At 65.9% G+C, this 53,099-nt stretch carries 49 protein-coding genes and 1 tRNA gene; 28 read left to right on the forward strand and 22 right to left on the reverse strand.

Features of this window, described 5'->3' with window-relative positions; translation table 11 throughout:
• Positions 1-641: 641 nt before the first annotated feature.
• The 4 genes from SPHN_RS17165 to SPHN_RS17180 form a co-directional block, all read right to left on the reverse strand.
• Positions 642-1,331 (reverse strand): hypothetical protein, encoded by a 690-nt coding sequence (locus SPHN_RS17165; protein ID WP_248525020.1) that lies wholly within the window; start codon positions 1,329-1,331, stop codon positions 642-644.
• A gap of 19 nt (positions 1,332-1,350) precedes the next feature.
• On the reverse strand, positions 1,351-2,547 hold the full coding sequence (locus tag SPHN_RS17170; protein ID WP_349238516.1) for a tyrosine-type recombinase/integrase: 1,197 nt from the start codon (positions 2,545-2,547) through the stop codon (positions 1,351-1,353).
• A gap of 44 nt (positions 2,548-2,591) precedes the next feature.
• Positions 2,592-2,676 (reverse strand) — tRNA-Leu (locus SPHN_RS17175).
• 66 nt (positions 2,677-2,742) lie between these two features.
• Positions 2,743-4,251 carry a YifB family Mg chelatase-like AAA ATPase gene (locus tag SPHN_RS17180; protein WP_248525023.1) on the reverse strand — a complete coding sequence of 503 codons (1,509 nt, stop codon included), beginning with the start codon at positions 4,249-4,251 and terminating at the stop codon, positions 2,743-2,745.
• Positions 4,252-4,372: 121 nt separating this feature from the next.
• Between SPHN_RS17180 and SPHN_RS17185 the strand changes: the two genes are divergently transcribed.
• The 6 genes from SPHN_RS17185 (at position 4,373) to yihA (ending at position 8,135) form a co-directional block, all read left to right on the forward strand.
• Positions 4,373-4,684 carry a hypothetical protein gene (locus SPHN_RS17185; RefSeq protein ID WP_248525024.1) on the forward strand — a complete coding sequence of 104 codons (312 nt, stop codon included), beginning with the start codon at positions 4,373-4,375 and terminating at the stop codon, positions 4,682-4,684.
• A gap of 87 nt (positions 4,685-4,771) precedes the next feature.
• On the forward strand, positions 4,772-4,906 hold the full coding sequence (gene rpmH / locus SPHN_RS17190; RefSeq protein ID WP_031393806.1) for a 50S ribosomal protein L34: 135 nt from the start codon (positions 4,772-4,774) through the stop codon (positions 4,904-4,906).
• A 56-nt stretch (positions 4,907-4,962) separates the two neighbouring features.
• Entirely contained in the window at positions 4,963-5,298 is a 336-nt protein-coding gene (rnpA, locus tag SPHN_RS17195) for a ribonuclease P protein component (protein ID WP_248525025.1), read from the forward strand.
• 196 nt (positions 5,299-5,494) lie between these two features.
• Positions 5,495-5,752 (forward strand): membrane protein insertion efficiency factor YidD, encoded by a 258-nt coding sequence (yidD, locus tag SPHN_RS17200; RefSeq protein WP_248525026.1) that lies wholly within the window; start codon positions 5,495-5,497, stop codon positions 5,750-5,752.
• Complete coding sequence (yidC, locus tag SPHN_RS17205) at positions 5,749-7,458, forward strand: membrane protein insertase YidC (RefSeq protein WP_248525027.1); 1,710 nt, start codon at positions 5,749-5,751, stop codon at positions 7,456-7,458. Before yidD ends, yidC begins: the two co-directional genes overlap by 4 nt.
• A 59-nt stretch (positions 7,459-7,517) precedes the next feature.
• Entirely contained in the window at positions 7,518-8,135 is a 618-nt protein-coding gene (yihA, locus tag SPHN_RS17210) for a ribosome biogenesis GTP-binding protein YihA/YsxC (protein WP_056052878.1), read from the forward strand.
• On the opposite strand, the gene SPHN_RS17215 is transcribed toward yihA, so the two are convergent.
• Positions 8,128-8,328, reverse strand: a complete 201-nt coding sequence (locus SPHN_RS17215; protein WP_248525094.1) for a hypothetical protein — start codon at positions 8,326-8,328, stop codon at positions 8,128-8,130. The genes yihA and SPHN_RS17215 overlap by 8 nt on opposite strands.
• Between SPHN_RS17215 and SPHN_RS17220 the strand changes: the two genes are divergently transcribed.
• The 3 genes from SPHN_RS17220 (at position 8,240) to dapE (ending at position 11,587) form a co-directional block, all read left to right on the forward strand.
• Positions 8,240-9,703: a S41 family peptidase gene (locus SPHN_RS17220; protein ID WP_248525091.1), complete on the forward strand. Its 1,464-nt coding sequence runs from the start codon at positions 8,240-8,242 to the stop codon at positions 9,701-9,703. The genes SPHN_RS17215 and SPHN_RS17220 overlap by 89 nt on opposite strands.
• A 100-nt stretch (positions 9,704-9,803) precedes the next feature.
• Positions 9,804-10,475, forward strand: a complete 672-nt coding sequence (locus SPHN_RS17225) for a glutathione S-transferase (RefSeq protein WP_248525030.1) — start codon at positions 9,804-9,806, stop codon at positions 10,473-10,475.
• Positions 10,472-11,587, forward strand: a complete 1,116-nt coding sequence (gene dapE / locus SPHN_RS17230) for a succinyl-diaminopimelate desuccinylase (RefSeq protein ID WP_248525032.1) — start codon at positions 10,472-10,474, stop codon at positions 11,585-11,587. Before SPHN_RS17225 ends, dapE begins: the two co-directional genes overlap by 4 nt.
• Positions 11,588-11,786: 199 nt before the next feature.
• Here dapE and SPHN_RS17235 read toward each other — a convergent pair whose 3' ends face one another.
• From SPHN_RS17235 to SPHN_RS17245, 3 genes are read right to left on the reverse strand one after another with little or no spacing between them, the layout of a single operon-like run.
• Entirely contained in the window at positions 11,787-12,422 is a 636-nt protein-coding gene (locus SPHN_RS17235) for a Smr/MutS family protein (protein WP_248525034.1), read from the reverse strand.
• Positions 12,397-13,755: a murein transglycosylase A gene (gene mltA, locus SPHN_RS17240; RefSeq protein WP_248525092.1), complete on the reverse strand. Its 1,359-nt coding sequence runs from the start codon at positions 13,753-13,755 to the stop codon at positions 12,397-12,399. Before mltA ends, SPHN_RS17235 begins: the two co-directional genes overlap by 26 nt.
• 2 nt (positions 13,756-13,757) lie before the next feature.
• Positions 13,758-14,402, reverse strand: coding sequence for a Tim44/TimA family putative adaptor protein (locus SPHN_RS17245; protein ID WP_248525037.1), 645 nt, complete (start codon positions 14,400-14,402; stop codon positions 13,758-13,760).
• A gap of 167 nt (positions 14,403-14,569) precedes the next feature.
• Here SPHN_RS17245 and secB point away from each other — a divergent pair, with 167 nt between their 5' ends.
• The 3 genes from secB to trpS are packed head-to-tail and all read left to right on the forward strand — an operon-like array spanning position 14,570 to position 17,698.
• Positions 14,570-15,091 carry a protein-export chaperone SecB gene (gene secB, locus SPHN_RS17250; protein WP_248525039.1) on the forward strand — a complete coding sequence of 174 codons (522 nt, stop codon included), beginning with the start codon at positions 14,570-14,572 and terminating at the stop codon, positions 15,089-15,091.
• A 25-nt stretch (positions 15,092-15,116) separates the two neighbouring features.
• Positions 15,117-16,682 carry a murein biosynthesis integral membrane protein MurJ gene (gene murJ / locus SPHN_RS17255; RefSeq protein ID WP_248525041.1) on the forward strand — a complete coding sequence of 522 codons (1,566 nt, stop codon included), beginning with the start codon at positions 15,117-15,119 and terminating at the stop codon, positions 16,680-16,682.
• 8 nt (positions 16,683-16,690) lie between these two features.
• Entirely contained in the window at positions 16,691-17,698 is a 1,008-nt protein-coding gene (gene trpS, locus SPHN_RS17260; RefSeq protein WP_248525043.1) for a tryptophan--tRNA ligase, read from the forward strand.
• Between the two features lie 276 nt (positions 17,699-17,974).
• On the opposite strand, the gene dnaA is transcribed toward trpS, so the two are convergent.
• From dnaA to mutM, 3 genes are all read right to left on the reverse strand, one after another.
• Positions 17,975-19,474: a chromosomal replication initiator protein DnaA gene (gene dnaA / locus SPHN_RS17265; protein WP_248525046.1), complete on the reverse strand. Its 1,500-nt coding sequence runs from the start codon at positions 19,472-19,474 to the stop codon at positions 17,975-17,977.
• A 445-nt stretch (positions 19,475-19,919) separates the two neighbouring features.
• Positions 19,920-20,183 carry a 30S ribosomal protein S20 gene (rpsT, locus tag SPHN_RS17270; protein ID WP_031394736.1) on the reverse strand — a complete coding sequence of 88 codons (264 nt, stop codon included), beginning with the start codon at positions 20,181-20,183 and terminating at the stop codon, positions 19,920-19,922.
• 107 nt (positions 20,184-20,290) lie between these two features.
• Positions 20,291-21,106 (reverse strand): bifunctional DNA-formamidopyrimidine glycosylase/DNA-(apurinic or apyrimidinic site) lyase, encoded by an 816-nt coding sequence (mutM, locus tag SPHN_RS17275; protein ID WP_248525048.1) that lies wholly within the window; start codon positions 21,104-21,106, stop codon positions 20,291-20,293.
• Positions 21,107-21,162: 56 nt separating this feature from the next.
• On the opposite strand from mutM, the gene SPHN_RS17280 reads away from it, so the two are divergent.
• The 9 genes from SPHN_RS17280 (at position 21,163) to rplL (ending at position 28,960) form a co-directional block, all read left to right on the forward strand.
• Positions 21,163-21,927 carry a class I SAM-dependent methyltransferase gene (locus SPHN_RS17280; RefSeq protein ID WP_187503372.1) on the forward strand — a complete coding sequence of 255 codons (765 nt, stop codon included), beginning with the start codon at positions 21,163-21,165 and terminating at the stop codon, positions 21,925-21,927.
• A gap of 235 nt (positions 21,928-22,162) precedes the next feature.
• A complete protein-coding gene (gene ubiB / locus SPHN_RS17285; protein WP_248525050.1) occupies positions 22,163-23,698 on the forward strand; it encodes a 2-polyprenylphenol 6-hydroxylase in 1,536 nt (511 codons plus the stop codon).
• 22 nt (positions 23,699-23,720) lie between these two features.
• Positions 23,721-24,821 carry a hypothetical protein gene (locus SPHN_RS17290; protein WP_248525052.1) on the forward strand — a complete coding sequence of 367 codons (1,101 nt, stop codon included), beginning with the start codon at positions 23,721-23,723 and terminating at the stop codon, positions 24,819-24,821.
• Between the two features lie 10 nt (positions 24,822-24,831).
• Positions 24,832-26,019, forward strand: coding sequence for a bifunctional phosphopantothenoylcysteine decarboxylase/phosphopantothenate--cysteine ligase CoaBC (gene coaBC, locus SPHN_RS17295; RefSeq protein WP_248525054.1), 1,188 nt, complete (start codon positions 24,832-24,834; stop codon positions 26,017-26,019).
• Entirely contained in the window at positions 26,016-26,453 is a 438-nt protein-coding gene (gene dut, locus SPHN_RS17300; protein ID WP_248525056.1) for a dUTP diphosphatase, read from the forward strand. Before coaBC ends, dut begins: the two co-directional genes overlap by 4 nt.
• Complete coding sequence (locus tag SPHN_RS17305) at positions 26,450-26,902, forward strand: hypothetical protein (protein WP_248525057.1); 453 nt, start codon at positions 26,450-26,452, stop codon at positions 26,900-26,902. Before dut ends, SPHN_RS17305 begins: the two co-directional genes overlap by 4 nt.
• A 5-nt stretch (positions 26,903-26,907) precedes the next feature.
• On the forward strand, positions 26,908-27,717 hold the full coding sequence (locus tag SPHN_RS17310) for a HesA/MoeB/ThiF family protein (RefSeq protein WP_248525093.1): 810 nt from the start codon (positions 26,908-26,910) through the stop codon (positions 27,715-27,717).
• 288 nt (positions 27,718-28,005) lie between these two features.
• Positions 28,006-28,521: a 50S ribosomal protein L10 gene (gene rplJ / locus SPHN_RS17315; protein ID WP_055879768.1), complete on the forward strand. Its 516-nt coding sequence runs from the start codon at positions 28,006-28,008 to the stop codon at positions 28,519-28,521.
• A 64-nt stretch (positions 28,522-28,585) separates the two neighbouring features.
• Positions 28,586-28,960: a 50S ribosomal protein L7/L12 gene (rplL, locus tag SPHN_RS17320; RefSeq protein ID WP_056047577.1), complete on the forward strand. Its 375-nt coding sequence runs from the start codon at positions 28,586-28,588 to the stop codon at positions 28,958-28,960.
• A 301-nt stretch (positions 28,961-29,261) separates the two neighbouring features.
• Here rplL and SPHN_RS17325 read toward each other — a convergent pair whose 3' ends face one another.
• The 5 genes from SPHN_RS17325 to SPHN_RS17345 all read right to left on the reverse strand — a co-directional run bounded on the left by SPHN_RS17325 (position 29,262) and on the right by SPHN_RS17345 (position 35,279).
• Complete coding sequence (locus SPHN_RS17325; protein WP_248525059.1) at positions 29,262-30,605, reverse strand: hypothetical protein; 1,344 nt, start codon at positions 30,603-30,605, stop codon at positions 29,262-29,264.
• 175 nt (positions 30,606-30,780) lie between these two features.
• A complete protein-coding gene (locus SPHN_RS17330) occupies positions 30,781-32,070 on the reverse strand; it encodes a metal-dependent hydrolase family protein (RefSeq protein ID WP_248525062.1) in 1,290 nt (429 codons plus the stop codon).
• A 61-nt stretch (positions 32,071-32,131) separates the two neighbouring features.
• A complete protein-coding gene (locus tag SPHN_RS17335) occupies positions 32,132-32,803 on the reverse strand; it encodes a TadE/TadG family type IV pilus assembly protein (protein ID WP_248525064.1) in 672 nt (223 codons plus the stop codon).
• A complete protein-coding gene (locus tag SPHN_RS17340; protein WP_248525066.1) occupies positions 32,800-33,387 on the reverse strand; it encodes a TadE/TadG family type IV pilus assembly protein in 588 nt (195 codons plus the stop codon). The genes SPHN_RS17335 and SPHN_RS17340 overlap by 4 nt, the downstream gene beginning before the upstream one ends.
• Positions 33,384-35,279, reverse strand: a complete 1,896-nt coding sequence (locus tag SPHN_RS17345; RefSeq protein ID WP_248525068.1) for a pilus assembly protein TadG-related protein — start codon at positions 35,277-35,279, stop codon at positions 33,384-33,386. The genes SPHN_RS17340 and SPHN_RS17345 overlap by 4 nt, the downstream gene beginning before the upstream one ends.
• Before the next feature lie 250 nt (positions 35,280-35,529).
• Between SPHN_RS17345 and SPHN_RS17350 the strand changes: the two genes are divergently transcribed.
• Positions 35,530-37,914, forward strand: coding sequence for a hypothetical protein (locus tag SPHN_RS17350; protein ID WP_248525069.1), 2,385 nt, complete (start codon positions 35,530-35,532; stop codon positions 37,912-37,914).
• Positions 37,915-38,069: 155 nt separating this feature from the next.
• Here the strand turns inward: SPHN_RS17350 and SPHN_RS17355 are convergent, their stop codons facing one another.
• Positions 38,070-39,131 (reverse strand): SDR family oxidoreductase, encoded by a 1,062-nt coding sequence (locus SPHN_RS17355; RefSeq protein WP_248525071.1) that lies wholly within the window; start codon positions 39,129-39,131, stop codon positions 38,070-38,072.
• 121 nt (positions 39,132-39,252) lie between these two features.
• Between SPHN_RS17355 and SPHN_RS17360 the strand changes: the two genes are divergently transcribed.
• Both SPHN_RS17360 and SPHN_RS17365 read left to right on the forward strand, forming a co-directional pair.
• Entirely contained in the window at positions 39,253-39,483 is a 231-nt protein-coding gene (locus tag SPHN_RS17360; protein ID WP_056047557.1) for a hypothetical protein, read from the forward strand.
• Positions 39,484-39,512: 29 nt separating this feature from the next.
• Positions 39,513-39,800 carry a hypothetical protein gene (locus SPHN_RS17365; RefSeq protein WP_056047554.1) on the forward strand — a complete coding sequence of 96 codons (288 nt, stop codon included), beginning with the start codon at positions 39,513-39,515 and terminating at the stop codon, positions 39,798-39,800.
• 169 nt (positions 39,801-39,969) lie between these two features.
• Here SPHN_RS17365 and zwf read toward each other — a convergent pair whose 3' ends face one another.
• The 5 genes from zwf to SPHN_RS17390 form a co-directional block, all read right to left on the reverse strand.
• Positions 39,970-41,469, reverse strand: a complete 1,500-nt coding sequence (gene zwf, locus SPHN_RS17370; protein ID WP_248525073.1) for a glucose-6-phosphate dehydrogenase — start codon at positions 41,467-41,469, stop codon at positions 39,970-39,972.
• Between the two features lie 123 nt (positions 41,470-41,592).
• Positions 41,593-43,140, reverse strand: a complete 1,548-nt coding sequence (locus SPHN_RS17375; protein WP_248525074.1) for a cation:proton antiporter — start codon at positions 43,138-43,140, stop codon at positions 41,593-41,595.
• 220 nt (positions 43,141-43,360) lie between these two features.
• The gene (locus SPHN_RS17380) at positions 43,361-44,875 is read right to left on the reverse strand and encodes an efflux transporter outer membrane subunit (RefSeq protein WP_248525076.1); all 1,515 of its coding nucleotides are present in this window, start codon (positions 44,873-44,875) and stop codon (positions 43,361-43,363) included.
• 4 nt (positions 44,876-44,879) lie between these two features.
• Positions 44,880-48,092 (reverse strand): efflux RND transporter permease subunit, encoded by a 3,213-nt coding sequence (locus tag SPHN_RS17385; RefSeq protein WP_248525078.1) that lies wholly within the window; start codon positions 48,090-48,092, stop codon positions 44,880-44,882.
• 6 nt (positions 48,093-48,098) lie between these two features.
• On the reverse strand, positions 48,099-49,319 hold the full coding sequence (locus tag SPHN_RS17390) for an efflux RND transporter periplasmic adaptor subunit (RefSeq protein ID WP_248525081.1): 1,221 nt from the start codon (positions 49,317-49,319) through the stop codon (positions 48,099-48,101).
• 114 nt (positions 49,320-49,433) lie between these two features.
• Here SPHN_RS17390 and SPHN_RS17395 point away from each other — a divergent pair, with 114 nt between their 5' ends.
• From SPHN_RS17395 to SPHN_RS17410, 4 genes are all read left to right on the forward strand, one after another.
• The gene (locus SPHN_RS17395) at positions 49,434-50,024 is read left to right on the forward strand and encodes a TetR/AcrR family transcriptional regulator (RefSeq protein WP_248525083.1); all 591 of its coding nucleotides are present in this window, start codon (positions 49,434-49,436) and stop codon (positions 50,022-50,024) included.
• 80 nt (positions 50,025-50,104) lie between these two features.
• Positions 50,105-50,857 (forward strand): SDR family NAD(P)-dependent oxidoreductase, encoded by a 753-nt coding sequence (locus tag SPHN_RS17400; protein ID WP_248525085.1) that lies wholly within the window; start codon positions 50,105-50,107, stop codon positions 50,855-50,857.
• Positions 50,858-51,126: 269 nt separating this feature from the next.
• A complete protein-coding gene (locus tag SPHN_RS17405) occupies positions 51,127-52,719 on the forward strand; it encodes a GGDEF and EAL domain-containing protein (protein WP_248525087.1) in 1,593 nt (530 codons plus the stop codon).
• 65 nt (positions 52,720-52,784) lie between these two features.
• Positions 52,785-53,012: a hypothetical protein gene (locus SPHN_RS17410; protein WP_248525089.1), complete on the forward strand. Its 228-nt coding sequence runs from the start codon at positions 52,785-52,787 to the stop codon at positions 53,010-53,012.
• The last annotated feature ends 87 nt before the right edge of the window (positions 53,013-53,099 follow it).

Here is a 53,099-nt window from a genome sequence, read left to right on the forward strand (position 1 = left end):
CTGCTCGAGCCTATCGGCAACATCCCGCCTGCCGAAGCCGAACACCAATATTATGCTGCCGCAGACAACATCGATATGGCGGCGTGACTCACAACCCAAGGCCTCCGGCAGACCCGGGGCGGTTCATGGCGTCAAGCCAGCACTCGCATAAGCGCTTGTACGATGTGCCACTTTTTGTGCGTCCCCGGTGCTCGAGCTTAGTGGCGCTCGAAAATTCGCTCCGAGGTGTGCTCAATCGAGTTGCCGACGTATTCACGAGAAGGGCGGGGGGACGTAGCGGGAACAGACTGTGCCCCCTATTGTGCCCACGCAAACCGTAGCTACTCGCGTGTTTCGCGTGTTTGAAAGGCGCCGGAAACCGCACAAAATGGCGTAAAAGCTGGTGCCCCCGGCGAGATTTGAACACGCGGCCTACGGTTTAGGAAACCGTCAGTTGCTCGCGTTCCGACATTCCGCACACGTCCAGACGAGCATCCGTTGCGCAACGGAATTCACTCATCCTCCCCAGGATGCACGGGACGGCGCAAGCCGGCACGCTCACCAGCGGTCGCTGGATGTTGAACCTGTTGGGTTCTAGGCCTCGGGGGCTTGGTGGAGCTTCAAACTGCGCACGCCAAGGGCGTTCCTCCTATATTTAGATCTTACAGGGCCTCTGTGTGACCGCTCGGCGGATTTGCACTATCAACAAAAGCGCGCACCCGGGCGAGGATGGCGCGCAGTTCGGGGCTCTCGACCTCGGCGATCACGTCGTCGACCGTCGCGGTGTCCAACTTCTTCTGCCGTGCCAGCTTCTCGGCAACAGCGCGGACGAACTCGCTCGGCTTACGGAGCATCCGGCGGACGCACTCGCGCACCGTTGGCGGCTGCAGCAGGACGAAGGCGTTCGAGATCTGCTCGCTCTGCTGCTCGTCAGGTTCGGCGTTCTCAATCGGTACGCAGCGCCGAATCCAATCGAGGAAGCCGCACGCCTTCAGGCGGTCGAGAGCCTCGCCTACGGCGCTGCGCGACCGATGTATCTTGTCAGCTATCCACTGGTAGGTCGGATCCAGCCGGCCGTCCTTACGGCCTCGCAGGCGCAACAGGCAGCGCAGCACTTCGAGCCCGATCGCGCCGAGCGCGCCGTTGCGCTTCCCCGGTAGCTTCGTCTGGTGATCGAACGCTTCGGCCGCGCGCATCCGCGCGTTGTGCTCGGTCTTCGGGAACGTGTTATGCGCCCGCCAGAGGGACACTTCCGAGCCACCTGCGTTATGGCTGTTGCGCCGAACGAACGAGTTCGACCGAGCACGATCGCGGACGCCATTAGTAACCTCGTTGAAGGAGCGCGCGGTCATGCCGTCGCTCCCGCGCGCGTCAGGCGTGTTGCCGCAGCCCCGTCAGCAACGATTCCAGCGGCGCAAGGTCCTGCACCAGCATATCCGCCCATTCTTGCGCCAGCTCGCGCCTGCGCGGCATATAGGCGGCGCGGTTGTACGCCGCCTCGACGCTGTTGCTCGGCACGTGCGCCAGCATCAGGTCGATGATCGCGCGATCCCCTACCCTGCTCTCCACGCCCGCGAGCTCGTTCATCACGGTCGAGAACGTCGATCGCCAACCGTGCGGGACGTGAAGCCCCGTGAACCCGGCTTCCCGATAGGCCTTGCTCAGCGTGCTGTCGCTCAGCGGCCGGCGCGGATGGCGCACGCTGCGGAAGATCAGCGGCCCCTTCCCCGAGAAGTCCATCGCGACGGTAATCGTCTCGACCGCCTGCCTGGACAACGGCACGATGAATTCGAAGGCCGCATCCTCCTTCTGATCGACGACCAGTTTCATCTTGGCGGCCGGAATACGCCAGATCGGCTCCGACCCGCCCAGCCCCTCGAATTCCTTCGGCTCGGCCATTCGCAGCACGCCCGAGCGCACGGCCGTCAACGACAGGAAGCGCGACGCGAGCTTGGTCAACGGATGCGCCGGCTGTTCCTCGACCTTGCGCAGGACTATGCGCGCGGCTTCCACTGTCCGCACAGCGGGTTGCTTGCCGCGCTTGATCGGCGACAGGGCGCGTTGCGCGACCGCGGCAGGATCGGCCGCCACAATGCCGCTGCCGATCGCGCGGGCAAAGACCTCCGAGATCCGCTGACGGATGCGATGCGCCGTCTCGATCGCCCCGCGTTCCTCGACCGGCCGCAGCACCTTCAGCACCAGCGGTGTCGTGATCGCATCGATCGGCAGGTGGCCGAGCTTCGGATAGACGTCCTGCACGAAGCTGTTCTTCACGTTCTGCGCATACCGCTTCGACCAGGTAGCGTCCTGGCTGACCAACCAGTCCTCCGCGATCGTCTTGAACGTCGCTCCCACCCGAGCGACCTGCGCAGCCGCCTGCTGCACCTTGTGCACCGACGGGTCGACCCCGTCCCGCAGTAGCTTGGCCGCGTTCTCGCGCATCGCGCGCGCTTGGAGCAAGGTCGTGTCCGGATACGACCCGAACACCAGACGCTTCTCCTTGCCCGCAAATCGAAATTTCATGCGCCAGCTGCGGTACCCGCTCGGCATGACGTAACAACACCACAAACCGCCCCTTGCGGGACGGTTTGGGATGCGTTGGAATTCGTGGTTGGTGCCCCTGGCCGGAATCGAACCAGCATGCCTTGCGGCAACCGATTTTGAGTCGGTCGCGTCTACCAATTTCGCCACAGGGGCAGCGGCGGGTTGGCTAGACGAAGCTTTCGTTTGCCGCAAGCTGTCTTGATCGGAAAACGCGCTTGCTCAGTTTCTCGGTGGTTGGCGGCGGTAGCTGAGCGCTTCGGCGATGTGGATGCGGCCGACGGTGTCGCTGCCGGCGAGATCGGCGATGGTGCGGCCGACGCGGAGGATGCGCGTGTAGCCACGTGCGGTCAGGCGCATCGCCTCGGCCGCTTGGGCGAGCAACTTCCGTCCGGCCTCGTCCGGCGTGGCGACCGCGTCGAGCAGTGCCCCATCCGCCTCCGCATTGGTGCGCACCGGGTGATCGCGGTAGCGGTCGGACTGGATCGCGCGGGCGGCAGCGACGCGGATGGAAACCTCTGCCGAGCCTTCGGTGGGCGGCGGTAGGATCAGGTCTGCGGCGCTGACCGCCTGGACGTCGATGTGGAGGTCGATCCGGTCGAGTAGCGGCCCCGAGACCTTCGCCTGATAGTCTGCTGCGCATTTCGGGGCTCTCGCGCAGGCCAGGCTCGCATCGCCGAGATGACCGCACCGACATGGGTTCATCGCCGCGATCAACTGCACGCGAGCAGGAAACGTGACGTGCGCATTGGCGCGAGCGACGCTGACCGTTCCGGTCTCCAAGGGCTGGCGGAGCGAATCGAGGACGGCACGCTGGAACTCGGGGAGTTCGTCGAGGAACAGCACGCCGAGATGCGCGAGGCTCACCTCGCCCGGCTTCACCTTCAGGCCACCGCCGGTGAGCGCCGCCATCGATGCGGAGTGATGCGGGGCGCGGAACGGGCGTGTACGGGTCAGGCGGCCGCCGGAGAGCGTGCCCGCCACCGACTGGACCATCGACACTTCGAGTGCCTCGGCGGGGTCGAGCGGCGGCAGGATGCCGGGCAGGCAGGAGGCCATGAGAGACTTGCCCGAACCAGGAGGCCCTACCATCAGAAGGTTATGCGATCCGGCGGCGGCGATCTCCAGCGCGCGCTTGGCAGTCTCTTGGCCCTTGACCTGCCGCAGGTCCGGGCCGTGATCGGTCTGGTCGGCGATGCCGGGTTTGGGCGGACTGAGCAGGCCGTGGCCCTTGAAGTGGTTGAGCAACGCCAGCAGGTCGGGCGCGGCGATCACCTCGATCTCACCAGCCCAGGCCGCTTCCGAGCCTTGCGCGGCGGGGCAGACGAGCCCCTTCCCCACTTCCGACGCATGCAGCGCGGCCAGCAGCACGCCGGGCGACGCGGTGATCCGCGCATCGAGGCCGAGTTCGCCGACGATCACGTAATCCGCCAGCGCCTCGGCATCGACCACCCCCATCGCGGCCAGCAACGCCAGCGCGATAGGAAGATCGAAATGCGACCCTTCTTTCGGGAGATCGGCGGGCGACAGGTTCACCGCGATGCGTTTCGGCGGCAGCGACAGTCCCATCCCGGCGATCGCGCCGCGCACGCGTTCGCGGCTTTCGCCGACCGCCTTGTCCGCCAATCCGACCACGTTGAATGCGGGAAGTCCTGGAATCAGTTGGACTTGCACCTCGACGGCACGCGCTTCCAGCCCGAGATACGCCACCGTCGCCACGATCGCCGCCATGCCCGCTCCCCCGCGACACGACGTCACGCCTTATTCATACCCGAATTGCCATGTCTGCAAGGACGCGCGGCATGATGCCGTCGACCCGCGCCGTCTTGCCATCCTAATACACCGGACCCACATGCCTTCCGTGAACGCTGTCCGCTCCCCCATTCTGCGCATCGGCCAGTTGCTGCTCGGGGTTCTCTTGATCCTGAGCGCGCCGATCCTTGCGCCGTTGCCGGGGCCGGCGGGGATATTCCTGTTCGCGGGCGGAATGGTGCTCGTGCTGCGCAATTCGCGCTGGGCGCGGCTGAAATGGGCGCGATTGAAGCGGCGCTGGCCTCGCGCCGGGCATTTCGTCGATCGGATGATGCGGCGGCAGAGCGCGATGCGGCGGCACGAGCGGACGAAAGCGTCGAAAAGCGCGGCTGCCGAGGCCGGTGCGAATTGACTTACCGCCGCCCTTTCCGTAAGCGCCCAGCGATCAAGGCCGTCCCCGTGGCGGCCGTTTTCTATTTGATGACCTAGGGAATGACCAATGAAGCGGACCTTTCAGCCGAGCAACTTGGTACGCGCACGCCGTCACGGCTTCCGCGCACGGATGGCGACGGTCGGCGGCCGGGCAGTGATCCACGCACGCCGCGCCCGCGGTCGCAAGAAGCTGTCGGCCTAACTATTCTCGATAAGCGCCGCGATTTTCTCGCGGCGAATGCGGGGAAGCGCGCACCGATGCCGGGATTCGTCCTGCTCATGCGCCCCCGCGACGACGGTGACGCGACGATGCGAATCGGCTTTACCGTCACCAAGAAGATCGGCAACGCCGTCGTCCGGAACCGCATGAAACGGCGGTTGCGGGCGTTGGCGCGCGAGCTGTTGGCGGAGCGCGGCGTTGCCGGGGCCGATCATGTGTTGATCGGGCGTAATGGCGGGGTCGAGCGGGATTTCGCCTTGTTGCGGACCGAGCTGGGCAAGGCGTTTCGCAAGGTTACGCCGCAGAGCGCTGACACAACAGGAAGCGCCCCCACCCCGGCGAAGGCCGGGGCCCAAATGGGAAAGCGGCCGTGATGAATAGCTGCGGCTCATTACCTCTGTTCCCCAATTGGGCCCCGGCCTTCGCCGGGGTGGTACTCGGGTTACGTGGTAGCGGGTCGAACTCGACGCTCCACTCCTCCTCCTTGTTCTCCCGCGAAGGCGGGATCCCAGTCTGGGTCCCCGCCTTCACGGGGAAACAATCTTGGGGCGTGCTGGCCTTGGCCGCACCATGCTAGCCCGCCTCCTCATCCTCTTCGCGCGCGCGTGGCAACTCGGTCCCTCGCTCGTCCTGCCGTCGAGTTGCCGCTACGATCCTTCCTGTTCAGCCTATGCAATAGAGGCCGTTGGGCGCTATGGCGCGCTCAAGGGGGGCTGGTTGGCGGCGAAGCGCATCGCGCGTTGCCATCCGTGGGGCGGGTACGGACCTGACCCGGTTCCCGACCACGACCCAGACATCGACAAGAAACTGAAAGACGCCGCCCTGTGAAAGACGACAAGCAGAATTTCGTGCTGTTCGCGGTGATCGCGGCGCTGATCCTGTTCGGCTGGCCGCTGATCCAGGGCAAGTTCTTCCCGACCGCGAATCCGCCGGTCACGAAGATCGAGGGCGGCAAGTCCAAGCCCGTGGCGAACCCCGCTGCCGATCCGGCCGCGGACGGTGCCGCCGCCGTCGGTGATCGCAACGCGGTGATCGCCAGCACCCCGCGCATCCGTATCGAGACGCCCCGCGTGTCCGGCTCGATCAACCTCAAGGGCGCACGGATCGACGATCTCGTGCTCAAGGGTTATGACGAGACGATCGCAAAGAACTCGCCGCCGATCCGTCTGCTCTCGCCGGCCGGTGCGCCGGACGCGTATTTCGCGAGCTTCGGCTGGCGCGCGCAGGGCCTGGCCCCGCCTGCCGCCGATGCCATCTGGACGTCGTCGGGCGCGACCACGCTGACGCCGACCACGCCGGTCACGCTCGACGCGACCAACGCCACCGGCCAGCGGTTCCGCATCCAGATCGCGGTCGACCAGGATTACATGTTCACGGTCCGCCAGACCGTCCTGAACGCCGGCACCGCGCCCGTCCCCGTCGCTACCTACGGCCTCGTCAACCGTGTCGGCATCTCGAAGGATCCGTCGTCGATGACGATCCATGTCGGGCCGATGTCGGTCGACAATGGCGGCGCGCATTACCGCCCCGACTACAAGGACATCGACGAGGCCACGCAGAAGTTCACGACGACCGGCGGCTGGCTCGGCTTCACCGACAAATACTGGCTGACCGCGCTCGTCCCCGATCAGGGCCAGGCGTTCGACGGCCAATTCCGCGCCGGCGCCAACAAGGCGTACCAGGCCGACTACGCGCTCCAGCCCAAGCAGGTCGCGCCCGGCCAGTCGATCACGCAGACGTCGCGCTTCTTCGCGGGCGCCAAGGAAGTCCGCCTGCTCGATCGCTACACCGATCAGGCCGGCGGCGTCGCAAAGCTGGATTATGCGATCGACTGGGGCTGGTTCCGCATCGTCGAGAAGCCGATCTTCTATTATCTCGACTGGCTGTTCCGCATGGTCGGCAACTTCGGCGTCGCGATCATCCTGCTGACCGTAACGATCCGCGGCCTGCTGTTCCCGATCGCGCAGCGCCAGTTCAAGTCGATGGCCGCGATGCGCGCCGTCCAGCCGAAGATGAAGCTGCTGCAGGAGAAGTATAAGGACGACAAGGTCCGCATGCAGCAGGAAGTGATGGCGCTCTACAAGGCGGAGAAGGTCAATCCCCTTGCGGGTTGCGCCCCGACGCTGCTCCAGATCCCGATCATGTACGCGCTGTACAAGGTGCTGATGCTGACGATCGAAATGCGTCATCAGGAGTTTGTGCTCTGGATCAAGGATCTGTCCGCGCCCGATCCGCTGACACCGCTCAACCTGTTCGGCCTGCTGCCGTTCACGCCGCCGCACATGATCGCGATCGGTGTCGTGCCGATCATCCTGGGCATCAGCATGTACTTCCAGTTCAAGCTGAACCCGACGCCGATGGACGACACGCAGAAGCAGGTCTTCAAGCTTCTGCCATGGGTCCTGATGTTCGTGATGGCGCCGTTCGCAGTCGGTCTTCAGATCTACTGGATCACGTCGAACGTCCTGACGATCATCCAGCAGAAGCTGCTCTACGCCCGCCATCCGGGCCTGAAAGTGCCGGTGACCAAGTGAACGACGTTCCTAACTTAGGTCCTGATCTCGAGCAGACGGACGCGCCGTTCACCCCCGAGATGCTGGAACATGCGCGAAAGCTGTTCGCGGGGCATGTCGGCTTCCTGAAGTCCGCGCCGACGCTTGAGTTCCTGCCCGATGCGTCGGTGCCGGAAGTGGCGTTCGCGGGCCGCTCGAACGTCGGCAAGTCGTCGCTGTTGAACGCGCTCACCGGGCGCAACTCGATGGCACGCACGTCGAACACGCCGGGCCGCACGCAGGAGCTGAACTTCTTCGACGTCGGCGCGCCGCTTGCGTTCCGCCTCGTCGACATGCCTGGCTACGGGTTCGCCAAGGCGCCCAAGGACGTCGTCAAGAAATGGCGCTTCCTGATCAACGACTTCCTGCGCGGCCGTGACGTGTTGAAGCGGGCGCTCGTGCTGATCGATTCGCGCCACGGCATCAAGGACGTCGACCGCGAGATCCTCGAGATGCTCGACAAGGCTGCGGTCAGCTATCGCATGGTCCTGACCAAGGCGGACAAGATCAAGGCGTCCGAACTGGTCGAGGTGACCGAGCGCACCGCGATCGAGGCGCGCAAGCGTCCCGCCGCGCATCCGGACATCCTCGTCACGTCGAGCGAATACGGCATGGGTATCCCCGAACTCCGCGCGGCGGTGGTCGAAGCGGTCAGTTGATCGAGCAGCGTCGGGCCGGGCTTTCTTTTCCGACTGACAATTCGCTCTGAAATCCGTAGCTTCCTGCCAAAGGGGATAGCGTGATGCGGATGCGGTTCGGGGCGATGCTTGCCATGACGGCGATACTGTCGGGCTGCGGGGGTAGCGACAGCGGGTCGATATCGACGGGCGGCAGTTCGTCGGTGACGCCCACGCCCACCGCCTCGACCGGCACGGGATGCACGCTGCGCGAGCGCCAGGATTGGGCGGCGGCACAGCTCCGCGAATGGTATCTGTTCCCGGAAACGCTGCCGGCGAGCCTTGACCCTGCGCCGTACACGACGGTCGACGCCTACATCGATGCGCTGACCGCAACCGCGCGGGCGCAGCGCAAGGATCGGTTCTTCACCTATCTGACGTCGATCCGGGAAGAGGATGCCTATTATGATTCGGGCGCCAGCGCCGGGTTCGGCATTCGCCTAGCTCTGGACCAGACCGGGCAAAGGCTGTTCTCCGCGGAGTCGTTCGAAAATACGCCTGCCCTCGCCGCCGGCATCGATCGCGGCACCGAGATCCTGGCGATCGGCACGACCGCGGCGAACCTGCGGACGGTGTCGGCGATCATCGCGTCGGACGGCACCGCTGGGCTCAACACCGCGCTGGGTCCCAACACCGCCGGCACGTCGCGCGTCCTTCGCATCGCCGACTCCGCCGGCACGCGCGACGTGACCGTCACCAAGACCGACTTCACGTTGTTGCCCGTGTCGACGCGCTATGGCGCCAAGGTCATCGACGATGGCGGACGGCAGGTCGGCTACCTCAACCTCCGCACGTTCATCACCACCGCCGAGCCCGCATTGAAGGCCGCGTTCGCCGATTTCCGCGCGAAGGGCATCACCAACGTGATCGTCGACCTGCGCTATAATGGTGGCGGCCTGATCGCTACGGCGGAATATCTGGGCGACCTGCTCGGCGGCGGTCGGTCGACGGCGGAGGTATTCGATTACGTCACGTTCCGGACCGAAAAGGCCTCGAACAACACCACGCGCCTGTTCAAGCCACAGGCCGAATCGATCGCCCCGACCAAGATCGCCTTTATCGGTACTGGCGGTACCGCGTCGGCGAGCGAGATCGTCATCAACGCCTTCACGCCGTATCTGCGCACCAATTCCGCGCTGATCGGCACCAACACCTTCGGCAAGCCGGTTGGCCAGATACCACTCGACCGGGCGGCCTGCGACGACCGCCTCCGCGTGGTGGCGCTGGCCACGCAGAATGCGGCGCGCAACGGCAATTACTATGACGGCCTGGTGACCACCGTAGAGGCGACATGCCGGGCGAACGACGATATCGCCTATCAGTTGGGCGATCCGCTCGAATCGTCGACCCGTCAGGCACTCGACTTCCTTGCCGGGCGCAGTTGCACGCCGATTACGGCCAGTTCGAGCGCAAGCACGAGCGCGAATGCGGGTGCCGATCGACAGTCCATGCAGACGCGGGCGACGCTGGAGGCGCCCGACACGGGGCATGCGTTGCTGATGCCCGATCATCCCGATACGCCCCAACGCGAGGTGCCGGGGCTGTTCTGATCGATCCCGTGGCGACAGGGGAGACGGACACGAGGGATATGGGCGTAAGCGATACGCGGAACGATTGCCTCTTTCCGTCCCCTCCCCTAGCACCGCGCGCATGAAACTGATCATCGGCAACAAGGCCTATTCCTCTTGGTCGCTGCGCGGCTGGCTCGCGTGCAAGCAGTCCGGGCTGCCGTTCGAGGAGGTGGTCGTGCCGATGTACGACGCCGATTGGGAAAAGCGCCGCTCAGGGAACGAATTCGCGCCGTCGTCGGGCAAGGTGCCGATCCTGTGGGACGGCGACGCGGTCGTGTGGGACAGCCTCGCGATCGTCGACTATCTCGCCGACAAGGTCGGGCGCGAGCGCTTCTGGCCCGAGGACAATGCCGCACGGGCGATGGCGCGGTCGATGGCGGCGGAGATGCATTCGAGCTTTGCCGCGCTGCGTCGCAAGCACAGCATGAACGTCCGCCAGGTGTTTCCGGCGCGCACCCCCGACGACGACGTGCTGGCCGAGTTGCAGCGGATCATGGAGATCTGGGCACAGGCGCGCGCACGCTTCGGCGGCGGCGGCGACTTCCTGTTCGGCCAGTTCGGCGCGGCGGACATCATGTTCGCGCCGGTCGTTACCCGGATCGTCACCTACCAGTTGCGGATCGCGCGCTTTGCCGCCGGCTATATGCAGGCGATGTTCGAGCATCCCTTCATGCAGGACTGGATCGCGGCGGCGCAGGAAGAAGAATGGGTGCTCGAGCAATATGAGCAGCCCACGCCCGCAACCGCATGATCGACCCGGTCGCGCTGACGCAGGCGTTGCTGCGCGCGGATAGCGTCACGCCGGCGCGCGGCGAGGTATTCGCTGTGCTGGAGGCGGCGCTGGTGCCGCTCGGCTTCTTGGTCGACCGGTTCGTTGTCGGTGAAGCGCCGGACGGTCCGGTGGAGAATATGCTCGCCACGCGCGGGACCGGGCCGCGGCATCTGGCGTTCGCCGGCCATGTCGACGTCGTGCCACCGGGCGAAGGCTGGACCGGTTCGCCCTGGTCCGGCGAAGTCCGCGGCGGGCTGCTGTACGGACGCGGCGCGGTCGACATGAAGGGCGCGGTTGCCGCGTTCGTGGCTGCCGCCAGCCGCAGCGATGCCGGCACGCTGTCGCTGATCATCACCGGCGACGAGGAGGGTCCGGCGACCTACGGCACCGTCGCATTGATGGAGCGGATGGCCGCGCGCGGGATCGTGCCCGACCTGTGCCTGGTCGGCGAACCCACGTCGACCGCGCGGCTCGGCGACATGGTCAAGATCGGGCGGCGCGGCTCGGTGAACATCTGGATCGACGTGCCCGGGCGTCAGGGTCACGTCGCCTACCCACACCTCGCCGACAACCCGATCCCGCGGCTGATCGCGATCTTGGCCGAGGTTGAGGGCGTCGTGCTCGACACCGGCACCGACTGGTTCCAGCCGTCGAACATCGAGGTCACCGACATCACGGTCGGCAACCCCGCGCACAACGTCATCCCGGCCAAGGCGTCGGCACGGCTCAGCATCCGGTTCAACGATCGGCATCGCGGGGCCGACCTGATCGAGCGCATTCGCACGATTGCCGAACGCCATGCGCCGGGTGCGGTAGTGACGGGCAAGGTCTCGGGCGAAGCGTTCCTGACCGAGCCGGGTGCGTTTTCCGCTTTGCTGTCAGACGCGATCATCGCATCGACGGGCATCACGCCGGAGTTGTCGACCACCGGCGGCACCTCCGACGCGCGCTTCCTCTCGAAGCTGTGCCCGGTGGTCGAGTTCGGCCTGATCAACGCGACGATGCACAAGGTCGACGAAGCAGTCGCGGTCGAGGACCTGCTGGCGCTGACGGATATCTATGCCGGCGTGATCGACCGCGCGCTGCGATAAATAAGCGACGCAGGCCCCTGTCGCCTACCGTTCCCGGCATCGCCGCAAATACTGGCATCACCGCGAATACCATCATTCCTACCAATATCGTCACCCCAGCGAAAGCTGGGGTATCCCCATTTGGCGGGTGATATGGGAACGGTGAAATATCCCAGCTTTCGCTGGAATGACGGTATTGGAGAGGTCGAGAAACCTCCGTCTATTCGGCCCCCCGCCCGCGGCGCAGGACGATATACAGCGCCCCCTGCCCGCCATGCCGCGGATGCGCGCCGCGTACGGCCGCGATCGAATCCGCATGACGCGACCCTGCGAGCCAGTCCGCCACCGCCGACCGGATCGCCCCGCGCGCATGCGGGCGCTCGCTCTCCGGGCGCGGCGGCTTGCCCGTCACCAGCAACAGAACACGGTCCCCCCGCGCGATCGCCCGCCCCAGACCGACATCGAGCATCGCATGCGCCGACGCCAGCGTATGCCCGTGCAGGTCGATCGAACTGTCGGGACTGACCACGCCGCGCGTCAGCCTCTTGTCCCAGCCACCATCCAGCGTATTCGCGGTGATCGGCTTGGCGGCCGGCCGCGGCGGTGCCACCGGTTTTGTACCCGGGCGGCTGGCGAACGGCGTGACCACGATACGAACGATCGGCTTCACCCGGCCCAGCGGTGCCGGTGGCGGCGGCACGACCTTGCCATTGGGCCCGATCACCGGCTTCGGCGGAGGCGGCAGCGGCGGTGCGCGCTCAGGAATGCGAACCGCGACCGCACGCATCGGCCGGACGCTCGCCATGACGCGCGCCCAAAGCTGCGCTTCGTCAGGGTTGAGGGGTCGGCCCGCCATATTGCGCCCCATTCGCTTGGCCATTGAGACGCTGCACCGTACCGATCGGCAGAAGCAGGAACGCGGTGCCACGTCCCGCCATCCCGCCCGCGGTCGACTCCGCCGCCGGCCCGGCGCCCCAGAACGTATCGAAGCGATTGCTGCCCTTGATCGCGCCGCCGGTGTCCTGTGCGACCCACAAGCCACTCGCATCCTGCCGGTCGAGCGACAGGAACACGGGTGCTCCCAACGGCACGAACTTGACGTCTGCCGCCGCACTCACCTGACCGGTGACCGGCAGGCCGAGTGCTCCCAAGGGTGCCCCCTCCAGTTCGCGGAAGAACACGAAGCTCTTGTTCTCGCGCATGATCGCCTGCCCCTCGGCCGGGTGGGCGTGGAGCCAGGCGACGATCCCCTGCATCGAGGTCTGCCCCGGTTGCAGCAACCCGCGCGATTTCATCAGCGCCCCGATGCCGGTATAATCGCGACCGTTCTGCGTCGCATAGCCGATCCGCAGGATCTCGCCATCGGGCAGCCGGAGCCGCCCCGAACCCTGGATCTGCAGGAAGAACAATTCGACCGGATCGCGCGCCCAGGCGAGGATCGGCGCGCGCCCCGAAAGCGCACCCTGCTCGATCGCGGTACGGTCGTAATAGGGCACGAGATTGCTGCGATCGACGCGACCGCGGATCTTCTTGCCCTTCAAGCTGGTCGAGAACGCACCGAGATCGACGTCGATCAGGTCGTTCGGCCGCCCGTAGATCGGCGCGTAGCCATCGCGACGCTCGAGCGAACCAGCGATCTCAGGCTCGTAATAGCCCGTTGCGAACGCCTTGCCGTCACCGACCTGCACTGCCTCGAACCACTGCGTGAAAAAGGTCCGCGCACCGCCGCGAGGAACCGAGGCCGCCGCCGCACAGGCCGGCTGCCAATCGCTGCCACGCGTTAGCCCCGACGTATCGGTGCGGCGCATCAGCGAAGGACAACTCGTGACGAACGCCGACAGCGCCGACTGCGCCTGCGTCTCGTCGATCGGCAGGCTGGCGATCGGCGGACCGGCGATCACGCCGGCAGCAACCGCATTGGTCGGGGCAGTCGGCGACACGACGGGGATCGGCAACATCGGCACAGCGCCGACGATCCGCGCCGGCATCTGGATGCCACGGATGTTGGGCGAAGCACCCGTATCGCGCGAAGGATGCACACGCACCGGCTCGCGCGAAGGTTCGCGGTCGGCGGTACCGCCCCGATCGACCGGTGCGGGACCCGAACGCGGCGGCTCGACGCTACCGACGCACGCGCTCAACAGCAGCGAGAGACCAAGTCCGCCGAGCCCCGCCCCCCTGAAGCGCACAGTCACGCCTCGTCGGTGTCGGCGAGCTTCCAGTTCGGATCGCTACTCTTCAGCGTCCGTGCGAACGTCCAGACGTCGTGCGTCTCGACCGCGTCGGTCAGCGACCCGGCCAGGACATTGCCCTCGCCGTCGCGCGTGACGGCCGCGATGTCGGCATCGAACCGCACCGTGATCCGCGCATCGCGACCCGACACGCTCGCATCGGAGATCACTGCGCGCTCGATCGAGACGAGGCGGTTGTCGAGCACTTCGCCGGCCGCGACCCGCGCTGCGATCGCCTCGGCGAACGCCGCCCGGACGTCATCTTCGGCGAGATAGCCCAGTTGTTCCTCGTCGCCCTTCCAGAACGCCTCGAGCACCATGCGGTACGCCGCCTGTGCGCCTTCGAGGAACTGGTTGACGTCGAACCCGGATTCGGCGGCGACGATCGAGCGCAGGCCCGCTTCGGCGCGCGGCTCGATGTTGCGGCTGGCGACCTCGCGGGGTTCGGGCGTCGCATCCACCGTTCGCGGAACGGCGGCGAGCGCAGGACGGTCCTCGGCCGCGCGCGGCAAAGGCTGTTCATGCCCCGTCCGCTTGCCGAGCACGCTATACAGTCGCATCGCCAAAAAGCCTGCAACCATCGCGAGAAGAACTACGTAAAACAACCGTGCCTCCGATCTTCGGGCTAACATAGGCCAAAGCTGCGCTTATTCAAACCCGGGCCCGTTGAAACGCCCGGTCGGCACTGCTACTCGCAGCCCCCTGACCGACATGAACGCGCAAGCGTGCCGCTTCGGTCCCTATTTCACGCTTCTTCGCAAGGACACGACGAATGGATGATCAGGACAATGGCGTGACCACGCCCGACCAGATTGGCGACCAGCTCGTGAACGGCGAGGACACGATTCCCGCCGCCGGCCTGATCTCGCAATACGTCAAGGATCTGTCGTTCGAGAACCCGAACGCGCCCGCCGTCTACCAGAACCAGACCCCGCCGGCCATCGACGTGCAGTTCAACATCGGCGCGGCGCAGGTCGGCGACGAAGTGCACGAAGTCGTGCTGAAGATCGACGTCCGTGCCGAGACCGATGGGCAGGTCGCGTTCATCGTCGACCTCTCGTACGCAGGGCTCTTCGGGCTGCGCAACATCCCGGCCGAGCATGTCCAGCCGTTCCTGCTGGGTGAAGCACCGCGCCTGCTGTTCCCGTTCGCGCGCCGCGTGCTGTCGGATGCGGTGCGTGACGGTGGCTTCCCGCCGCTGCTGCTTGAGCCGATCGATTTCGGCCAGCTGTACCTGACCCAGTCGGAGCAGCAGGGCATCCAGCCGAACGTCGGCGATTTCGGCCAGGCCTGATCGACCGGAGGCGGGGCGCGCGTAGATGAACCTGACCAAGGCACTGGGATCGGTCGGCGGGCTGACGCTCGCCAGCCGTATCCTGGGGCTGGTGCGCGACTCGCTGTTCGCGCGGTTCGTCGGCGCGGGGTTCGCATCGGACGCGTTCCTGATCGCGTTCCGCCTCCCCAACATGTTCCGCGCCCTCTTCGCGGAGGGCGCGTTCTCCGCCGCGTTCATCCCGATGTTCAATCGGAAGGTCGGCGCGAAGGACGGGCGCGGGCTGCCGGACGGTATTACGTTCGCCGAGGACGCGCTGTCGGTCTTGCTGCCGACCTTGATCGCTATGACGGTGCTGTTCGAGCTTGCCGCATGGCCGATGACGTGGCTGCTGACCTTCGGGTTCAACGGCGCCAGCGCGGAACGGTTCGACTATGTCGTCCATCTGTCGCGGATCACCCTGCCTTATCTGCTGCTGATCAGCCTCGTGTCGCTGCTCGGTGGCATCCTCAATTCGCTGCATAAATTCTGGATCAATGCCGCCGCGCCGATCCTGCTCAACGCGACGCTGATCGCCGCGCTGTTGCTGTTCCATGAGCGCCAGCCGCTGCTGACCGCCCGCAACCAGGCGATCGCGGTGACGGTGTCGGGAGCGTTGCAGCTTCTGTGGCTGATCTGGGCCTGTCGCGCGTCCGGCGTGAAGCTGCGGCTGAAGCGCCCGCAGCTCAATCCCGACGTGAAGAAGCTGATGTCGCTGATCTGGCCCGCCGCCGCCGGGGCCGGCGCGGTGCAGATCAACCTCGTCGTCTCGACCGCACTCGCCGCCGCTCTGCTGCCCGCGGGCTCGGTCTCGTACATCTATTTCGCCGACCGGTTGAACCAGCTCCCGCTTGGGCTGATCGGCATCGGTCTCGGCACCGTCCTGCTTCCCACCATCTCGCGCCAGCTCGGCCGCGGCGAGGATGCGGAGGCGATGACGACGCAGAACCGCGGCATGGAACTCGCGCTGTTCCTCACCCTGCCCGCCACGGTCGCGCTGATCGTCTGCGGCGTACCGATCGTCGGCGCGCTGTTCCAGCACGGCAAGTTCGCGCTCGAGGACAGCGTTCTGACCGCGCAGGCGCTTGCCGCGTTCTCGATCGGACTGCCATCGTACATCCTCGTGAAGGTCCTCACGCCCGGCTATTACGCGCGCTCCGACACGAAGACGCCGGTGCGCTATGCAACGATGTCGATGGTCGTGAACCTCGTCCTCAACCTCGCCTTCATCAAGCCGCTCGGTCACATGGGTCCACCGCTCGCCACCGCGATCGCGAGCACGGTCAACGTCGCGATGCTCTACCGCACGCTCGTCCGTCGCGGGCATTTCACCCCGGACGCGCGGTTGCGCCGGCGGACGTGGCGGTTGCTCGTCGCCGCGCTGATCATGGGGGTCGTGATGTTTTTCCTCAACGACCTGTTCCAGCCGTTCGTGACCGGCACCAGCATCCAGCGCTGGGGCGCCATGCTGGTGCTGGTTACCACCGGCGGCGTGGTCTATGCGATCGCGACATTGCTCACCGGCGCGTTTCGGTTGGGCGACATCTCCACGCTTCTGCGTCGTTCCAGATAGGTTTCTTCATGCGCGTTGTTTCCGGCATCAAGCCCACCGGTAATCTCCATCTCGGCAATTATCTGGGGGCAGTGAAGCAGTGGGTGAAGGGACAGGACGACGTCGTGACGCAGGGCGGTGAATCGCTATTCTTCATCGCCGATCTCCATGCCCCGACCGAATGGATCGCGCCGGCGGAACTGTCGGCCCACACGATCGAGGTCGCCGCGACGATGATCGCCGCAGGGATCGATCCGACAAAATCGATCCTGTTCAACCAGGCCCGCGTCCCCGCGCACAGCGAGATGGCGTGGCTGCTGAATACAGTGGCTCGCGTCGGCTGGCTAAACCGGATGACGCAGTTCAAGGACAAGGCGGGCAAGAACCGCGAAGGCGCGAGCGTCGGCCTGTACGACTATCCGGTGCTGATGGCCGCCGACGTGCTGCTCTACAACGCGACGCACGTGCCGGTCGGCGAGGACCAGAAGCAGCATCTCGAACTCGCGCGCGATATCGCGACCAAGTTCAACGGCGACTACGGCGTCGACCTGTTCACGCTCCCCGCACCCTTGATCAGCAAGGCAGCGCCCCGGATCATGTCTTTGCGCGATGCGTCGGCGAAGATGTCGAAGTCGAACCCGTCCGAGCAGTCGGTGGTCAAGCTGATCGATAGCGACGACACCATCGCCGACAAGTTTCGCAAGGCGAAGACCGACCCCGACGTGCTGCCAGCGACGGTCGAGGAGCTGGGCGATCGAGCGGAGGCGCGCAACCTGCTGACGATCTACGCGGCGTTGGCGGATAGCGATGTTGCGACCGTGCTCGGCGAGTTCGGCGGCAAGGGCTTCGGCGCGTTCAAGCCTGCGCTGGCGGACCTGGCGGTGGCGAAGCTCGGCCCGATCCGTGACGAGATGGTGCGGTTGCTCGATGATCGCAGTGCGGTGACCGCGGTGTTGCAGGCGGGGGCGGAGAAGGCACGTGCGCTGGCGGCACCGGTGTTGAAGGCGACGCAGCACGCGATGGGGTTGCAGGTCTGAGACCGCTTATCCGTTATCGTGACGGTTCACTTGGCGCCTGAGTACCCGACCGTCACCCCTGCACTATAACCGTCACTCCAGCGAAAGCTGGGGTCTCCCCCGTTGCACGCGACATCCGCCAAACTGAAAGATCCCAGCTTTCGCTGGGATGACGGTGGTACTGGCATGACGGTTGAGCCGTCCTGTCATCCTGACGAAAGTCAGGATCCAGAGCCATGCAGGGTAGCATCCGTAACTCTGGATCCTGACTTTCGTCAGGATGACAGACGTTGTGACCTAGCCTTCCAGCTCGCGCATCAGCACGCGCACCGCCGCATCGATATCGCGATCCGAATCGCGCAGTTCCTCAATCTTCCGCACAGCATGGATCACCGTCGAGTGATCGCGCCCGCCGAATTTTCGGCCGATCTCCGGCAACGAGCGGGTCGTCAGCCGCTTCGCCAGATACATCGCGATCTGCCGCGGCCGTGCGACAGCCCGCGCGCGTCGCGCCGAAATCAGGTCGAGCGGCTTCAGTTCGAAATGCGCGGACACGAGCTTCTGGATTTCATCGATCGTCACGCGCTTTTGCGCCCCGCGGAGCACCTCTCCGAGCGTCGCCACAGCAAAGTCGAGGTCGATCGTGTCCCCTGTGAGCTGTGCATACGCCACGACGCGGTTCAGTGCGCCCTCCAGCTCGCGGATGTTCGCATGGATGCGGGCGGCGAGCAGGTCGAGCACGTCGGTCGGCACGCGCATGTCGGGCAGGTCGACCAGCTTCCGATCGAGAATCGTCCGGCGCAGCGTCAGGTCGGGCGCCTTGATGTCCGCAACCAGCCCGACCGCCATTCGGCTGATGATCCGCGCCTCGACGCCTTCCAGCGCCTGCGGGCAGCGATCGGCGGAGATCACCAGCCGCTTGCCCGCCGCCATGATCTCGTTGACCGTGTGGAAGAATTCCTCCTGCGTCGCGTCCTTGCCGGCGATAAACTGGAGATCGTCGATCAGCAGCAGGTCGGCACCGCGCAGCCGCTGCTTGAAGGCATGCGTATCGCGCGCGCGCATCGCCGCGACGAAATCGTACATGAAGCGCTCGGCCGACATGCACAGCACGATCGCGTGCGGATTATGTTCTAGGAACGCGTGGCCGATCGCGTGCATGAGGTGGGTCTTGCCTTGCCCCGTGCCGCTGTGGAGGAACAATGGGCTGAACCGCACGGGCCCCGGCTCGGCGAGCACCTTGGCCGCGTTGAACGCCACCTTGTTCGACGGATCGACGACGAATCGCTCGAAGGTATAGCGCGGATCGAGCGGCGGGCGTTCGGCCGGCACGCCGACCGGGGCCGCTGCCACGACGACCGCTGGTGCAGGCTTCAGCGACGGATCGACTCCGAACTTCATCGAAACCTGTGCAGGCTGTGCAGCCGGCTTGGGCTCCGCAACCGGCTTCGCTTCGGTGACCGGCTTCGGCGCGGCAGGCTCGGCGACGGCCGGATCCGCCATCGGCTCGATCGCCAGCACGACGGGTGCGCGACCCGGCGCCCGGGTCTCGATCTGGACGGTGCGGACGTTGGGCAGGATCTGCTTGAACTCAAGCACGAGTCGGTCGGCGTAATGATTGCGGACCCAGTTCGTCATGAACGCCGATGGCAGCGCGAGGCGGATCGTGTCGCGATCCTCGCCCGGGATCAGCTCGATCGGTTTCAGCCACTGCTCGAACAGCCGCGCGCCTGCCGACTCGCGCAAGGACGCACGCACGCGGGCCCAGGCCTTCTCGGCCTCGGTCGCGTGGGTCATCGGTCCTTGCCACTTCGTCACGCGCACACTTCTCCGACCCCGCACGACACGCGTGCAGGTGACATAGTCCCGACAGAAAATGGCCCCCAGACGACCCCAAGAGTCATCCGGCATCTTCGCCCTGTTTGTTGATGCAGCGGTGGAAACCACCGTCGCTGTGAGCCCCGTTATGAAGCGATCAGCGATCCGAGCAAGGCCCCGACGCGTCACATTTTCGAAATAAAGCGGGTTGACTTGATCAAGCCGCGGAAATGCGTCGATATTTTTATAAGTCGCTGTGTTTACGCATTTTTTGCAATTTCGGCGATTGCATTACGTGATTCTCTCGCACACGAATCGTGGCGAATCCTAGGGTTATGGGGACTCTCCGGAGGTTCCCTTCGCAGGCGCAAAAAACCCGCCGGAGAAACCCCGGCGGGTGATCTACTCAACAATGACGGAACGCTTATGCGAGTCCGGTCACGGCCTTGGTGAGACGCGCGAACTTGCGGCTCGCGGTGTTCTTGTGCAGCACGCCCTTGGCGACGCCACGCTGCAGCTCAGGCTGTGCGGCCGCGAGTGCGGTGGTCGCTGCGCCCTTGTCGCCCGATGCCAGCGCGGCCTCGACCTTCTTGATGAAGGTACGGATACGGCCGACTCGGTTGCCGTTCACTTCCGCGCGACGGTCGTTGCGACGGATACGCTTTTTCGCCTGCGGCGTGTTCGCCATGAAGCCCTCTGGATGTTCGAATGAATAAAAAGGGGCGCCGGATTGCTCCTACGCCCTCTCGAAGCCGCGGCCCTACTCACTTTGCTCCTGCGCGTCAACCGAAACGCTCAGCCGCGCTGGCACTTCGGACACCAGAAGGTCGAGCGCCCGCCCTCGGTACGCCGCCTGACGGTCGTCCCGCATTCGCACGCCTCGCCCTCGCACCCATAGACACGCCATTGCTTGGAGAAATAGCCGAGTTCGCCATCCGGCCGCACATAGTCGCGCAGGGAAGAGCCTCCTGCGAGGATCGCCGCCGTCAGCACCGTCCGAATCGCCTCGATCAGCCGTTCGAGTCGGAACAGCGAGATCCGCCCCGCCGCCCGGCTCGGCGCGATCTTCGCCATGTGCAGCGCCTCGCACACATAGATGTTGCCGAGTCCCGCGACGATCCGCTGGTCGAGCAGCATCGCCTTGATCGACGCCCCCCGCCCTTCGAGCGCCTCCAGCAGATACGCGGCCGTCAGGTCGGGCCCGAGCGGCTCGGGCCCCATGCTGAGGAACGGGGGGTAATTGGCAATATCGTCTGTCGCCCACAGATCGAGAAAGCCGAATCGCCGGGGGTCGTTGAGCGCAACCGTCCGGCCCGCCCCTGTCCCGATCAGCAGGTGATCGTGCGGCAGGAGTTCGCTCGGATCGACTCGCCAGCGTCCCGACATGCCGAGATGAAATACCAAAGTATCGCCGCGATCGGTATCGATCAGCCCGTATTTGGCACGCCTCCCGAGCGTCGTGACCGTCGCGCCCGTCATCCGCTGCCGCAGGTCGACCGGGATCGCTTTGCGCAGGTCGGCGCGGCGCGGCTCGACCGAGGTCAGGCGCTGGCCCTTGAGCACGGGCTCCAGCCCGCGCACGGTGGTTTCGACTTCTGGTAATTCTGGCACGCTTTGCAGCTAGGTTGCGTTTGCTCGCGCCACAAGGCGCGGCTAGAGCGCAGGATATGAACGACTTGATCGCGCCCGCGCCCGCTTCGACGCCCGATACCGTCTCCTTCGGCTACGAAGACATCCCCGCCACCGAGAAGACCGCCCGCGTCGGCGGCGTGTTCTCGAACGTCGCGGGCAAATACGACCTGATGAACGATGCGATGTCGGGCGGCATGCACCGGCTGTGGAAGGACCGCTTCGTCCGCCGCGTGAAGCCGCGCGAGGGCGAGCAGATCCTCGACATGGCCGGCGGTACCGGCGACATCGCCTTCCGCATGGAGCCGTCGGGCGCGTCGATCACGGTCGCCGACATCAACCCGCAGATGCTCGAAGTCGGCATGCAGCGCGCCCAGAAGCGCGGGATCGACGGCCTTGTCTGGACCGAAGCCAATGCGGAGACGCTGACCTTCCCCGACAAGTTCTTCGACGCGTACACGATCGCGTTCGGCATCCGCAACGTGACCGACATCCCCAAGGCGTTGCGCGAAGCCCACCGCGTGCTGCGCCGCGGCGGGCGATTCTACTGCCTCGAATTCTCGACCACCGTCTGGCCAGGCTTCGCCGAAGTGTACGACGCCTATTCGCACAAGATGGTCCCGAAGCTCGGCCAGCTTCTCGCGCAGGACGCTGACAGCTACCGCTACCTGATCGAATCGATCCGCCGTTTCCCGGACATGCCCAAGTTCAAGGGCATGATCGCGGATGCGGGCTTCGTGCAGACGAAGGTCGAGCCTTTGCTGGGCGGACTCGTCGCGATCCACAGTGGGTGGAAGATCTAGTGATCACGCGAAGGCGCCAAGGCGCGAAGGGGTTTTCGCGCAGAGGCGCAGAGGACGCAGAGATGTCGCGCGCGCGGCAGCTTTCACTTCATCGACCACCAGTGATGAAAAGCCGCAGCCGCGGCGAAACGCAACACCTTCGCGTCTCCGCGCCTCTGCGCGAACCACTTCTAACTTCTCTTCGCGCCTTCGCGCCTTCGCGTGAACAAACCCCTTCTTACGGCGCAAACACCCAGTGACCGCCTCCACCACCCACATCTGGCGACTCCTCAAATGGGGCCGCATCCTCGCTCGCCACGGCGCGCTGCGCGGGATCGAGCGTGACCCGAACACGCCAGCCCCCGTCCGCCGCCTCGCCCGGATCGCCCGGTTCGGCGCGCGCGTGCCGGCAGTGCCGCGCTATGCCGACGCGTTCCAGGCGATCGGTCCTGCGGCGATCAAGCTCGGGCAGACGCTCGCCACCCGCCCCGATCTCGTCGGCGAGGATGCCGCGCAGGATCTGCTAAGGCTCCAGGACCAGCTCTCCCCCGTCCCCTACGAGACGATCGAGGCGGCGATGCTGGCGAGCTTCGGCAAGCCGCTGGAGACGTTGTTCTCGCGCATCGAACCGATCCCGGTCGGCGCCGCGTCGATCGCGCAGGTCCACCGCGCCGTTACGACGGATGGCCGCCAGGTCGCGGTGAAAGTTCTCCGCCCCGGCGTCGAGGACGATTTCGCCCGCGCGATCGACACCTATAGCTGGGCCGCGGCCCAACTCGAGGCTCTCAGCCCCGAAGCGATGCGCCTGCGCCCGCGCCTCACGATCGAGACGTTCAAGCGCTGGACGCTGCGCGAACTGAACTTCCGTCGCGAAGCCGCCTCCGCGTCCGAACTCGCCGAGGGCATGACCGCCGAGCCCGATTTCGTCATCCCCGCGATCGACTGGGCGCGCTCGACCAACAAGGTTATGACGATCGAGTGGATCGACGGCATCAAACTGTCCGACCGGCCGGCGCTCGTCGCTGCCGGCTACGACCTCCCCGCCCTCGCCCAGACATTGGTTCGCGCGTTCCTGCGCCAGGCGATCGCCGACGGTTTCTTCCATGCCGACATGCACCAGGGAAACCTGTTCGCACTACCCGGCAACCGCATTGCCGCGATCGATTTCGGCATCATGGGCCGGATCGATCGCCGCGCCCGCGTCTGGCTCGCCGAGATCCTCTACGGCCTGATCACCGGCAACTATAAGCGCGTCGCCGAGATCCATTTCGAGGCGGGCTATGTTCCCGCCTATCACGACGTCGGCGAGTTCGCGACGGCGCTTCGCGCGGTCGGCGAGCCGATGCGCGGGCTGCCGGTCAAGGACATGTCGATCGGCATGATGCTCGACAGCCTGTTCTCGATCACGCGCGATTTCGACATGGTGACGCAGCCGCACCTGCTGCTGCTCCAGAAGACGATGGTGATGGTCGAGGGCGTCGCGACCAGCCTCAACCCCGACATCAACCTCTGGGAAGCCGCCGAGCCGTTCGTCCGCGACTGGATCCGCGGCGAACTCGGCCCCGAGGCGATGATCGCCGACCGGCTGATCGCCGACTTCCAGACGCTCACCCGGCTGCCCGAGCTGGTCCGCCGTATCGAAGCGCATTACCCCGCCCCCGGTGGCGCCCCCCCGACGATGCCGTTGCGCGAGATCGAAGTGATCCGGATCGGCGGCGGCTGGCGCTATATGGCGGTGGCGCTCGCAACCGCGCTGACCAGCGTGGGTGCGACCTGGCTCTTGTTGCGGTGACGTTCGCCCGCCGGACCGGACGATGCGCCGTCCAGTAGCGCCTGTGTGGATGAAGACGCCGTCGCGATTCGCGGTGATGTCGCAGTCCGGCGCGCGCGCGATGTTGGCGCTGGTCCTCGCTCTGGTCGCCGCGACGTGGCTAGCGCTCGCGGTGCCGGCCGCGCCCCCCGAAACCGGCGCGGACCACGGCACCGACATGGCGCTCTACGCCGCGATCGTCGACGGCGTTCGCCATGGCGGCCCCTATTACACGGTTGCCGCCGAGGCGATGCGTTCCGGCAACTACCCGATGAAGCCGTTCGTCACTATGCGCCTGCCGACCCTCGCGGTCAGCGCCGCGGCGATGCCGCCATTTGCGGTCGTGGGCCTGCTGTACGCGCTGGCGATGGCGACGATGATCGCCTGGTATCGACGCTTGCTGCCCGCGCTCAGCCGACCGGCGCTGGCGACCGCGATGATCTTGCTGCTCGGCGGGATGCTGGCGTTCTTCCAGTCGGGCCTGATCCTGTTTCACGAGATATGGGCCGGACTGCTGATCGCGCTGTCGCTGGCACTGCGTCGCCCGGGGCGTTGGATCGACGCGGTCGCGCTGGGCCTTGCCGCCGTGCTCATCCGCGAGACCGCTGCGCCGTATCTGGCGCTGATGGCGGTCTTCGCGTTTTTCGAAGGCCGCCGCCGCGAGGCCGCAGGCTGGATCCTGTCACTCGTCGTCGTCGTGGTCGTGCTGGTGCTTCACGCGCAGGCCGTGTCGCTCGTCGTTCGTCCGCTCGACCCAGCGTCGCAGGGATGGGACGGCATGCTGGGGTTCGGGTTCGTCGTACGCGCGATCGTCGACGCTACCGCGCTCAGCCTGTTCCCGCTGGCGATCGCCGCGCCCCTGGTCGGAATCGCGCTGCTGGGCTGGACGGCATGGCACGATCCGATCGCCACCAGGATGACCGCCCTGCTCGCAGGCTATGGCCTGATGCTCGGCCTGTTCGGACGCCTCGACACCTTCTACTGGGCGTTGCTGATCGCACCGGTCTCGCTCGTCGGCATGGTGTTCGCGGTAGATGGCGTCCGCGATCTGGTGCGTGCGGCAAGTGACAGCCGACGCATTACCGTGACGCGCGTTATCCGCTAAAGACGCTCCCATGACGCGCATCCTCCTGATCGTCGGCGGCGGCATCGCCGCCTACAAGGCCGCCGAACTCATCCGCCTGCTCAAGTCGCGGGGTCACGCGGTGCGCTGCGTGATGACCGAGGCGGCGCATCATTTCGTCACGCCGATGACGCTCGCCGCGCTCAGCGAGGACAAGGTCTACACGACGCTCTGGGACCTCAAGGACGAGGCCGAGATGGGCCATATCCAACTCAGCCGGCAGGCCGACCTGATCGTCGTCGCCCCCGCCACCGCCGACCTGATGGCGCGCATGGCAGGCGGGTTCGCCAACGACCTCGCGACGACGCTGCTGCTCGCGACCGACAAGCCGGTCCTCGTCGCGCCGGCGATGAACGTCCGCATGTGGGGCCACGCCGCGACCGTCCGCAACGTCGCGCAACTCCGCGCCGACGGCGTGACGGTGATGCAACCCGACGAAGGCGCGATGGCGTGCGGCGAATACGGCCCCGGCCGCCTTCCCGAGCCCCCCGCGATCCTCGCCGCGATCGAAGACATGCTCGCTCCCGCCCCGTGCAAGCGGCTCGCGGGACGCCACGTGCTCGTGACCGCCGGACCGACCCACGAGCCGATCGATCCGGTCCGCTACATCGCCAACCGTTCGTCGGGCAAACAGGGCTTTGCGATCGCCGCAGCGCTGGCACGGCTCGGCGCACGCGTGACGCTGGTCGCGGGCCCGGTGACGCTGCCGACTCCACACGGCGTCGACCGGATCGACGTCGAGACCGCGCGCGAGATGGCCGATGCGGTCGACCACGCGCTGCCTGCCGACGCCGCAGTCATGGTGGCTGCCGTCGCGGACTGGCACGTCGAGTCCGTCCCACAGAAGATCAAGAAGGGCGACGCCACGCCCACGCTGACGCTCGCGGAAAATCCCGATATTCTCGCAACTTTGGCGCGCAGCCCGCACCGTCCCCGCCTGTTGGTCGGGTTCGCCGCCGAAACCGAACGCGTGCTCGAACACGCCGTCGCCAAGCGTATCCGCAAGACCGCCGACTGGATCGTCGCCAACGACGTCTCGGGCGACGTGATGGGCGGCGCGGACAACAGCGTGCACCTCGTCACCGCCGCGGGCGTCGAGAGCTGGGAGCGGCTTCCCAAGGACGCCGTTGCCGCACGACTGGCGGACCGCATCGCCGATGCGCTAGAAGTGGCGTCATGATCCGTATCGAATTGAAGCGCCTGCCGCATGGCGAGGGCCTGCCGCTGCCCGCCTATGCGACCGAAGGAGCCGCCGGGATGGATGTCGTCGCCGCCGAAGCGCTCACGCTCGCCCCCGGCGACCGCGCCGCCGTCGCGACCGGCTTCGCGATCGCCATTCCCGCCGGCCACGAGGTCCAGGTCCGCCCGCGCTCCGGCCTCGCTCTCAAGCACGGCGTCACCTGCCTCAACACCCCCGGCACGATCGACAGCGACTATCGCGGCGAAGTGAAGGTGATCCTCGCCAATCTCGGGAAGGACCCGTTCGCGATCGCGCGCGGTGACCGGATCGCGCAATTGGTCCCCGCGGTCGTGCTCCGCGCCACGCTCGACGAGGTCGCGACGCTCGACGACACCACCCGCGGTGCAGGCGGCTTCGGATCGACCGGCCGATGATCGCTGCGCTGCTCATCCTGTTCCAGGCCGTCGCCCCGCCGGGCGTCGCGACACAGGTCGCGCCGGCCGCACCACCTGCCGCCACGCCAACCGCCAGCGTCCCCCTGCCGCCGCAGGACTGGAGCGGGCTGCCCCTTCTTCCGATCCGCCGGTCCGCGACGATCCAGGCCAACACCTCGATGTACGTCCACGGCGAAGTGATGGCGGGACGCTGTGCGAAGGCGGTGCGGACCGCACAGGGTTGGGCGCTCACCCTCGACCTCGCGGTCCTGGCGACGCCGCAGGGCCGGTTGCGCCGCGTGACGCCGCGCGCGATCGACTGCCCCACGGTCGAGCAATATGCCGCCGGCGTGCTGGTCGGCACAGCGCGCGACGCGATCGATCTCGACGATACGCAGGTCGACACCTGGTATCGCACGAGCATGACCTTCACCTGGGCAGGCAATTGACCGGCGTGACGCTGTCCGACGACGAACTCGTCCGGTACGCCCGTCATATCGTCCTGAAGGAATTTGGCGGCACCGGCCAGGCGAGACTGAAGGCGGCTACCGTCGCCGTCGTCGGCGCGGGCGGGATCGGCTCGCCAGCGATCCAGTATCTCGCCGCGGCAGGCGTAGGCCGGCTGATCCTGATCGACGACGACAGCGTCGAGCCCTCCAACCTCCAGCGCCAGACGATCTTCACGACCGCCGACACCGGCATCGCCAAGGTCGACGCCGCCGCCGCCGCCGCGCGTCGGATCAACCCCTATGTCGATATCGCCGCGCATTGCGTCCGGATCGACCCGACCAACGTCGCGGACCTGCTCGCCGGCGCGGACGTCGTGCTCGACGGCTGCGACAATTTCGCCACCCGGTTCTGCGTCGCCGATGCCGCGCACACGCTGCGCATCCCGCTGGTGTCTGCGGCAATCGGCCAGTTCGAAGGCCAGCTCGCCACCTATCGCGGCTGGGAGCCTGACAAACCGTGCTATCGCTGTTTCGTCGGCGAAGATCCCGAGCGGGCGGAAACGAGCTGCGCGGAGGACGGCGTGCTGGGCCCCGTCACCGGCGTCCTCGGCAGCCTCGCCGCGCTCGAAGTGCTCCGCACCATCGCGCCCTTCGGCGACGACCAGGCGGGCAAGCTGCTGCTGGTCGACCTGCTGGCGCTGCGGTTCCGTACGATCAGGTTGCCGAAAGACCCTGGATGCAAGGCGTGCTCCGAAACATCGACACGCACAGTCCAGCTGGAGAGCATGGCGGGACGCAACGACACGAACGGATAAGCGGCGGACGCCCCTTCGGCGATTGACTCCGCCGCCAATTCCGCTAAGGCGCGGCTTCGTTCGGCGGGCTTGCTCGTCGAACTCCGTCCGAGACAGTGGGTGCAGCGGGTTTGCCGGTGCTTAATCTCCCACCTAGACGGGGAATGAGATTTTGTCGGCCCATCTGCGTGCCGCCCCTCTCCCATGCCCCATCGACGAGACACCCCGGAAGCGCGGGTTTGTCTGCGCCTCCGGTTAGTAACCGGGTCCACTGCGCAAGCGGTGAACTCGTAAAACGTGGAGAATGGCATGGATCGTGATCAAAAGACCGCGGCCGTAGCCGAGCTGAACCGCACCTTTTCCGAGGTCGGCGTCGTCGTTGTCACGCGCAACCTCGGCCTGACCGTCGCACAGTCCACTGTGCTGCGGAACAAGATGCGCGACGCCGGCGCGACCTACAAGGTCTCGAAGAACAAGCTTGCCAAGATCGCAATGGACGGCACCGACTACAGCTCGCTGGGCGACATGCTCACGGGTCCGGTCGGTCTGGCCAGCTCCATTGATCCCGTCGCGGCCGCCAAGGTGGTCGTGGAATTCGCGAAGACGAACGACAAGTTCGAAATCGTGGGTGGGGCGATGGGCGCGACGACCCTCGACGTCGACGGTGTGAAGGCGCTCGCAACGCTGCCCTCGCTGGACGAACTGCGTGCCAAGATCGTTGGCCTCATCGTGGCACCTGCCACGAAGCTGGCAACGATCACGCAGGCTCCGGCAGCGCAGCTCGCGCGCGTGCTTTCCGCCTACGCGGAGAAGGAAGCCGCCTGATCTTGCAGGCCTTTCGTTACCTTTTTGAACTGATGGGGCATGAGCCCCGAGATGGAGATTTATCATGGCAGACCTGAACGCGCTCGTTGAGAGCCTGAGCGAACTGACCGTTCTCGAAGCAGCTGAGCTTTCGAAGCTGCTCGAAGAGAAGTGGGGCGTTTCGGCCGCAGCAGCGGTCGCAGCACCGGCAGCAGGCGGCGGCGCCGCTGCTCCTGCAGCAGAAGAGCAGACCGAATTCGACGTCATCCTGACCGGCGACGGTGGCAAGAAGATCAACGTCATCAAGGAAGTCCGTGCGATCACCGCGCTCGGCCTGACCGAAGCCAAGACGCTGGTCGAGTCGGCTCCCAAGGCCGTCAAGGAAGGCGTGTCGAAGGACGAGGCCGCCAAGATCAAGGCGCAGCTCGAAGCAGCCGGCGCGACCGTCGAGGTCAAGTAAGCCGCAGCGGGAGAGACGGGTCATACTGGCCCGCACTCCCGCAAGGCCGGCCGGCGGCATTCATGCCGACCGACGAAGCAGGGGCTTTGCCCCTGCTGGCCGCAGCTAAGAAAAAGGGCGGCCCCAGCGATGGGGTCGCCCTTTTTCGTGCGGGGTGATGGTGGGTAGCCTTTCACGCGCTGAGGTTACGCGCGGAACCTATGCTTCGATACGAGCCCTCGATACGCTTCTGCGAAGCTACTCGGTCTCTACTCAGCACGAACGGGATGAGGGCTAGCGACGTCTCGCCCCTCCCTTCGGTCTACCCCTCGAACGTCGCCGCATGCGGCCGGGCGGCGACCGTCGTGAACATCTTGGCGGGGGCATCCAGCCAGAACGGCGCGAGCTTGGCGGAATCCACGCGTTCGATGCCGACGACCCACGCGCGGGCAGTCTGCGCGCCTTCGCCGGCGGTCACGTAGAGGATGTTGGTGGCGACGACAGGCACGAACATCGGACGGTTGGCAGCGGTCATGATCTGGATCGCCTCGCGCGCGATCGCGACGACGGTCCGGATCGTTCGGGACTCGCCGGGTGCGAGCGCGAACGGCGGCGTGGCCGGGCGGCCAATCGGAGCGGCATTGAACTGGGCAAGATCGGTATCCTGACCCACATGCGCGGTCAGCAGCGCGACGCCGGTGCGAATCGCCTCGGCGGGCGCGGTGCCGGTGTTGGTGACGACGAGTTCGCACTCGACCGTCGCGCTCAGCAGGTTGAGACCGGCGCGCAAGGGACGAAGGTCGCAGGTGACCCGAGCCCGCGGGACGGCAGGCGGCGGCGGTGGCGTTTTAGCGCGCGGTTCGAGAAATTTCGGCGCGGCCGCCGCGGTCACGGGGATTGCGGCGGACGTAGCGGGCACGACCGGGGCCGCTATAGGCTCGATCGATGAGGCGGGGCCGACGGCGGGTTCCGGCGCAGCTACGGGCTCAGGCGCGAATGGCTCCGGTGTCGGCTGGACGACGGTTTCGACCTCTTTGCGGTCCTGCCTACGGCCGCGGGGTTTGCGGCGGAGTAGCCAGAGCCCGCCGAGGACCACGATAACCACCGCGAGCGAAAGCCAGAGCGGCATCGCCCTGCCCGTCTCGGGCGCGGTAACCGTCGATTGTGTCGTCGTGTCGGGCGTGGGCACGGGTTGCAGGGGCGTGGGTTGCGGAGCAGCGACCTGCGGGGCGGATTCCGTCGACGATGCTTCCGACGGCGGCGGAGCCGATGCCGGCTCGGGTGCGGGGGTGGCTATCGGCGCGAGTTTGGCGGAGCCCGATGAACTTGTCGACTCAGTCGGGGTGCGAGCTTGTGTCGATTCGGATTCGTTGCGCGCGGCGGGCCGTGCGACAACGGCCTTTTCGGCAGCAGTTTTTCCTGCGGCGTCTGGTTCGGCTGCACGGGGACGCGGTGCGCGGCGGGGCGCGGTCGTCTCGCTCGGCAGGACGATCGTCGGCGCGTCGGGAATCGGGATCGCCGTGTTGGTCTGGGGCGCGAGGCTGCCCAAGCCCTCCAGGCCACGGACCGGCGCGGTCTGCTCGGTCTGTGCCGTTGCCGGACTTGCCGACGCAAGCATCGTCATGGTGGCGAGCAGGGCGGCCAGCGCCCCGCGATCGGTCGTCATCGTCGAAAATCCCCTGCCCGCATTGGTCGCGGCGTTGTGGGCGGGGGAGGCTGAACACGGCCCGACGGCAACCCGCGTTGCGACGAGTTGCGCCTTGATAGCGGTGAAGCGTGGCTGGCGTAACGACGTCAAATATCAATCCTCTCCCTGCCGGGGGAGGATTCGGACGGCGAGTTTATTTTGGGGCGATGACCACTGCCCCGCCCTTCATGACGAAGCTGGGATGCTGTAGCTGGCGGACATCGGCGAGCGGATCGCCGTCGACCGCGACCAAGTCGCCGAATCGACCGGGGGCGATCGCGCCGACGTCCGCGGTCTTGCCAAGCGCCACCGCCGCGCTGGAGGTGGCAGCCTGGATCGCCTCGATCGGCGTCATCCCCCACTCGACCATCTTGGCGAACTGGAGCGCATTGTTGCCGTTCGGATAAACCCCGCCATCGGTACCGAACAGCATCTTCACCCCGGCGGCGTGCGCGGCGCGGAAGGTCTGGCGTTGCTTGAGGCCGACCTGGCGTTCCTTCTCGAGACTTTCCGGAAACACGCCATTTTTCGCGCCCTCGGCGAGGATATAATCGTCGTCATAGATATCCATGTCGAACCAGGCGCCGCTCGCCTTGGCGAGCTTGAACGATTCCGCGTCGGCCAGGCTCGCATGCTCGATCGTGTCGACGCCGGCCCGCAACGCGTCGTTGATACCCTCCGCCCCGTGCGCATGGACCGCGACCTTCATTCCCAGCATGTGCGCCTCCTCGACGATCGCCTTGATCTCGGAAAGGCTGATCTGCTGCGCACCGACGCTGTCAGTCTTCGAGAGGACGCCGCCGGTCATGCAGACCTTGACCACCTCCGCTCCATATTTGCGGATCGTCCGCACGGCGCCCCGAAACTCGTCGGGCGTGTTGGCGATCTGCGGGTGCGGGACCGAGACCGAGGGCGGGAATTCGGTCGCGTCGCAGTGACCCCCGGTCGCACCGAGCGCATAGGTCGCAGGGACGATGCGAGGACCGGGGACATAGCCGCGCTCGATGCCCTGCTTGAGTGCAACGTCGTCGTAATTCGAAGCGCCGACGTTGCGGACGGTGGTGAACCCTGCGTCGAGCGTACGACGCGCGTTCGCCACCCCGACGACGGTCCAGAAATTATCGGTGAATTCGAGTTGCCGATAACCGCTCAACGTCGGGTCGCTGGTCAGGTGAACGTGCATGTCGATCAGGCCGGGGAGCAGCGTACGCTCGCCCAGGTCGACCCGTTCGACATCTGGAGGCACAGGCGCAGAAAGCGGATCGCCCTTGCGTCCGACCGCAGTGATGCGCCCGTCGACGATCGTTACCTGCGGGTTGTCGATACGCTTGCCCGCGAGGACATCGATCATGTGCGCGGCGGTGACGATCACCGTCTTTGCATCGGCTGCCGTAGCGCTAGCACTCGAAAGCGCCGCGGCGGCGAAAATCATAGCGGTTTTCATGGCGTATCCCCCTGCCCCATCTAATTGCGGTGTGGGGTACCTGCAGCGACAGAGCAAGCGCTCACAGGCCGCTCGCCGTCGTGCATTTATCCTTGGGCGGAAACCGGTCGTCGGGCGTCGGCGACTGGAAGTCCTTGTTTCGCGCGCGGAACATCGCAATGCGCGTGAAATCGACGGGCAGCGACAACATGCGAAACGGGATATCGGTCAGGATCGGCCGGTATTTGTAACTCACCTGGACATGAAACAGGATCTCGCCCAGCGGCAGCGCACGCGCATTCGGCAGGGTTGCGATCGAAACCGTCTTGTTGCACCCCACCTGTGGCGCGATCACATAGCCGCCGTCGAAGCGTTGCCACAGCATGCGATTTTCGGTCGTGCCGTTATTGTCGATGTCGGTGCCGCGAACGCCGGTAATGACGATGCGACCGTCATTACGAAGGTCATATGGTCGCGCGGTCAGGTCCAACGCGCTGAACAGATCGTATATCTGCCCTTCGCCGATGCCGATTTCGCCGGTACCGCTCTGCGCGACCAGATCCGCGCTCATCGCCGCGAGCCTTTGCACGCGATTATTCGCCATCACGTAATTGCCAAACTCGATCGCGGTCAGCACGAACCCCAGGAACAGCGGAAGCGCCAACGCGAACTCGAGCATCGCGACCCCGCGTCGATCGCGGAGCAGGGCGCGGGGCAGGACAAGGTGCAGCACGGGGGGCAGACGGCGCCTCATGACGCGCTCGTCACGACGGCTTCGTTGCGGACGACGGTCGAGGCCGACAGCGGAATGACTCCCGAGCCATAGCCGATCGCGCTACCGACGAAGCCGAACAGCACGCGCTTGGGAAATTTGACGGTATAGCTGACGACGTCGCCGGGTCCGCCAAGCGTATTGCCGGCAACGGGGGTCGCGTTGTCCCACATGCCGTTCTTGTTGCGGTCGACATAGGGTTCGCCCTTGTCATATTGCTTGTTACCATTCGCGTCGGTGAAGGTTTCCGGGAATGCGGTGCTGAAATCCCGATAAACGGTCGTGCTGATATCGATCGACCTGCCGGGCGCGGTGCCGAACTCGCCCATCGACTTTGCAATGCTCGCGCGCATGATCGCGGTGCGCTCCGACTCCTTGGTTTCCAGCGTGGCCGTGGCGGCGCGGGCGGCTTCCGTCACCGCCCCTTCCAGCACCACCCGTGCAAACATCATGTGGCCGAACTCGATCGCACCGCAGATAAGCGACAACATCGCCGGCAGAATGATGGCGAACTCGACGATGGTGACACCGCGTACGTCCGCGCGCAGCGTGGCGAACGCTCTCACTGGACGAGATGCAGGTCGACGAGTTCGGACGCGATATCGTCGAACGCAGCCTTGAGCGTCGCGGTATCCGACGTCTGATACACGTGGCCGGGCGCGCATTTCTCAAACATCGAGATCGTATTGCGATCGGTCGTCGTCAGCGCGACGATGTAGACCTTGGGCGCGTTGTCTTCGGCCTGAAGCGCCGCGCAGGTCTTGGCAAAGCGGCGTTCCGACTGGCCTATCAGACCGCTCCTGCTCGAAGAGATCGGCGAGTCCGCATAGTTGCCGTAGAACGTCCAGGTCCGGTCCTCATACCCGTTCTGGCCCGTCGCCAGCGCGGTTTCGCCGTCAGTCATGAACACCAGCGCGCGCTTGGGCTGCTCCTGCGCCCTGGGCGGCGTTCGTTTGAACACGTCGTCGCGTACCAGCAGGCGATAGCCCCATAGGAGTCCGGCATGATGCAGGGTCCCATTGGCAGGATAGATGGCGGCGTTCTGGCGATCGATTACGTCGTTGTAGAAACTGCGCGACCGACCGTAATCGACCTTCGTCGCGGCCTCCGGGCACTGCCAGTTGGGGGAAGGAAACTCGGTCTTGTTCTTCGACCCGTCATCGACGCTGCCACCAAGCCGGTTGACCGTATATTCCGTAGGATCCTTCCAGTTGTTGAACTGGGGTATCTTGTCGTAGCGGATCCTGAACTGCGCGCCCGCACGCGTGGAGAAATTCCACGGATTGCTCGACGGATCGTAGAAGCCCCCATTGTCCGCGCGGACGATCACGTCGTCGTCCATCTTCGCTGCGGTGTCGTTCAGCCCGATATACGCGTCGTAAAATGCCTTGCGATACGGATTGTTGGCGAACTGGTTTGCGTAGAAATCCCAATTCAGCATCTGCTCGTAATAGCTTGGATGCAGCTTGTAGAGATTGTTGTTCGGCTCGACATTGGCGACGCTGTAATACGCGCTCGACGGGTTCGACCTGGCGCCATTCGCGACGGCGTTGCCCTGCATCTGCGGAACGTACATCGGCGGGATGAAATACGGGCTCACCGGCGGATGCGCGCCCTCGCCCGGCAGCGTGCGATCGATATCCCATGCGTTGGGTTCGCGGTACGTGAGCGTCGCGTTCAGATCCTTGACCGTATCGTCACCGAACACGCAGCCCTTCCAGCTGAGCTTGTTGCTCGGCCAGGTGCCGCCATAGGTGTTGGCGATCGTGTCGTTGAATCCGAACATCTGGCGTACCGACGACGATCGCCAGTCGGTCAGCAATTTGCCGACGTTTACGGTGATGTCGTACATGACATACCCCATCGCCAGATCCTTGCGGGTGTCGCTGCCCTGGAAAAGGATGTCGTTGAAGCTCTTGGCGGCATCCTTCAACGCGGTGATGCGCGTCTTCACCACACCGTTCGAATCGCGCGGCAGATTGGCCTTCAACGAGCCGGTATTGTCGAGCACCATCATCACTTCTAGCGGGTGCGGGTTGATCGAGGCCTTGGCGATTGCGCGGACCGGTTGTTGCGCGAAACCGAACAGTCGCATGAACGACATCGGCAGGGTCGCGCTGGCCACGACGGTGGTCGTGTTGATATCCTTGACCACCGTGAACTCCGGCGAGACCTTCAGGTTCGTGACGCCCATATAGGTTTCGGGAAAATTCCCACTGAAATAGGCCGAAACCTGGTTTTCACGCGAATTGGCCGCGGTACCCGATACCGAAAACGCGCGTGCGCCGGCGAGCGCCGCCGCGTCCACGCCGGTTTGCAGTTGCGACTTCACGATGTAGATTCGTCCCGCGTCGATCGCGGAACCCAGCGCGGCGATTGCCGGAATGAGCCCGGCCGCCATCATGGCGATCGCCGACCCCTTGCGGTCGGAGCGCAGACGTCGAAATGCGCTGCCCAACGACCCTCGCGGGCCGCTGGCTGGTGTCCTGCCCTGTTGCATCCATCTCCCTTTCGAACCGAATCAGGTCCGGTTCAACTCATTCTGGTTACATCGCAGCCGATCCTTAAATTGCCGTTATCTTTGGATTTAGTTGCGGCATTTCGGGCAGCGACGGGTCGCGACCAAGCGTGCCTCAAAATCGACATCGCTTGCGCGCAGACAGCATGGCTGACGTATCCTTTCGTCGTTAATCCGAGATCGTGCCCCGATGAAGCTTCGACTCTTCCCCTCATGCCTGATCGCAGCCCTGCTCGTGCCCTCGGCGACACAGGCTGATCCGGCACCGTTCGACCTGACCGGGCCGACCCTGCGCGTCGCCGTGACGCATGGGACGACGACGCTGCCGATCGCGCGGGTGCCCAAGCTCGCGACCGGCGACCGCGTGTCGATCGCGGCGGATCTGCCAACCGGCAAGAAGGACGATGGCGCGCGCTATCTGCTGGTCGCGGCGTTCCTGCGGGGTGCGACCGAGCCGCCGCCGAAATCGTGGTTCTTCAAGGCCGAGACGTGGAAAGAGAAGAAGAACGCGCTCGCGTTGAAGGTGCCGGAGGGCGCGCGGCAGTTGGTCGTGTTCCTGGTGCCGGAGAGCGGCGGGTTCGATGCGGTCGTGTCCGCGGTGCGCAAGCAACCGGGGGCGTTCGTACGCGCGGTGCAGGATCTCGACCAGGCGTCGCTCGATCGGGCGCGGCTCGATGCGTTTCTCGACGGGATCCATGCGCTGGAGCGGACGCGGCCGGAGCGGATCGAGGCGGTGTCGCCGTTGCTGTCGCGCAGTCTGGCGATCAAGCTGAAGGCGGAATGCCTCGATCTGGCGGCGGATCTGCAAGCCTCCTGCCTGACGCAAAGCCGCGATTCGCTGGTGCTGGCGGATGGTCAGAGTTCGACGCTGGCGGATACGCTGGTAGGGGCGCCGACCGATCTGGCGTTGCAGTTGAGCGCGACGCCGGAGGGCGGGCTCGGCTATTACAGCCCCTATATCGGCGTGGTGCGCGATCTGGCGAAGATCTTCGGCGCGTTCCAGTCGACGCAGTTCCGGTACATCCCGGCGCTGGCGCGGGCGCATGACGATCGGCTGGCGCTGTTGCTGAATGCGGCGCCGTCGTTTGCGAGTCCGAAATCGGTGATGGTGGTCGCGATGCCGGTGATCGAGACGGGCGCGCCACAGACTCCGACGATGCGGCGGGCGGAGGCGGACCGGCTGGTCTGTGCGGCCCGGCCCGATCTGGTGCTGCCGGTCGAGGGCGCGCCGCTGATCTACGCGACGAAGTTCGCGCACGACATGAGCTTGCGCGTGACGACGCCGCAGGGTGGCGTGGTCGAACTGCCGGTGCAGGCGGATGCCGAGCGTGGCGGCTATGTGCTCGATCAGGTCGGCATGCGGACCGCCGGGCTTGGCAGCGTGACCGATGCGACGTTGCATGGCCGCTGGGGGTTCACGCCGTTCGACGGGCCGCGGTTTCGGTTGCAGGTGCCGCGCGCCGGCGGATGGACGATGGTCGATACCGATCCCGAGAGCCTGGTCGTGGGTCGCGACAATGCGGTGGCGCTGGCGGGGCCTACGCCGAGTTGCGTCGAGGCGGTGACGCTGGTGAGCGATGCGGGTCAGGTGCCGCTCGCCTGGACGACGACGGGGGATCGGATCGGGCTGACCCTGCCGCTGGCGAAGACCGCGCCGGGGAAACTGTCGCTGCTGGTGAAGCAATATGGGGTCGAGGCGCCGGACAAGATCGCGCTGACCGCGCTCGCCGAGGCGGGGCGGATCGATGGGCTTACGCTGTATGCGGGCGATGCTGCGGGGACGCTGGCGGGGACGCGGCTGGACTTGGTGGCGTCGATGACCGTGGACGGCGTGGCGTTCAAGCCGGGCGATGTCGTTCGGGCGGACAAGGTGGATCGGCTGGGGTTGGTCGCGGATACGGCGCCAGCGTTTGCGGCGGGTCAGGCAAAGACGGCGCTCGTCACGTTGACGGATGGGCGGAAGCGGTCGGTGAAGTTCGTCGTCGCGGTCGCGCGGCCGAAGGCGTCTCTGATCGCGAAGAGCGTTGCGGCGGCCCCCTCCCCCGGGCTTCCCATCGTGCTGGTCGGGGATACGGCGATCGCGCAGGATGCCCGGCTGACGTTTTCTCTGCGCGCCGAGGGTACGCGGTTTTCCGCTGGCGATAGCGTCGAGATCGCGACGGCGGACGGGAAGACGACCACGAGTGTTTCGTCGGGGCGCGGGTTGACCGTGCAGGACGATCGGATCGCTGTGGCGACGGTCGAGCCAGGCAAGGCGCTTGGCGTTTCGGCGCATGGGCCGCTGAAATGGCGACTAGTGCAAAACGGAGTCGCGGGCGACTGGGTGCCGTTGACGACCCTGGTACGCGTGCCGGGTGTTACCGGGGTGACCTGTGCGGAGACGTGCATGCTGGCGGGGACGGATCTGTTCTTGATCGAGTCCGTGGCGGCAAATGCGGGGTTTGCAGAGGCGGCTCTGGTGCCGGAGGGGTTTACCGGGGGGGCGTTTGCGGTGCCGAAACCGGTTGGGGGGATGCTGTACCTGCGGTTGCGGGATGATCCGGGGGTGACGGCTACGGTGGCGGTGAAGAGCTAGACGTTCCGTCCTGCGATCCTCCCCCGCCAGGGGGAGGTGGCGCCGAAGGCGACGGAGGGGGAGGACACGAAACATCCGTTTGCGCTTGCCTCCCCCTCCGTCTGGCAAGAGCCAGCCACCTCCCCCTGGCGGGGGAGGATTTCGCCCCCACAGACTTACGGGATCAACCGGTCGGCGCGGAGTTGTTCGAACAGGTCGAAGAACGCGTCGTCGGTCGGTTGGTACTCCTTGAACCCGAGCCGGCGGCTCTTGCCCATGTCCGTCACCACCTCGATGGGGCGGCCGAGATCGGCGTCGGTGTGCCAGGGGGATGCGAGGCGGGACAGATCGGCCTCGGCGAGGCCTTCGCGGGCGGCGATCTCGCGCCAGATGCCGGCGTCATCCTTCATCTGGTCTTCGAGCGTCAGGATCGTGCCGTCGAACGGTGCGGCCTCGATCCCGAACCAGTCTGCGATGCGGCCCCACATCCAGCTCCAGCGGAAGACGTCGCCATTGACGACGTTGAACGCCTCGTTGCGCGCGGTCGGCGTGGTCGCGGCCCACAGCAGGTGATCGGCGAGCAGGCTGGCGCTGGTCATGTCGGTGAGGCCGTTCCACTGCGCGGCCGAGCCGGGGAAGCGGAACGGGCGGCCGGTTTCGCGACACAGCGTCGCATACACCGCGAGCGTGGTGCCCATGTTCATCGCGTTGCCGACCGCCTTGCCGATGATCGTGTGCGGGCGGTGGACGCTCCAGCCGAAGCCGTCGCGCTCCGCCGCCTCGAACACGGCGTCTTCCTGCGCATAGTAGAAATTCTCGACATCGAGCCGGCCTTGTTCCTCGCGGAACGGGGTCTGCGGGAGAACGCCCTTCCCGTACGCCTCGAACGGTCCGAGATAATGCTTGAGCCCGGTGACGAGCGCGACGTGGCGCACGCTGCCGCCGGGGCTGAGCGCGCCGAGCAGGTTGCGGGCCATGCCGCCGTTGACGCGGATATTCTCCGCCTCGCTGTCCTGGCGCGACCAGGTTGCGATGAATACCGCGTCGAGCCTGATGCCGGTCAGGGCCGCCTCCAGGCTGCTTGGATCCTGCAAGTCGGCGGCGACCGGCTGCACCCCGTCCTGTTCAGTCGGCCGCCGCGCGAGGCCGTATACCGCCCAGCCCGCCTTTACCAACGCCGCTGCGGTCGCGCTGCCGACGATCCCGCTCGTACCCACTACCAATGCCGTTCCGGCCATGTGCAATTCCCGTATCTGGTGATGATCTCGTCCAAGTCCCAAACGCGCCGAATTTTGGAAGGGGTCCACGGCGTCCCGTTTGCGGTGGCGGCGGGTGCGCGGTTGTGGCTATGGGGCGCTGATGACCGCATCGGATCTCCAGAGCCTGTTCGTCACCAACCTCGTCCGGTACAATAGCGGCGATCGGCGACGGTGGCGGCTGATCGTCGGCGATGTGAAGGTCTATAGCCTCGCGACGCACGCGCATTGCAACTGGGCGGTGACGCCGTCGGGCAGCGCGAGCGAGGTCGACGCGGTCGAGCGGCTGGCGGACCGGCTGCGCGAGGACCACCCCATCATTACCGCCGGCTGACGGCATCTCATCTTACGCAGGAGCGACACATGGCGAAGCAATATTGGGCGCAGATCATCGAACTCGACGAAGAGATGACGGCCGCGACGATCCCCGGCGCGACGGATCACGAGGATGCGGCAGATTCGCTGGTGGCGGACTTCGTCGGCGCGATGGGCGGCGAGATCACCTCGGGCGCGGTCCGCGTCTGGGTGCAGGGCGGCGTTGAGAAGGTCTATGACTGGAAGGCCGACTTCACGATGCCCGACATGGACGAGATGGGCGACGAAGACGAGATGGAGGTCGAGGGCGAGATCGAGCTGACCGAGCGGGTTTGAAGGCAGGTCCGCACTCAAACCAACACCGTAACAGCAACCACCCCGGCGAAGGCCGGGGCCCAATTGCGAAGGTTGGCGTAATGGAGCGCAGAGCTTCGTTATTGCCGTCCCCCAATTGGGCCCCTGCCTTCGCCGGGGTGGTATTTTGCGGGTGGTATTGGGGGTGGCCTTACGGCACCGTTTTACCCGCCGGCGCGAGTTCGTGCCATTCGTGGCCGTCATGGGCGAGCAGCGCATCCGCCGCAGCCGGGCCGAGCGTGCCGGCCTCGTACGGCTCCGGAATGCTCTGGTCGGTCGCCCATAGATCGAGGAACGGCTGCACCGCGGCCCAGCCGGCCTCGATCGCGTCGGCGCGCTGGAAAAGGGTCTGGTCGCCGGCAAACAGGTCGTAGATCAGCGACTCGTAGCCGGTCAGGTGGCCGATATCGAACGCGTCGGCGTAGCGGAAATCGAGCGCGATCGGGGCGGTCGCGACTTCGAGGCCGGGGCGCTTGATGTTGATGTCCATGCTCAGCCCCTCGTCCGGCTGGATCTGGATGATCAGGCGATTGGGCGGGAGCATGTCCGCCGCGGCACCCGGGAACGACGCGAACGGCACGGGCTTGAAGGTGATCACGATCTCGGTGTCGCGGCAGGTCATCGCCTTGCCGGTGCGCAGGTAGAACGGCACCCCCGCCCAGCGCCAGGTGTCGACCATCAGCTTCAGCGCGACATAGGTCTCGGTATGACTGTCCGGCGCGACGTCGGCGGTCGCGGTGTAGTCGGGGACGTCATGGTCCTGCACCTTGCCCGCCGTATAGGCGCCGCGGACGCCGTTGCGCTTGGCCTGCGCGGGCGAATAGGCGCGGACGGCCTTGAGCACCTTGCCCTTTTCGTTGCGGATCGCCTCCGCGTCGAAGTTCGCGGGTGGCTCCATCGCGACCATCGCGAGCAGCTGGAACAGATGGTTCGGCACCATGTCGCGCAATGCGCCGGTCGCATCGTAGAACTTGCCGCGCGTGCCGACATCGACGGTTTCGGCGGCGGTGATCTGGACGTGCGCGATGCAGTCCGAATTCCAGACGCGCTCGATCATCATGTTCGCGAACCGCGCGGTCATGATGTTCTGCACGGTTTCCTTGCCGAGGAAATGGTCGATCCGGTAGACCTGTGCCTCCGAAACCTTGTCGAGGATCCGCGCATTGAGATCGCGTGCGGAGGCGAGATCGTGGCCGAACGGCTTCTCGATCGCGATCCGGCGGAAAGCTTGCTGGGTTTCGGCCATCAGGCCGTGCTGAGCGAGCTTGTCGACGATATCGCCGAAGAACTTGGCCGGTACCGCAAAGTAGAACGCGACGTTGCCGGTCACGCGGGTCTTGAGCTGTTCGTAGACGTCGTCCTTGGTGAAATCGCCCTGGAGGTAGCCGACGCGATCCTTGAGGCGGGCCCAGGCCTCGCCCTTCTCCCCTGAGCCCTCGCCGCCTTTCGCATCGAAGCTGCCGAGCGCATCGCGGAGCGTCTGGTCGTTCCCCTCGTCGATGCCGACGCCGAGCACGTGGAAGTCATCGCCGACCAGGCCCAGCCGCGTCATGTTGATCAGCGCCGGCATCAGCAGCCGGCGGGTGAGATCGCCGAATGCCCCGAAGATCACGAGCGTCGTGGGCGGTGCTGGCTTCACGGACTTGCTCATGAATTCGCCTCGGACATGCATCGACCCTTTCTACAGCAGTTCTGGGGTGTGGGTGGTTTTCTCAAACAGCGTAGCCTGCGCCGATGTTCCCGGCACGTGGTTCCGTCGCGCTCACCCGGGCGATCAGGTCGCCGTGAGGATATTGTCGCCGAACGAGCGTGCGTCGACCTCGGACCAGTCGAGTTCCTCCTGCAAGCGACGATAGACGTCCTCGGCGATCTCGCCGCTGTCGCGCATCCGGTGGAGGACGACGCGCTGGCAGGCGATCATCTCGAGGTGCAGTTCGTCGAATTCGGAGGTGGCCTGCGGATCGTCGGCTTCGGCGGTGACCTTGCCCGCGGCGCCGTAGCGGAAGCGCAATGCGTCCGCCGCTTCGCCGGCGCGCGCGGGCAGCACGGCGAGGCCGGCTTCGATCAGGCGTTTGCGCGCGGGCGCGATCTCGTCCGCGAGCCCGGAATCCGCACCGAGGTTCAACCGTCGGATCAGCGGGCCGAGCGTAAGCCCTTGCAGCATCAGTGTACCGATCACCACGCCGAACGCGGCGAGCACGATCAGGTCGCGGCCCGGCACCGAACTCGGCAATGCGAACGCCGTGGCCAGCGTCAGCAGCCCCCGCATGCCGGACCAGGACAGGATCAACGACGCATTCCACGGCGGCGGCTTGGGAAGCCAGGACGGCGCATAGCGGCTGGCGATCACGCCCTCCACGAAACGCACGAAGAACACCCACGCGACTCGCGTCACCAGCACGGTCGCGAGCACCGCGGCGGCGAACCCGATCGCCGGCCAGCGCTCGGCCGCCGGCAGACGCTCCAGCACGTCGCGCGATTGCAGCCCCATGAGTGCGAAGGCGATGATGTTGAGGACGAGGACCGCCGCCGACCATACCGCCGCACTCTGGAGCCGGTCGCGGGCCGGCTGGCCGATCGGGCGGCGCTGCGACACGATCATGCCGAAGGTGACGACACCCAGCACGGGCGAAATGTGCAGCCGTTCGGCCAGCAGCCAGATCCCGAAGGTCACGGCGAAATCGGCGAGGATGGCGCCCAGCGTGCCCGCGAACAGCGGTGCGACGCGGAGATAGATCCATGCCGACAGCGCGCCGAAGACGATCCCGCCGGGCACCGCGGCAGCGAGCGCGAGCGGCGTCACCGGCGTGTCCGAATGCGTCGCGAACGCCACCGCGAGCCCGAACAGGAGCAGTGCGGTGGCGTCGTTGAGCAGGCTTTCGCCCTGAAGCAGTAACAGTCCGCGGCGGGGAATGCCGACCTCGCCCAGCACGGCCTCGGAAGCGGCGGCATCGGGCGGCGCGACGATCGCCCCCAGCGCGAAGGCGGCGGCGAGCGGCAGGCCGCCGAGAGTCATGCCGACCAGCGCCACCATCGCCGCCGTGACGAGCACCGCGAACACCGCCAGCGACAGGAGCGGGAACCAGTAGCGCCGCAACGCCCGCGGGCTGGTGTGATAGGCCGCGTGGAGCAGCGCCGGCGCGATGAAAAGCGCGAGCGCCAGATGCGGCTCGACCGCGATCTTGGGCGCGAACGGCAGCAGCGCAAAGCCCAGACCCGCCGCCGCCAGCAAGGTGGGATAAGGGACGTTCAGCTTGCGCGCGAGGACCAGCAGGACCAGCGCGGCGAGCAGGATCGCATCGAGGCTTTCGAAGAGTTGCACCGGGGCGCAACGGTCCGCGCCCCGCTATGGGCCCGATCGGTAGCATCTGGAGACAGGGACTGGGGCCAACCGCCATTCGGCACGTACGATCCTCCCCCGCCAGGGGGAGGTGGCACCGAAGGTGACGGAGGGGGCGGATACCCAACCTACGTCGCCCTTTCCTCTTCCTGCGTCCGGCAAGCGCCAGACACATCCCCCCGGGCGTGGGAGGATTACCGGGTCAGTTTTGCGGGCGCGGGTCCGGCGACCGGGTCGTCGTGACCCCGCCGCCCAGGGCGCGATACAGTTCCACTGCATTGCTGTCGCGGGTCAGGCGGGCCGCGAGCAGGCTCTGTTGCGCCGTATACAGCGACCGCTGCGAATCGAGCGTGTTCAGGAACGCGTCGATGCCCGCACGGAAGCGCAGTTCCGACAGCTTGAACGCGCCCGCCGCATTGTCGCGCAACGACGTCTGCGCCGTGAGCTGTGCGCCGATCGTGCCACGCCGCGCGAGGGCGTCGGCGACTTCGCGGAAACCCGTCTGGATGCTCTTCTCGTACGTCGCGACGGCGGCGTCGCGCGTGGCCTGGGCATAGCGCAGATTGCCCTTGTTGCGGCCGAAGTCGAACAGCGTCTGGCTGACCGACGGCGCGACCGACCAGTTCTGCGTACCGCTGCCGAACAGGTTCGACAGGCCGAGACTGATCGTCCCGAACGCCGCGGTCAGCGAGATGTTCGGGAAGAATGCCGCGCGCGCCGCGCCGATATTGGCGTTGGCGGCGATCAGCTGATGCTCGGCCGAGGCGATGTCGGGACGGCGCAGCAATACCTCCGACGGCAGGTTGGCCGGCAGGTTCTCCAGCGTCGGGCTGGTTTCCTCGAGCCGCGCCGGCAGCATGTCCGCGGTCAGCGTAGTGCCGGCAAGCAGGTTCAGCGCGTTCTGGTCCTGCGCGATCAGCGTCGTCGCCTCGGCGATATCCGAGCGGGCCTGATCGTAGCTGGTGCTGGCCTGGCGGACTTCAAGTTCGGAGGCGATACCGATCCGGAAGCGGTCCTGCGTCAGCTTGACCGTCTGGCCGAACGCCCGCTCGGTATCGCGCGCGATCTTCAGGCGATCCTGATCCGCCGCCATCGTCAGCCACTGCGTCGCGATCTCGGCGATCAAGGAAACCTGGGCTGCGTTGCGGTTTTCTTCTGCGGCGAAATACTGTTCCTGCTGCGCCTGAGTCAGGTTGCGGACGCGGCCGAACAGGTCGATTTCCCATGCCGAGACGCCGACATTGGCCGAATAGATATCGGCACGGCCGCTGGACACCGCGCCGCCCGCACCGCCTCCGGTGCCGCCAGTACCGCCCGTTCCACCGCCGGTACCGCCACCGACCACGCCGAACGGCGACTGCTGATAGGTCGCACCACCGTTGGCGGCGAGCGTCGGGAACAGGTCGGCGCGCTGTACGCGGTATTGCGCGCGGGCCTGCGCGACGTTGGCGACCGAGACGCGCAGGTCGCGGTTGTTCTCCAGCGCGGTGCGGATCACGCGACGCAGGCGGTCGTCGGTGAAGAACACCTCCCACGACGTGTCGGCGGGCATGATCGCGCCCGCCGCATCGGTCGCCGCATAGGCGGGACCGACGGGGGTCGCCACCGGCACCGATAATTCGGGCCGGGCGTATTTCGGGGCGAGGTTACACCCGGCGAGCGTGAGCCCGGCGGCGAACACGAGCGCGGTCTTGCGCGAGAGCATGGGGGTCAACATCGGATCAGGCCTCCTGCGGCCGCTGGTCGTGGGGCGGACGACGGCTATCGTCGTGGCCGCCGTCACGGTTATCGTCATCATTGCGTACCTGATCGCGGTCCTGCCCCGAGCCGGCCTTGTCCTGCTTGAAGACGCGCTTCACGAGCAAGAAGAACAGCGGCACGAAGAAGATCGCGAGGACGGTCGCGGACAGCATGCCGCCGACCACCGCCCAGCCGATCGCGTTCTGGCCGCCGGCGCCGGCACCGCTCGACAGTGCGAGCGGCAACACGCCGAAGATGAACGCGAACGAGGTCATCAGGATCGGGCGAAGGCGAAGCTTCGCCGCCTCGACCGCGGCATCGGCCGCATTCATCCCGTCGCCCATCTTCTCCTCGGCGAACTCGACGATCAGGATCGCGTTCTTCGCTGCCACGCCGATCGTCGTGATCAGACCGACCTGGAGGTAGATGTCGTTGTTCAGCCCCGCGATCATCGCCGCGAGCACCGCGCCGAGCACGCCGAGCGGCACCACGAGGAGCACGGCGATCGGGATCGACCAGCTCTCGTACAGCGCGGCGAGGCAGAGGAACACGATCAGCAGCGAGAGCGCATAGACCGTGGTCGACTGGCCGGCGGACAGGTTTTCCTCATAGCTGAGGCCGGTCCACTCATAGCCGATGCCGGGGGGCAGCTTGGCTGCCATCTCCTCCATCGCCTTGATCGCGGTGCCGCTGCTGACGCCCGGTGCCGGCGAGCCCATGATCTCGAACGACGCCACGCCGTTGTAGCGCTCCAGGCGTGACGGGCCGTATTTCCATTCGGTCGTCGAGAAGGACGAGAACGGCGCCATCGCGTTGCTGGTCGTGCCACGGACGTAGAAGTTGCCGAGATCCGCGGGCGAGGTGCGGAACGGTGCATCGGCCTGGACGAACACCTTCTTCACGCGACCGCGGTCGATGAAGTCGTTGATGTAGGCGCCGCCGAACGCGGTGCTGACGGTGGTGTTGATGTCCGCCTGGCTGAGGCCGAGTGCCCCCGCCTGTGCCTGGTCGACGTTCAGTTTCAGCTGTGGCGCATCCTCCAAGCCGTTCGGGCGGACCTGTATCAGGCGCTTGTCCTGGCTGGCCATGCCGAGCAGCATGTTGCGCGCCTCGAGCAGCTTCTCGTGACCGACGCCGGCATTGTCCTTCAGCATGAAGTCGAAGCCGTTGGCGTTGCCGAGTTCCTGCACGGCCGGCGGCACGAAGCCGATCACCATGCCGGCACGGATCCCGGCAAGCGCCTGGTTGGCGCGGGCGGCAACCGCGGCGACGGTGTTTTCGGCGCCGCTACGATCTTCCCACGGCTTGAGCTGGATGAAGGCGAGGCCGACATTCTGGCCCTGGCCGACGAAGCCGAAGCCGCTGATCGTGAAGATGCCGGCGATGTTGGCCTTCTCGTCGACGAGGAAGTGATCGCGCAGCTTGTCCATCGTCCGCGCGGTTTCTTCCATCGGCGTGCCGGTGGGCATCGAAACCTGGGCGAACATCAGCCCCTGATCCTCCTCGGGGAGGAAGCCCGACGGCAGGCGCAGGAAGACGAAGGCCATCGCGACGACGATCACGGCATAGACCAGCATCGTGCGGACCCAGCCCTTCTCGACGCGGCGCAGGCCGTTACCGTATTTGCCGACGCCCTTGTCGAAGGTGCGGTTGAACCAGCCAAAAAAGCCCTTCTTCTCGCCGTGATCCTGCTTCGATGGCTTCAGAATGGTGGCGCAGAGCGCCGGCGTCAGGATCAACGCGACCAGAACCGAGAGCACCATCGACGACACGATGGTGATCGAGAACTGGCGGAAGATCACGCCGGTCGAACCGCTGAAGAACGCCATCGGCAGGAACACCGCGGACAGGACAAGACCGATGCCGACCAGCGCGCCGCTGATCTCGTCCATCGACTTCTTGGCGGCTTCCTTCGGGGAAAGCCCTTCCTCCTGAATGAGGCGTTCGACGTTCTCGACGACGACGATCGCGTCATCGACGAGCAATCCGATCGCCAGCACCATGCCGAACAAGGTCAGCGTGTTGATCGTGAATCCCGCCGCGTACAGCACCGCGAGCGAGCCGAGCAGCACGACCGGCACCGCGATCGTCGGGATCAGCGTGGCGCGGAAGTTCTGGAGGAACAGGAACATCACGAGGAAGACGAGGATGATCGCCTCGACCAGCGTATGGACGACCTGCTCGACCGACAGCCGCACGAAGGTCGAGTTATCGACCGGGAACGCGACCTTGACGTCGGACGGGAATTGTTTGGCGATCCGGTTCACCTCGGCCTTGACCAGCTTGACGGTGTCGAGCGCGTTGGCGCCCGGCGCCAGCTTCACGCCGAAGCCTGCCGCCTGCTTGCCGTTATAGCGCGCCTGGAAGCTGTAGTTCTCGGACCCCATCTCGACGCGGGCGACATCCGACAGGCGCACGGTCGCGCCGCTGGTTGCCGAGCGGACGATGATCGCGCGGAACTGCTCCGGCGTCTGAAGTCGCGACTGTGCGGTGACGGTGGCGTTGAGCGACTGGCCCTTCACCGCCGGCAGACTGCCGACCTGACCGGCCGAAACCTGGGCATTCTGCGCGGTCAGCGCCGACGTGATGTCGGTAACGGTGACGCCCAGGTTCGACATCTTGAACGGGTCGACCCAGATTCGCATCGAATATTGCGCGCCGAACACCTGCGTGTCGCCGACGCCCTTGATGCGGCTCAGCGGATCCTGGAGCTTCGAGGCGATCATGTCGCCGAGATCGACCTGGTCGTGCGCGCCGTTTTCCGAATAGGCGGCGATCACGAGCAGGAAGTTGGCGGTCGCCTTGGTTACGCGGAGACCGGCCTGCTGGACTTCCTGCGGCAGGAGCGGCGTCGCCTGTTGCAGCTTGTTCTGGACCTGGACCTGCGCGATGTCGGGGTCGGTCCCCTGCTCGAAGGTGAGCGTGATCGCGAGATTGCCCGAGCCGTCCGAGGTCGAGGCGAAGTAGCGAAGGTTGTCGATCCCCTTCATCTGCTGCTCGATGATCTGCGTCGTCGTGTTCTCGAGCGTCTGCGCGTCGGCGCCCGGATAGGACGTCGCGACCGTCACCTTGGGCGCGGCGATCTCAGGGAACTGGGCGATCGGCAACTGGCGGATCGCGAGGATACCGGCCAGCATCAGGATGATCGCGATGACCCATGCGAAGATGGGTCGATCGATGAAATAGCGTGACATGGGCGGTTACTTCCCGGCCTGTGTATTGCCTGCTGCCGGGGCGGCGGCTGGATCAGCAGCCGCGCCGGCATTCGCGGCGCCGTTGCCGGCGGGCTTGGTGACCTGCTGCGGCGCGGCGGGCTTGACGGTCGCACCGGGACGCAGGTTGAGCAGCCCCTCGACGATCAGCTTGTCGCCGGGCTTTAGGCCGCTGGTGACGATCCACTTGTCGCCGATCACGCGATCGGTGGTGACGGTGCGCTGCTCGACCTTGTTCTGCGCGTTGACGACCAACGCGGTCGCACCGCCGCGCGGATCGCGCGTGATACCGGCGGTCGGCGCCATGATCGCGTTGCGGCGCGTGCCTTCGACCAACTTGGCGCGGACGTACATGCCCGGCAGCAACAGGCCGTTGGGGTTGGGGAAGCGCGCGCGCAGCGTCACCGCACCGGTGGTCTGGTCGACGGTCACTTCGGCGAACTGAAGACGACCCTCGATCGGATAGATCGTGCCGTTGGGAAGGATCAGCTGGACGCGCGCGCTGCCGTCGCCGCGGGTCACGCCGCCGGTCGCCATCGCCTGCTTGAGATCGAGCAGCTGCGCCGCCGACTGGTTGACGTCGACATAGACGCTGTCGGTGCGCTGGATGGTCGCGAGCGCATCCGTTTGGCCGGTCTGGACGAGCGCGCCGACGGTCGCCAGCGAGCGGCCGATGCGACCCGAGATCGGCGCCTTGATGCGCGTGAAGCCGAGGTTGACTCGCGCCGACTGCACCGCCGCCTGCTGCGCTGCAACATTGGCGCGAGCCTGCTGCGCGGAGGCGGTGGCGTTGTCCGCCTCCTGCTTGCTGACCGCGTTCAGCGCGACGAGCTGGCCGTAGCGCTGGGCCTGCAAACGGGTCGCGTTGATCTGCGATTGCGCGGCCCCGAGCTGGCCCTGCGCGCTGGCGAGCGCCGCGCGATAGGGGGCATCCTCGATCGCGTAGAGCACCTGGCCCTTGCTGACCATCGCGCCTTCGGTGAACAGGCGATCGCGGATCACGCCGCTGACCTGCGGGCGAACTTCGGACGTCTCCACCGCGGCGATCCGGCCGGGCAGCTCGGAGGTGAGCACCACCGGCTCCTCGGCGACGCTGACGACGCCGACCGTCGGAGTCGGCGGGGGTGGCGGCGCCTGCTCCTTGTTGCAGGCCGACAGCAGCGCAAGCGCGGTCAGTGCCACAGATCCCTTGAGGTTCAATCGCTGCATGTTGAGCATCCCGACGTCCGTGCAGATGAGTTTTACCGGAATGAACGTTCATTCCGCTTGCTTGCCCGCTAGGATTGTGCGAGCGGCAGGTCAACCAAAAAACGCATCGGGAACATGATTTTGAGTGCAGTGCAGCATGAACTGGGTAGCCGGGAGCGTATCGTTGCCGCAGCCCGTCATCTGTTTGCGACCCAGGGGTTTCATCAGACGCCGATGTCCGAACTGGCGGTGGCGGCGGGTGTTTCCGTCGGCCAGATCTATCGCCTGTTCACCGGCAAGAATGCGGTGATCCAGGCGATCGTAATGGAAGATGCCATCGCCAAGATGGCCGAATTGCAGACGATGAACGACTCGGTCAAATGCGAAGGGCTGACCATCGAGGACGGGTTCGTCGAGCTCGCGCGGCGCGCGCTGTCCAAGGGCGACGAGGCGCTGTCGTTCGAGATCATGGCCGAGGCGCACCGCAATGCCGACGTCGCGGACACGATCGCCGAGCTCTGCCGCGGGTTCCGCCAGATGATCCGCGAATTGGCCTGCGTCGCCAACCCCGATCTGCAGGAAAAGGAACTGGAGGGTGCCGAGGAGCTGATCCTGGCGTTCATGTTCGGACTTGGCCACCGCACCTTGTCGCGCCCGCGCCTGTCGGAGGACGAGACGGCACGGCTGACCGGCCGGATGATCCTCGCGGCGGTGCGCGCACTTTAAGAGCGGACCATTTGCGCGGCGGACGTTCGTGCCTAGATAGCCCCTGCCCCCACCCCGGGCGACTTCGGCTAGGAAACGACATGACCAGAACCGTTCTCATCACCGGCGCCACCTCGGGGATCGGCGAAGCCGCCGCCCACGCCTTTGCCGGTGCGGGCTGGCGGGTGATCGCGACCGGGCGTCGCGCCGAGCGGCTCGATGCGCTGGTCGCCGCACTGGGCGCGGACACGGTCCATCCCGCGGTATTCGACGTCTGCGACGAGCGCGCACGCGATGCCGCGCTGGACGCGCTGCCCGAGGCATATCGCGACGTCGACCTGTTGATCAACAATGCCGGGCTTGCGCTGGGCACCAAGCCTGCGGACCAGGCGGACGTCGACCAGTGGAAGACGATGATCGCGACCAACGTCACCGCGCTCGTATCGCTTACGCACCGGATGCTGCCCGGCCTGATCGCGCGGAAGGGTGCGGTGATCAATATCTCGTCGGTCGCGGCGACCTACCCCTATACCGGCGGCAACGTGTATGGCGGGACCAAGGCGTTCGTCGAACAATTCTCGCTCGGGCTGCGCTCCGACCTGCACGGCAAGGGCGTCCGCGTCACGTCGATCGAGCCGGGCATGATCGAGACCGAATTCACGCTCGTCCGCACCGCCGGCGATCAGGCGGCGTCGGATACGCTGTACGGCGGCGCCGATCCGATGACCGGCGCCGACCTCGCCGCGACGCTGCTGTGGATTGCCGAACTGCCGCCGCATCTGAATATCAACCGGCTGGAGATCATGCCGGTCAGCCAGTCGTTTGCGGGGTTCCAGGTCGCGCGGAACGGATGACCGCGACAGACACCAGCTTTCTCAGGGTTTCTACGATGTAACGCCCGGCGAGAGTGGCATTTCCTCCATCCCTGGGTGATTGCTCCGTTTCCCAGCGGCGTCCCGATAATCGCGTGCTGGCGCTCGGCGGTACGAACCATCGCTTAACCACGCCGGCTGTAAGCCGTGGCATGACCCACTGCCCACGTCCCGTGACCGATAGTTTTCAAGATCGACCTGTTTCGCGCGAACCCGGTCGATCCTCGGACGGCATGCCCTCCGCGACGGCAATGCTCGACATGCTCCCTGGGCTCGTGGCGTATTTCGACCGTGACCTGACGTATCGCTACGCCAATGCGACCTACGCATCATGGCGTGGCATCGCCCCCGACCAGATCGTCGGACGACATTGTCGCGACATCGTCGGCGACCTCAACTTTCCAACCGTCCTGCCACGCCTGATCGACGCCCTGGCCGGCATGCCGGTTACCTATGAATATGCGTTGTTCGACGGCGGCAACGCACGGCGTGTCCAGGGGAGCTACGTCCCCGACGTCGATAGCGACGGCGCCGTCCGCGGGATCGTCGTGCTGGTGACCGATATCAGCGTGCGCAGCGATCTCGAGGCGCGCATTGCCGAGAACGAGATCATGTTCAACGATGCGTTCGAGCATGCCCCCGTCGGCATGGCCGTCACCAACGCAGACGGGAGGATGGAGCGGGTGAATTCCGCATTCGCCGCCATGCTTGGACGGACGATCGAGGATGTCGCAGGACTTGATTTCCGGACGATCACGCATCCCGACGATCAAAATGCCGACGCGCTGCTCTTCGGAGAGATCGTGGCAGGGTACCGGGACGAATATACGCTGGAAAAGCGCTACCTTCATCCAAGCGGCGAGCCGGTCCACGCCTCGCTCGCGGTCTCGGCGGTCCGCGCACCGGACGGCAGCCTGATCCGGATGATAGCGCATATCCAGGACGTGACCGAGCGCCGGCGCGCGGATCGCGCCCTTCAGGAAATCAACGCGCGGCTCACGCTGGCGATGGAGGCCGTACGCGGCGGCTTCTGGCACATCGACGTGGAAACCAAACGCTTCGAAACCTCCCCGAGTTTCTCGCGATTCGTGCGTGGGCCGGAGGGGGCGGGCCCGATCGACCTCGATACGTACGGCGAATATATCGCGCCGGCCAACCGCGATGCCGCCTCGGTCCAGACGCTGCTCGACGGCGAGATCGACGACGCCTCCGTCGAGTACGAGCTTTCGACGATCAACGGTCCGCGCTGGATGCGATGCGACCGCAAGCTGCTTCGTGCCCCGGACGGCAGTCCCTTGCGCATCGTCGGCGTGACGATCGACATCTCGGAAGATCGTGAAAGACAATTGCGCGCCGTCGTCGCCGCGGAAACCGATCCATTGACCGGGTTGCTCAACCGTCGAGGGCTCGACCAAAGGCTCGAACAGACCACGCCCGGCGTCTCCGTCGGGATCATCGCGATCGATCTCGACCGGTTCAAGGCGATCAACGACCGGTTCGGCCACAGCGTCGGTGACGCGGTCCTGGTCGAGGTCGCCAGGCGTCTGCGCGGCGCCGTGCGCGCTAGCGATCATCTTGCGCGACTTGGCGGCGACGAATTCGCCGTGTTGTTACCCGAAGCCGATGACGCCCGGTTGTCCGTGGTTGCCGATCGGATCGAACGCGCGTTGGGCGAGCGCATGACGATCAACGACGCCCCGCTGCCAATCAGTGGCAGCGTCGGCGCGGTTCTCATGGACGGATCGACCACGACACCCGCAGTCCAGAGCTTCGCGGCGGCGTTGCGACGTGCCGATGCAGCGCTGTATGCCGCGAAGCGCAAGCATCACCTGCGAAGAACTTAACGCGGATTATAAATAATTGGTCTTAAGTTTACACTCACTTAAGTCATATAGGCCAAAATACTATCATGACCAAAACGGTGCACGAGGAAGCGCGGCTCGACGCACTTCTGCAGCTCAACATCCTCGATAGTCCGGCCAGCGAGAGCTTCGACCGGATCACCAGGATGGCAAGTCAGATTTTCGGCCTGCCGGTGTCGGCGATCTCGTTGACGGACGAGGATCGTCAGTGGTTCAAATCCCGTGTCGGCGTCGAACTGAACCGCCCCGGGTCTGCCGGAGGCCTTGGGTTGTGAGTCACGCCGCCATATCGATGTTGTCTGCGGCAGCATAATATTGGTGTTCGGCTTCGGCAGGCGGGATGTTGCCGATAGGCTCGAGCA

Origin of the sequence: Sphingomonas faeni, from assembly GCF_023195535.1 — a bacterium.
GTDB classification, from domain to species: domain Bacteria; phylum Pseudomonadota; class Alphaproteobacteria; order Sphingomonadales; family Sphingomonadaceae; genus Sphingomonas; species Sphingomonas faeni_B.

Excerpts from the sequence above, each read along its gene's own strand:
- dut (WP_248525056.1), top strand. The coding sequence starts at position 26,016 with ATGATCCGTATCGAATTGAAGCGCCTGCCGCATGGCGAGGGCCTGCCG.
- SPHN_RS17395 (WP_248525083.1), top strand. The coding sequence starts at position 49,434 with ATGATTTTGAGTGCAGTGCAGCATGAACTGGGTAGCCGGGAGCGTATC.
- zwf (WP_248525073.1), bottom strand. The coding sequence starts at position 41,469 with ATGAGCAAGTCCGTGAAGCCAGCACCGCCCACGACGCTCGTGATCTTC.
- dnaA (WP_248525046.1), bottom strand. The coding sequence starts at position 19,474 with ATGACCCACGCGACCGAGGCCGAGAAGGCCTGGGCCCGCGTGCGTGCG.
- SPHN_RS17355 (WP_248525071.1), bottom strand. The coding sequence starts at position 39,131 with ATGGCCGGAACGGCATTGGTAGTGGGTACGAGCGGGATCGTCGGCAGC.
- SPHN_RS17290 (WP_248525052.1), top strand. The coding sequence starts at position 23,721 with ATGCGCCGTCCAGTAGCGCCTGTGTGGATGAAGACGCCGTCGCGATTC.
- rpsT (WP_031394736.1), bottom strand. The coding sequence starts at position 20,183 with ATGGCGAACACGCCGCAGGCGAAAAAGCGTATCCGTCGCAACGACCGT.
- SPHN_RS17335 (WP_248525064.1), bottom strand. The coding sequence starts at position 32,803 with ATGAGGCGCCGTCTGCCCCCCGTGCTGCACCTTGTCCTGCCCCGCGCC.
- SPHN_RS17185 (WP_248525024.1), top strand. The coding sequence starts at position 4,373 with ATGCCTTCCGTGAACGCTGTCCGCTCCCCCATTCTGCGCATCGGCCAG.
- SPHN_RS17400 (WP_248525085.1), top strand. The coding sequence starts at position 50,105 with ATGACCAGAACCGTTCTCATCACCGGCGCCACCTCGGGGATCGGCGAA.
- secB (WP_248525039.1), top strand. The coding sequence starts at position 14,570 with ATGGATGATCAGGACAATGGCGTGACCACGCCCGACCAGATTGGCGAC.
- SPHN_RS17365 (WP_056047554.1), top strand. The coding sequence starts at position 39,513 with ATGGCGAAGCAATATTGGGCGCAGATCATCGAACTCGACGAAGAGATG.
- SPHN_RS17235 (WP_248525034.1), bottom strand. The coding sequence starts at position 12,422 with ATGGCGGGCCGACCCCTCAACCCTGACGAAGCGCAGCTTTGGGCGCGC.
- SPHN_RS17325 (WP_248525059.1), bottom strand. The coding sequence starts at position 30,605 with ATGACGACCGATCGCGGGGCGCTGGCCGCCCTGCTCGCCACCATGACG.
- rnpA (WP_248525025.1), top strand. The coding sequence starts at position 4,963 with ATGCCGGGATTCGTCCTGCTCATGCGCCCCCGCGACGACGGTGACGCG.
- yihA (WP_056052878.1), top strand. The coding sequence starts at position 7,518 with ATGCTGGAACATGCGCGAAAGCTGTTCGCGGGGCATGTCGGCTTCCTG.
- rplJ (WP_055879768.1), top strand. The coding sequence starts at position 28,006 with ATGGATCGTGATCAAAAGACCGCGGCCGTAGCCGAGCTGAACCGCACC.
- rplL (WP_056047577.1), top strand. The coding sequence starts at position 28,586 with ATGGCAGACCTGAACGCGCTCGTTGAGAGCCTGAGCGAACTGACCGTT.
- SPHN_RS17405 (WP_248525087.1), top strand. The coding sequence starts at position 51,127 with ATGCTCGACATGCTCCCTGGGCTCGTGGCGTATTTCGACCGTGACCTG.
- SPHN_RS17385 (WP_248525078.1), bottom strand. The coding sequence starts at position 48,092 with ATGTCACGCTATTTCATCGATCGACCCATCTTCGCATGGGTCATCGCG.
- dapE (WP_248525032.1), top strand. The coding sequence starts at position 10,472 with ATGATCGACCCGGTCGCGCTGACGCAGGCGTTGCTGCGCGCGGATAGC.
- yidD (WP_248525026.1), top strand. The coding sequence starts at position 5,495 with ATGCTAGCCCGCCTCCTCATCCTCTTCGCGCGCGCGTGGCAACTCGGT.
- SPHN_RS17330 (WP_248525062.1), bottom strand. The coding sequence starts at position 32,070 with ATGAAAACCGCTATGATTTTCGCCGCCGCGGCGCTTTCGAGTGCTAGC.
- SPHN_RS17180 (WP_248525023.1), bottom strand. The coding sequence starts at position 4,251 with ATGGCGGCGATCGTGGCGACGGTGGCGTATCTCGGGCTGGAAGCGCGT.
- coaBC (WP_248525054.1), top strand. The coding sequence starts at position 24,832 with ATGACGCGCATCCTCCTGATCGTCGGCGGCGGCATCGCCGCCTACAAG.
- rpmH (WP_031393806.1), top strand. The coding sequence starts at position 4,772 with ATGAAGCGGACCTTTCAGCCGAGCAACTTGGTACGCGCACGCCGTCAC.
- SPHN_RS17350 (WP_248525069.1), top strand. The coding sequence starts at position 35,530 with ATGAAGCTTCGACTCTTCCCCTCATGCCTGATCGCAGCCCTGCTCGTG.
- SPHN_RS17305 (WP_248525057.1), top strand. The coding sequence starts at position 26,450 with ATGATCGCTGCGCTGCTCATCCTGTTCCAGGCCGTCGCCCCGCCGGGC.
- SPHN_RS17390 (WP_248525081.1), bottom strand. The coding sequence starts at position 49,319 with ATGCAGCGATTGAACCTCAAGGGATCTGTGGCACTGACCGCGCTTGCG.
- SPHN_RS17165 (WP_248525020.1), bottom strand. The coding sequence starts at position 1,331 with ATGACCGCGCGCTCCTTCAACGAGGTTACTAATGGCGTCCGCGATCGT.
- SPHN_RS17220 (WP_248525091.1), top strand. The coding sequence starts at position 8,240 with ATGCTTGCCATGACGGCGATACTGTCGGGCTGCGGGGGTAGCGACAGC.
- SPHN_RS17225 (WP_248525030.1), top strand. The coding sequence starts at position 9,804 with ATGAAACTGATCATCGGCAACAAGGCCTATTCCTCTTGGTCGCTGCGC.
- trpS (WP_248525043.1), top strand. The coding sequence starts at position 16,691 with ATGCGCGTTGTTTCCGGCATCAAGCCCACCGGTAATCTCCATCTCGGC.
- SPHN_RS17410 (WP_248525089.1), top strand. The coding sequence starts at position 52,785 with ATGACCAAAACGGTGCACGAGGAAGCGCGGCTCGACGCACTTCTGCAG.
- SPHN_RS17280 (WP_187503372.1), top strand. The coding sequence starts at position 21,163 with ATGAACGACTTGATCGCGCCCGCGCCCGCTTCGACGCCCGATACCGTC.
- SPHN_RS17360 (WP_056047557.1), top strand. The coding sequence starts at position 39,253 with ATGACCGCATCGGATCTCCAGAGCCTGTTCGTCACCAACCTCGTCCGG.
- SPHN_RS17380 (WP_248525076.1), bottom strand. The coding sequence starts at position 44,875 with ATGTTGACCCCCATGCTCTCGCGCAAGACCGCGCTCGTGTTCGCCGCC.
- murJ (WP_248525041.1), top strand. The coding sequence starts at position 15,117 with ATGAACCTGACCAAGGCACTGGGATCGGTCGGCGGGCTGACGCTCGCC.